The 56,203-nt window shown below is 73.5% G+C and carries 48 protein-coding genes and 3 tRNA genes (1 of these 51 running past the window's edge); 20 read left to right on the plus strand and 31 right to left on the minus strand.

Going from position 1 to position 56,203, the window contains the following annotated elements; all coding sequences use genetic code 11:
• Positions 1–118: 118 nt before the first annotated feature.
• Entirely contained in the window at positions 119–838 is a 720-nt protein-coding gene (locus ACFC1R_RS07995; RefSeq protein ID WP_045305007.1) for a GNAT family N-acetyltransferase, read from the minus strand.
• Between the two features lie 705 nt (positions 839–1,543).
• On the opposite strand from ACFC1R_RS07995, the gene ACFC1R_RS08000 reads away from it, so the two are divergent.
• Together ACFC1R_RS08000 and ACFC1R_RS08005 are read left to right on the plus strand one after the other, a co-directional pair.
• Entirely contained in the window at positions 1,544–2,488 is a 945-nt protein-coding gene (locus ACFC1R_RS08000) for a PAC2 family protein (RefSeq protein WP_375934514.1), read from the plus strand.
• Between the two features lie 168 nt (positions 2,489–2,656).
• Positions 2,657–3,625 carry an SGNH/GDSL hydrolase family protein gene (locus ACFC1R_RS08005; RefSeq protein WP_375934517.1) on the plus strand — a complete coding sequence of 323 codons (969 nt, stop codon included), beginning with the start codon at positions 2,657–2,659 and terminating at the stop codon, positions 3,623–3,625.
• Between the two features lie 137 nt (positions 3,626–3,762).
• On the opposite strand, the gene nirD is transcribed toward ACFC1R_RS08005, so the two are convergent.
• From nirD to ACFC1R_RS08025, 4 genes are all read right to left on the minus strand, one after another.
• Positions 3,763–4,236, minus strand: a complete 474-nt coding sequence (gene nirD / locus ACFC1R_RS08010; RefSeq protein WP_375934520.1) for a nitrite reductase small subunit NirD — start codon at positions 4,234–4,236, stop codon at positions 3,763–3,765.
• Complete coding sequence (nirB, locus tag ACFC1R_RS08015) at positions 4,233–6,839, minus strand: nitrite reductase large subunit NirB (RefSeq protein WP_375934523.1); 2,607 nt, start codon at positions 6,837–6,839, stop codon at positions 4,233–4,235. Before nirB ends, nirD begins: the two co-directional genes overlap by 4 nt.
• Positions 6,836–8,122 (minus strand): NAD(P)/FAD-dependent oxidoreductase, encoded by a 1,287-nt coding sequence (locus ACFC1R_RS08020; protein ID WP_375934526.1) that lies wholly within the window; start codon positions 8,120–8,122, stop codon positions 6,836–6,838. Before ACFC1R_RS08020 ends, nirB begins: the two co-directional genes overlap by 4 nt.
• Before the next feature lie 169 nt (positions 8,123–8,291).
• Positions 8,292–10,364, minus strand: coding sequence for a molybdopterin oxidoreductase family protein (locus ACFC1R_RS08025; protein WP_375934529.1), 2,073 nt, complete (start codon positions 10,362–10,364; stop codon positions 8,292–8,294).
• Between the two features lie 288 nt (positions 10,365–10,652).
• Between ACFC1R_RS08025 and ACFC1R_RS08030 the strand changes: the two genes are divergently transcribed.
• The 4 genes from ACFC1R_RS08030 to ACFC1R_RS08045 all read left to right on the plus strand — a co-directional run bounded on the left by ACFC1R_RS08030 (position 10,653) and on the right by ACFC1R_RS08045 (position 16,479).
• The gene (locus ACFC1R_RS08030; RefSeq protein ID WP_375934532.1) at positions 10,653–11,378 is read left to right on the plus strand and encodes a sirohydrochlorin chelatase; all 726 of its coding nucleotides are present in this window, start codon (positions 10,653–10,655) and stop codon (positions 11,376–11,378) included.
• 259 nt (positions 11,379–11,637) lie between these two features.
• Positions 11,638–13,035, plus strand: a complete 1,398-nt coding sequence (locus ACFC1R_RS08035; protein WP_375934535.1) for a deoxyguanosinetriphosphate triphosphohydrolase — start codon at positions 11,638–11,640, stop codon at positions 13,033–13,035.
• A 41-nt stretch (positions 13,036–13,076) separates the two neighbouring features.
• Entirely contained in the window at positions 13,077–14,981 is a 1,905-nt protein-coding gene (dnaG, locus tag ACFC1R_RS08040; RefSeq protein WP_375934538.1) for a DNA primase, read from the plus strand.
• Between the two features lie 241 nt (positions 14,982–15,222).
• Positions 15,223–16,479, plus strand: a complete 1,257-nt coding sequence (locus ACFC1R_RS08045) for an RNA polymerase sigma factor (RefSeq protein WP_375934541.1) — start codon at positions 15,223–15,225, stop codon at positions 16,477–16,479.
• A gap of 32 nt (positions 16,480–16,511) precedes the next feature.
• Here the strand turns inward: ACFC1R_RS08045 and ACFC1R_RS08050 are convergent, their stop codons facing one another.
• The 3 genes from ACFC1R_RS08050 to ACFC1R_RS08060 form a co-directional block, all read right to left on the minus strand.
• Entirely contained in the window at positions 16,512–17,915 is a 1,404-nt protein-coding gene (locus tag ACFC1R_RS08050) for a glutamate decarboxylase (RefSeq protein ID WP_375934544.1), read from the minus strand.
• A gap of 251 nt (positions 17,916–18,166) precedes the next feature.
• Positions 18,167–19,606, minus strand: a complete 1,440-nt coding sequence (locus tag ACFC1R_RS08055) for an FGGY family carbohydrate kinase (RefSeq protein WP_375934546.1) — start codon at positions 19,604–19,606, stop codon at positions 18,167–18,169.
• A gap of 201 nt (positions 19,607–19,807) precedes the next feature.
• The gene (locus ACFC1R_RS08060; RefSeq protein WP_375934549.1) at positions 19,808–20,101 is read right to left on the minus strand and encodes a hypothetical protein; all 294 of its coding nucleotides are present in this window, start codon (positions 20,099–20,101) and stop codon (positions 19,808–19,810) included.
• Positions 20,102–20,381: 280 nt separating this feature from the next.
• Here ACFC1R_RS08060 and ACFC1R_RS08065 point away from each other — a divergent pair.
• Both ACFC1R_RS08065 and ACFC1R_RS08070 read left to right on the plus strand, forming a co-directional pair.
• Positions 20,382–20,454 (plus strand) — tRNA-Asn (locus tag ACFC1R_RS08065).
• Between the two features lie 38 nt (positions 20,455–20,492).
• Positions 20,493–20,565 (plus strand) — tRNA-Asn (locus ACFC1R_RS08070).
• 197 nt (positions 20,566–20,762) lie between these two features.
• On the opposite strand, the gene ACFC1R_RS08075 is transcribed toward ACFC1R_RS08070, so the two are convergent.
• Positions 20,763–21,542, minus strand: a complete 780-nt coding sequence (locus tag ACFC1R_RS08075; protein WP_375934552.1) for a trypsin-like serine peptidase — start codon at positions 21,540–21,542, stop codon at positions 20,763–20,765.
• 78 nt (positions 21,543–21,620) lie between these two features.
• Entirely contained in the window at positions 21,621–22,517 is an 897-nt protein-coding gene (locus ACFC1R_RS08080; RefSeq protein WP_375934554.1) for a trypsin-like serine peptidase, read from the minus strand.
• A 216-nt stretch (positions 22,518–22,733) separates the two neighbouring features.
• On the opposite strand from ACFC1R_RS08080, the gene ACFC1R_RS08085 reads away from it, so the two are divergent.
• Positions 22,734–22,807: transfer RNA gene (locus ACFC1R_RS08085), tRNA-Ile, on the plus strand.
• A gap of 150 nt (positions 22,808–22,957) precedes the next feature.
• On the opposite strand, the gene ACFC1R_RS08090 is transcribed toward ACFC1R_RS08085, so the two are convergent.
• The gene (locus ACFC1R_RS08090; protein ID WP_375934557.1) at positions 22,958–23,398 is read right to left on the minus strand and encodes a hypothetical protein; all 441 of its coding nucleotides are present in this window, start codon (positions 23,396–23,398) and stop codon (positions 22,958–22,960) included.
• Positions 23,399–23,452: 54 nt separating this feature from the next.
• Positions 23,453–24,286 (minus strand): polysaccharide deacetylase family protein, encoded by an 834-nt coding sequence (locus ACFC1R_RS08095; protein ID WP_375934560.1) that lies wholly within the window; start codon positions 24,284–24,286, stop codon positions 23,453–23,455.
• A 285-nt stretch (positions 24,287–24,571) separates the two neighbouring features.
• Here ACFC1R_RS08095 and ACFC1R_RS08100 point away from each other — a divergent pair, with 285 nt between their 5' ends.
• The 3 genes from ACFC1R_RS08100 (at position 24,572) to ACFC1R_RS08110 (ending at position 26,944) form a co-directional block, all read left to right on the plus strand.
• Positions 24,572–25,093, plus strand: a complete 522-nt coding sequence (locus tag ACFC1R_RS08100) for a hypothetical protein (protein ID WP_375934563.1) — start codon at positions 24,572–24,574, stop codon at positions 25,091–25,093.
• Between the two features lie 172 nt (positions 25,094–25,265).
• Positions 25,266–25,997 carry a class F sortase gene (locus ACFC1R_RS08105; RefSeq protein WP_375934565.1) on the plus strand — a complete coding sequence of 244 codons (732 nt, stop codon included), beginning with the start codon at positions 25,266–25,268 and terminating at the stop codon, positions 25,995–25,997.
• Positions 25,998–26,035: 38 nt separating this feature from the next.
• On the plus strand, positions 26,036–26,944 hold the full coding sequence (locus tag ACFC1R_RS08110; protein WP_375934568.1) for a 1-aminocyclopropane-1-carboxylate deaminase/D-cysteine desulfhydrase: 909 nt from the start codon (positions 26,036–26,038) through the stop codon (positions 26,942–26,944).
• Between the two features lie 85 nt (positions 26,945–27,029).
• On the opposite strand, the gene ACFC1R_RS08115 is transcribed toward ACFC1R_RS08110, so the two are convergent.
• Both ACFC1R_RS08115 and ACFC1R_RS08120 read right to left on the minus strand, forming a co-directional pair.
• A complete protein-coding gene (locus ACFC1R_RS08115; RefSeq protein WP_375934570.1) occupies positions 27,030–28,556 on the minus strand; it encodes an LCP family protein in 1,527 nt (508 codons plus the stop codon).
• 149 nt (positions 28,557–28,705) lie between these two features.
• Complete coding sequence (locus tag ACFC1R_RS08120) at positions 28,706–29,206, minus strand: MarR family winged helix-turn-helix transcriptional regulator (protein WP_375934573.1); 501 nt, start codon at positions 29,204–29,206, stop codon at positions 28,706–28,708.
• 124 nt (positions 29,207–29,330) lie between these two features.
• Between ACFC1R_RS08120 and ACFC1R_RS08125 the strand changes: the two genes are divergently transcribed.
• Both ACFC1R_RS08125 and ACFC1R_RS08130 read left to right on the plus strand, forming a co-directional pair.
• Entirely contained in the window at positions 29,331–30,371 is a 1,041-nt protein-coding gene (locus ACFC1R_RS08125) for an NADP-dependent oxidoreductase (protein ID WP_375934576.1), read from the plus strand.
• Positions 30,372–30,776: 405 nt separating this feature from the next.
• Positions 30,777–31,271, plus strand: coding sequence for a DUF3145 domain-containing protein (locus tag ACFC1R_RS08130; protein ID WP_045306491.1), 495 nt, complete (start codon positions 30,777–30,779; stop codon positions 31,269–31,271).
• Positions 31,272–31,374: 103 nt separating this feature from the next.
• Here the strand turns inward: ACFC1R_RS08130 and ACFC1R_RS08135 are convergent, their stop codons facing one another.
• The 5 genes from ACFC1R_RS08135 to ACFC1R_RS08155 form a co-directional block, all read right to left on the minus strand.
• Positions 31,375–32,640, minus strand: a complete 1,266-nt coding sequence (locus ACFC1R_RS08135) for a beta-ketoacyl-[acyl-carrier-protein] synthase family protein (RefSeq protein WP_375934579.1) — start codon at positions 32,638–32,640, stop codon at positions 31,375–31,377.
• A gap of 347 nt (positions 32,641–32,987) precedes the next feature.
• Positions 32,988–33,233, minus strand: coding sequence for an acyl carrier protein (locus ACFC1R_RS08140; protein WP_045304310.1), 246 nt, complete (start codon positions 33,231–33,233; stop codon positions 32,988–32,990).
• Positions 33,234–33,346: 113 nt separating this feature from the next.
• A complete protein-coding gene (locus ACFC1R_RS08145; RefSeq protein WP_375934894.1) occupies positions 33,347–34,375 on the minus strand; it encodes a beta-ketoacyl-ACP synthase III in 1,029 nt (342 codons plus the stop codon).
• The gene (locus tag ACFC1R_RS08150; protein ID WP_375934582.1) at positions 34,375–35,319 is read right to left on the minus strand and encodes an ACP S-malonyltransferase; all 945 of its coding nucleotides are present in this window, start codon (positions 35,317–35,319) and stop codon (positions 34,375–34,377) included. Before ACFC1R_RS08150 ends, ACFC1R_RS08145 begins: the two co-directional genes overlap by 1 nt.
• 92 nt (positions 35,320–35,411) lie before the next feature.
• The gene (locus tag ACFC1R_RS08155) at positions 35,412–36,608 is read right to left on the minus strand and encodes a PucR family transcriptional regulator (RefSeq protein ID WP_045304340.1); all 1,197 of its coding nucleotides are present in this window, start codon (positions 36,606–36,608) and stop codon (positions 35,412–35,414) included.
• Between the two features lie 285 nt (positions 36,609–36,893).
• Here ACFC1R_RS08155 and ACFC1R_RS08160 point away from each other — a divergent pair, with 285 nt between their 5' ends.
• Complete coding sequence (locus ACFC1R_RS08160; protein ID WP_375934585.1) at positions 36,894–37,670, plus strand: pirin family protein; 777 nt, start codon at positions 36,894–36,896, stop codon at positions 37,668–37,670.
• A 281-nt stretch (positions 37,671–37,951) separates the two neighbouring features.
• On the plus strand, positions 37,952–39,397 hold the full coding sequence (locus ACFC1R_RS08165) for a serine hydrolase domain-containing protein (RefSeq protein WP_375934588.1): 1,446 nt from the start codon (positions 37,952–37,954) through the stop codon (positions 39,395–39,397).
• A gap of 91 nt (positions 39,398–39,488) precedes the next feature.
• Here ACFC1R_RS08165 and ACFC1R_RS08170 read toward each other — a convergent pair whose 3' ends face one another.
• Positions 39,489–40,322, minus strand: a complete 834-nt coding sequence (locus ACFC1R_RS08170) for a serine hydrolase domain-containing protein (RefSeq protein WP_375934591.1) — start codon at positions 40,320–40,322, stop codon at positions 39,489–39,491.
• A gap of 105 nt (positions 40,323–40,427) precedes the next feature.
• On the opposite strand from ACFC1R_RS08170, the gene ACFC1R_RS08175 reads away from it, so the two are divergent.
• Positions 40,428–40,955 (plus strand): MerR family transcriptional regulator, encoded by a 528-nt coding sequence (locus ACFC1R_RS08175; RefSeq protein ID WP_375934594.1) that lies wholly within the window; start codon positions 40,428–40,430, stop codon positions 40,953–40,955.
• Positions 40,952–41,956: an aldo/keto reductase gene (locus tag ACFC1R_RS08180; RefSeq protein ID WP_375934597.1), complete on the plus strand. Its 1,005-nt coding sequence runs from the start codon at positions 40,952–40,954 to the stop codon at positions 41,954–41,956. The genes ACFC1R_RS08175 and ACFC1R_RS08180 overlap by 4 nt, the downstream gene beginning before the upstream one ends.
• A gap of 84 nt (positions 41,957–42,040) precedes the next feature.
• Here the strand turns inward: ACFC1R_RS08180 and ACFC1R_RS08185 are convergent, their stop codons facing one another.
• Entirely contained in the window at positions 42,041–42,619 is a 579-nt protein-coding gene (locus ACFC1R_RS08185) for a TIGR03086 family metal-binding protein (protein ID WP_375934600.1), read from the minus strand.
• Between the two features lie 110 nt (positions 42,620–42,729).
• Between ACFC1R_RS08185 and ACFC1R_RS08190 the strand changes: the two genes are divergently transcribed.
• Complete coding sequence (locus tag ACFC1R_RS08190) at positions 42,730–43,746, plus strand: helix-turn-helix transcriptional regulator (RefSeq protein ID WP_375934603.1); 1,017 nt, start codon at positions 42,730–42,732, stop codon at positions 43,744–43,746.
• A 26-nt stretch (positions 43,747–43,772) separates the two neighbouring features.
• On the opposite strand, the gene ACFC1R_RS08195 is transcribed toward ACFC1R_RS08190, so the two are convergent.
• The 7 genes from ACFC1R_RS08195 to ACFC1R_RS08225 all read right to left on the minus strand — a co-directional run bounded on the left by ACFC1R_RS08195 (position 43,773) and on the right by ACFC1R_RS08225 (position 50,948).
• Positions 43,773–45,005, minus strand: coding sequence for an alpha/beta hydrolase (locus ACFC1R_RS08195; RefSeq protein ID WP_375934606.1), 1,233 nt, complete (start codon positions 45,003–45,005; stop codon positions 43,773–43,775).
• A 130-nt stretch (positions 45,006–45,135) separates the two neighbouring features.
• Positions 45,136–45,489 (minus strand): MmcQ/YjbR family DNA-binding protein, encoded by a 354-nt coding sequence (locus ACFC1R_RS08200; RefSeq protein ID WP_375934609.1) that lies wholly within the window; start codon positions 45,487–45,489, stop codon positions 45,136–45,138.
• A 108-nt stretch (positions 45,490–45,597) separates the two neighbouring features.
• Positions 45,598–46,812, minus strand: a complete 1,215-nt coding sequence (locus ACFC1R_RS08205) for an acyltransferase (protein ID WP_375934611.1) — start codon at positions 46,810–46,812, stop codon at positions 45,598–45,600.
• Entirely contained in the window at positions 46,802–47,980 is a 1,179-nt protein-coding gene (locus tag ACFC1R_RS08210) for an alpha/beta hydrolase (RefSeq protein ID WP_375934614.1), read from the minus strand. The genes ACFC1R_RS08205 and ACFC1R_RS08210 overlap by 11 nt, the downstream gene beginning before the upstream one ends.
• Before the next feature lie 216 nt (positions 47,981–48,196).
• Complete coding sequence (locus ACFC1R_RS08215; protein WP_375934616.1) at positions 48,197–48,871, minus strand: response regulator; 675 nt, start codon at positions 48,869–48,871, stop codon at positions 48,197–48,199.
• Positions 48,868–50,178 (minus strand): sensor histidine kinase, encoded by a 1,311-nt coding sequence (locus ACFC1R_RS08220; protein WP_375934619.1) that lies wholly within the window; start codon positions 50,176–50,178, stop codon positions 48,868–48,870. The genes ACFC1R_RS08215 and ACFC1R_RS08220 overlap by 4 nt, the downstream gene beginning before the upstream one ends.
• A gap of 89 nt (positions 50,179–50,267) precedes the next feature.
• Positions 50,268–50,948: a TetR/AcrR family transcriptional regulator gene (locus ACFC1R_RS08225; protein ID WP_375934622.1), complete on the minus strand. Its 681-nt coding sequence runs from the start codon at positions 50,946–50,948 to the stop codon at positions 50,268–50,270.
• 210 nt (positions 50,949–51,158) lie between these two features.
• Here ACFC1R_RS08225 and ACFC1R_RS08230 point away from each other — a divergent pair, with 210 nt between their 5' ends.
• The gene (locus ACFC1R_RS08230) at positions 51,159–52,769 is read left to right on the plus strand and encodes an MFS transporter (protein WP_375934625.1); all 1,611 of its coding nucleotides are present in this window, start codon (positions 51,159–51,161) and stop codon (positions 52,767–52,769) included.
• A 138-nt stretch (positions 52,770–52,907) separates the two neighbouring features.
• Here ACFC1R_RS08230 and ACFC1R_RS08235 read toward each other — a convergent pair whose 3' ends face one another.
• The 3 genes from ACFC1R_RS08235 to aceE all read right to left on the minus strand — a co-directional run.
• Complete coding sequence (locus ACFC1R_RS08235; protein WP_375934628.1) at positions 52,908–53,102, minus strand: hypothetical protein; 195 nt, start codon at positions 53,100–53,102, stop codon at positions 52,908–52,910.
• 71 nt (positions 53,103–53,173) lie between these two features.
• On the minus strand, positions 53,174–54,490 hold the full coding sequence (locus tag ACFC1R_RS08240; protein WP_375934631.1) for a cryptochrome/photolyase family protein: 1,317 nt from the start codon (positions 54,488–54,490) through the stop codon (positions 53,174–53,176).
• Positions 54,491–54,692: 202 nt separating this feature from the next.
• Positions 54,693–56,203 carry the 3' portion of a pyruvate dehydrogenase (acetyl-transferring), homodimeric type gene (gene aceE / locus ACFC1R_RS08245; RefSeq protein WP_375934634.1) on the minus strand. Its footprint extends 1,240 nt past the window's final position, so the window shows 1,511 of its 2,751 coding nt (coding positions 1,241–2,751); the start codon falls outside the window, past its right edge; its stop codon occupies positions 54,693–54,695.

The raw sequence follows: 56,203 nt of genomic DNA on the forward strand, positions 1-56,203 counted from the left end.
GGTCCGACCCGGCCGCAAAGCCGGGTCGGACCTCCCGCGTGGAGCCGGGCGCGGCCCGGGTCGGCACGGGCAGGCCAACCTCGGCTCAGGCTCGGCCCAGACCCGGCTCAGGCCCGGCTCAGACCTGGATCAGCGGGAAGCCCTGTCTAAGGCACTCCTGGTTGATCGCCGGGTCGGGAGCACTCGGCGAAGTGGCGGCGGCGATCCGGAGCTCGATGATGTCCCGGACGGCCGGCCACTCCTCGTCGAGGATCGAGTAGAACGCGGTGCTGCGGACGACCCCGTCGAGGCCGCGCGAGTGGGCGCGGCGGACGCCCTCGCTGGTGGCGCCGAGCCGCTCGATCGCCGCGCGGGAGCGCATGTTGCGGGCGTCGGCGCGCAGCGAGATCCGCTGGACCTGCCAGGTCTCGAAGGCGTACCGGAGCATCAGCAGCTTGGCCTCGGTGTTGATGCCGGTGCCCTGGGCCCGCGGGGAGAGCCAGGTGTTGCCGATTTCCGCAGCATCCGGGACCGCGTGCAGCGGGTCGCCGTGCGGCACGCCGGGCACGGGCGGCCAGACCAGCGGGCCCTGCCAGTAGTCCAGTTCCAGGAAGCGGGTCGAGCCCACCACGCGGTTGTCCGCGACGTTCACGGTGGCGAACGGCAGCGACTTGCCCGCGGCCTGATCGGCGAGGGCACGGCCGACGTACTCCCGGGCGGCTTCGAGGCCGTGCGGAACGGGAGTGAAGGCGTAGGTTGTACGGTCCTCGGTTCCGGCCACGGCCAGTGCTTCGGCGTGGTGCTCGGCGAGGGGCTCCAGCCGCACGGTACGGCCGACGAGGGTTACGGGTACGGGCACGGATCCTTCGGTCCTTCGGCGGTCGGAGGGACCTCCGTACCCGGTTCGCGGCACGAAGGTGGGATCTCTCAGCACGTCGGCGTACGGGCACGGGTCGACAACCGCGTCCGGCGGGATGAGAGAAGGGACAGTGTGCGTCCGAAAGATGGCCGAGAGAGGAATGAGAGCGCGAAGGGAAGCGGGCGGCCAAGTGAAGGCAAGGTGTCTCAGGAGTGGCTGCCAGCGTACCTGGCCGGGCCGGGAACACGACGTGACAGACGGCGTGACGGCGGCGCGGCGATGCGAGGCAGCGAGAGGACCATACCCGTCAGAAGGCGGTGCGTCACTTCGCGGCGCGCGAACGGCGGCACGCGGCCGTCCGGGGTACCGGGCCGGGGCTCGCCGCAGCCACCTGAATCGGGTGTCCGGAGGGTGTCGGACCGGCCCCGACAGGGCCTGTGAAGCGGCTCCCACCTGCGAATTCACGGTGTGGTGCGATGATGATCGTCCGGGCGGGCGCGGCAGCCGCCCGCCAGGGCGGCGCGAGGGCGAAGCTGACACATCCTCGGCGATCCGGGAATGTCACAGGGCTGCTGCACGCTGGACTGGTCAAGAACCGGTCGGCCGGAACGGAACGCAGGATTCGGTACCCCGTGATGGCGGGGCGGGTCAGGCCGGTCGGTCCGACGACGACGAGCGACGAGACGGAACGGGGTTGGGTGCGCGGTGCGTGATCCCAAGGAGCTGTACCAGCTGGAGCGGCAGGGCGTGGACGCGCTGGCCGAGGCCCGTGCCGCCGCCGGTCCGGACGCCGCCGGTCTGGTGCTGCTGCACCACTTCGAGGGCTTCATGGACGCCGGCGAGGCCGGCGGCCAGGTGGTGGCCCACCTGCTGGAGCACGGCTCGCCGCAGATCGTGGCCCGCTTCGACCACGACCGGCTGGTCGACTACCGGGCCCGCCGCCCGGTGATGACCTTCGACCGCGACCGCTGGACGGCCTACGAGCCGCCGGAGATCCTGCTGCAGCTGGTCCGGGATTCGGTCGGTACGCCGTTCCTGCTGCTCAGCGGCCCGGAGCCGGACACCGAGTGGGAGCTGTTCACGGCCGCCGTGCGCGAGCTGGTCGAGCGCTTCGAGGTCCGGCTGACCGTCGACTTCCACGGCATCCCGATGGGGGTCCCGCACACCCGGCCGGTCGGGCTCACCCCGCACGGCAACCGGGTCGACCTCGCCGCCGGCTACCCCAGGTGGTTCGACCAGGCGCAGGTGCCGGGCAGTGCGCAGGCGCTGCTCGAGTACCGGCTGGCGCAGGCCGGGCACGATGTGGTGGGCTTCGCCGCCCACGTGCCGCACTACGTGGCCCGGTCCGCGTACCCGGCGGCCGCCGTGGTGATCCTGGAGGCGGTCCAGTCGGTCAGCGGCCTGGTGCTGCCCGGTACCGGGCTGCGTGACCGGGTCGGCGAGGTGTACGCGGACATCGAGGAGCAGCTGGCCCAGGGCGATGGCGAGCTGCGCTCCGCGATCCGCGGCATGGAGGGCCAGTACGACGCGGTGGCGGGCGTGGAGAGCCGCGAGAGCCTGCTGGCCCAGTCCGCCGAACTGCCCTCGGCGGACGAGCTGGGGCGGCGCTTCGAGGAGTTCCTCGCGGAGCAGGAGCGCGGCGCCGAGTAGTGCCGCTCCGACGTCCCGTGCCTGCGCGGGTGCGGGGGAGCGGGTGCACAGGGCGTAGCCGTCGTCACACCGGGTGCGGGAGCCATCGGGTACGGCCGTTCGTTGCCAGGGCGGAGGCGCCCGGACGGGCGGTCGGCTGTGGTGGGGGCCAACCCCGGGGGAGCGTGTGTGGACATCAGGCGTGCGGGAGTGCTGCTGGGCCTGGCCGGTCTGGTGCTGACCGCCGGGTGCAGCGCGGGCGGCTCCGCGTCCGGGCATTCGGCCGAGGCTTCCGCGCGTGCCTCGGCGACGGCCGCGACCGCGCTCCCGGCGGGCCCGTACGTGGCGCTTGGCGACTCGTACACCGCCGGGCTGCGGATCGCGCCGCAGGTCGGCACCCCGGCCGGGTGCTCCCGCTCCGGGGCCAACTACCCGTCGCTGGTGGCGAAGGCGCTCGGCCTGGGCGGGGCGGCCTTCACCGACGTCAGCTGCAGCGGGGCGACCACCCGTGACCTGGCGGAGGCGCAGCGGACCTCCGACGGCACCAACGAGCCCCAACTGGACGCGCTCTCCCCGGCCACCCGGCTGGTCACGCTCGGGATCGGCGGGAACGACGCCGGGTTCATGGACGTGCTCGGCCGGTGCGCCGAGGAGGGCCTCAAGCAGAGCCTGCTCGCCGGGCTCACCGGCACGCACACCGTCGGTTCACCCTGCCGCAACCACTTCACCGGTGCCGACGGGCAGGACCAGGTGCAGCAGCGGATCGACGCGGCGGGGCAACGGCTCGGCGAGCTGCTGCAGCAGGTCAGGAGCCGCTCCCCGCAGGCCAGGGTCTACGTGGTGGGGTACCCGGAGCTGCTGCCGTCCGATGCCGCGAGCTGTACCTCGACGCTGGGCCGGGGTGTGGTGGCCGGGGACGTGGCCTTCCTGGCCGAGAAGGAGCAGCAGCTCAACACGATGCTCCGGCAGCGCGCGGAGTCGGCCGGTGCCGGGTACGTGGACACCTACGCGCCGTCGGCCGGGCACGACATGTGCGCGGGGGAGGGGGTCCGCTGGATCGAGCCGCCGTTCCCGGCGGCCGGGCTGGCGGCGGTGCACCCCAATGCGGCCGGACAGCAGGGCATGGCGGCTGCGGTGCTCCACGCCCTGCGATCCTGAGCGCGCCCCTCTGCGCTCTCTGGGGCCCTTTGCGCCTGAGCTCCCCGAGCATCCCGCGCGACGAAACCCTTACCCGCGCGGGTGCCGGAAACCGTAGAACTGCCGAACAGGAAATCGCCCTCCTTCCTGGCAACTTCTCACCCACCGTCGCGCGAAGTTCCGCTGCGCCCCGGGAACGCAGGTCCGGTCGGGGGCTGAGCACTGCCGATCCGGGCCGGATGGACCGGGATCCGGACGGTGTCGTCGTCCAGGCATGCGCCGGTCAGCAGGTCGAAGCGCTGCTTGAGCAGGGGGGAGGCGACGTAGACCCGGCCGTCCGGGGTGGAGCCGAGCAGGCCGCGGGAGAGGACGTACGCACCGGTGAACGGGTCGCGGTTGGCGACGGCGTGGACACGTCCGCGGTGGTCGCGGAAGACGGCGGCCTGGCGTCCGTCCGGGAGCAGGACGGCGACGCCGCGGCCGGGGACGAGGGCCGCCCAGTCGCAGACCGGGGTCCAGCCGGTGCCGGTGCGAAGTTCCACACGGTCGGTGCCGGTGCCGGTGCCGGTGCCGGTGCCGGTGCCAGTACCAGAAGCAGAAGCAGAAGCGGTGGAAGTGGCAGCGGTGGTCATCGGGCCTCCGAGAGCCGGGGGGCGGTGTCGAGGGGGCGGAGCAGCTCCTCGACCGTGGCGAGGACGGCGAGGTCGGGTTTGACCTGGTCGCGTTCGGGGGTGAACCGGATGCTGGGGTCCGGCACGCCGGGGGCGTTGACGAAGGAGACGAAGCGGCGCAGCCGCTCCGGGGTGGCCAGGGTTGCGGCCCACTCGTCCTGGTAGCCGGCGATGTGCGCGGCCAGCTGCCGTTCCAGTTCGGCGGCGAGGCCGAGCGAGTCGTGCACCACCACGTCGCGGAGGTGGTCGAGCCCGCCGTCGAGCCGTTCCAGCCAGGTGGAGGTGCGCTCCAGGCGGTCGGCGGTGCGGATGTAGAACATCAGGAAGCGGTCGATCAGGCGGATCAGCTCCTGGTCGGTGAGGTCCTGGGCGAGCAGGTCGGCGTGCCGGGGGGTGGCGCCGCCGTTGCCGCCGACGTAGAGGTTCCAGCCGCTGGAGGTGGCGATCACGCCGAAGTCCTTGCCCCGGGCCTCGGCGCATTCGCGGGCGCAGCCGGAGACGGCCGACTTGAGCTTGTGCGGCGAGCGGAGCCCCCGGTAGCGCAGCTCCAGCCGGATCGCCATGGCGACCGAGTCCTGCACGCCGTACCGGCACCAGGTCGATCCGACGCAGGACTTCACCGTGCGCAGCGACTTCCCGTACGCGTGGCCGGACTCGAAGCCCGCCGAGACCAGCCGGGACCAGATCTGCGGCAGCTGGTCCACCCGGGCGCCGAAGAGGTCGATCCGCTGGCCGCCGGTGATCTTGGTGTAGAGGCCGAAGTCACGCGCCACCTCGCCGATCACGATCAGCTTCTCGGGGGTGATCTCGCCGCCGGGGATGCGCGGAACGACCGAGTAGGAGCCGTTGCGCTGGAGGTTGGCGAGGAAGTGGTCGTTGGTGTCCTGGAGCGCGGCCTGTTCGCCGTCCAGGATGTGGCCGCTGACGGCGGGGAGGTCCGGGGCGAGGGAGGCGATGATCGAAGCGACGGTGGGTTTGCAGATCTCGCAGCCCTCGCCCTGCAGGCGCCCGTGCTCGGCGAGCAGTCGGCGGTGGGTGGTGACGCCCCGGACCCGGACGATCTCGTACAGCTCGGCGCGGGTGTGCGCGAAGCAGGGGCACAGGCCCCGGTCGACCTCGACGCCGCCGGCCGCCAGCTCCTCCGTGACGATCGACCCGATCAGCTTGAGGCAGGAGCCGCAGCCGGTGCCCGCCTTGGTGCACCGCTTGACCTCGGGGACGGTGCCGCAGCCCTGGTCGGTGACGGCGCCCCTGATCACGCCCTTGGTGACGTTGTGGCAGTTGCAGACCACCGCGTCGTCGGGAAGCGCCGAACCGCCGAGAGCGGCGGGCGCGGCCAGCGCGGTGGGCAGCACCAGTGACTCGGCGGGGACGGGCAGCGGGGTGCCGGTGCCGGTCAGCGGGCGCAGCGTGGCGTACTGGTCGGCCTCGCCGACCAGGATGCCGCCGAGCAGTGCGCCCTCGGGGCTGACCACCAGCTTCTTGTAGACCCCGGCGCGCGAGTCGGAGTACACCACGTCGAGTGCGCCCGGCGTGCTGCCGAAGGCGTCGCCGAAGCTGGCCACGTCCACGCCGAGCAGCTTCAGCTTGGTGGACAGGTCGGCGCCGGTGAACGGCGTCGGGTCCTGGCCGGCCAGCTGCCGGGCCACGGTCGCGGCCATCTCGTAGCCGGGGGCGACCAGGCCGTAGACCCGGCCGTCCACCGCCAGTGCGCACTCGCCGATCGCGAAGACGTGCTCGTCGGAGCTGCGGCAGTTCTCGTCCACCGCGATGCCGCCGCGCTCGCCGACGGTCAGTCCGCAGTCCCGGGCCAGTTGGTCGCGCGGGCGGACCCCGGCGGAGAAGACCACCAGGTCGGTGTCGAGCGCGCTGCCGTCGGTGAAGCCCATCCCGGTGGCCCGGCCCTCGGCGGACACCAGGACGGTCCGGGTGCCCACGCCGGTGTGGACGGTGACGCCCATCTCCTCGATGGTGCGCCGCAGCGCCGTGCCGCCGCCCTCGTCCACCTGGACGGGCATCAGCCGGGGCGCGAACTCCACCACGTGCGTGTCGAGCCCGAGCCCCTTGAGCGCTCCGGCCGCCTCCAGCCCGAGCAGGCCGCCGCCGACCACGGCCCCGGTCCTCGCCCCGGCCGCGTACGACTCGATCGCGCGCAGGTCCTCGATGGTGCGGTAGACGAAGCAGCCCTCGGCGTCCCGGCCGTCCACCGGTGGGACGAACGGGTACGAGCCGGTGGCCAGGACCAGGGTGTCGTACCCGAAGGAGCGGCCGTCGGCGGTGGTGACGGTGCGGGCGGCCCGGTCGATCGAGGCCGCGGGGGAGGAGAGGTGCAGCTCGAAGCCGTGCCGGTCGAGGAAGCCGGCCTCGCCGAGCAGCAGGTCCTCGGGCGTCCGCCCGGAGAAGTACGAGGTCAGCGCCACGCGGTCGTAGGCGGGCCGGGGCTCCTCGGCGAGGACGACGACCCGGTAGCGGTCGGCGGCGCCCGAGTCGGCCAGGGCTTCCAGGAAGCGGTGGCCGACCATGCCGTAGCCGACCAGCAGGACGGTGGGCCTGGTGGTGGTCATCGGGAAGTCCCTCCGGTGGTGGTGCCGATGTCGGTCAGTAGGTGAAGCGGGTGCAGGACGAGGTCCTGGTCGTCCGCCCAGGTGTGGGCCAGCGTGCCGAGGGTGTCGAGGTCGCCCAGCAGCACGCCGCCGACCAGGCGCTCGCCGCCGTCCTCGGTCCGGCGGACGATCACCTTGCGGTAGGTCCGGCGGCCGGCGTCCGCCAGCCGGACCACCCGGTCCTCGGGGCCGGTGGGCTCGGTCCTGCCGAAGGCGGCGATGTCCAGCGGGGTGGCGCTGTTGAGGGTGAGCCGGGTGAGCAGGCGGCTGCCCCGGTACTCGGCCGGCTGTCCGCTCAGGACCAGGGCCAGTACGTCCGCCTGCTCCAGCGCGGGCCCCGCCAGGCCGTACACCACACCGCGGTGCTCGGCGCAGTCGCCGACGGCGTGGATGTGCGGGTCGTCGGTGCGCAGTCGGTCGTCCACGAGGACGCCCTGGCCGACGGCCAGCCGGGCGGCTCCGGCGAGGCCGGTACGCGGGCGGACCCCGACGGCGAGCACCAGCAGATCGGCCTCCAGCCGGAAGCCGTCGGCGAGTTCGACACCGGTGACCCGGCGCCCGTCGGTGAGTACCGAGCGGACCCGGCACTCGGTGTGCACCTCGACGCCCTGCCCGGTCAGGTGCGTGCGCAGCAACTCGGCGGCCGATGCGTCGAGATGACGTTCCATCAGGTGCTCGCCCTGATGGGCGAGCAGAGCCGGGATCCCGCGTGCCGCGAGTGCCCGCGCGGCGCTCACGCCGAGCAGTCCGCCGCCGACCACGACCGCGTGCCTGCTGCGGGGCAGCCGGGCGTCGATGTCGGCGCAGTCCGCCATGGTGCGGAACGCGAAGACCCCGCCGGGGAGTTCATGCCGTCCGAGTCCGGTGCGGGACTCGTCGAAGAGCCCGCGCAGCGGCGGTAGCACCGGGTTGCTCCCGGTCGCCAGCACCAGCGTGCCGTACCCGACGGCCGACCCGTCGTCGCACAGCACCCGGCGCTGCTCCCGGTCCACCCGCACCACCCGTGCCCGGCGCCGGACGACCTGCGGCGGCAGCGGGGCCAGGGCGGCGACTTCCGGCGGGTACCGGCCGGACAGCACCTCGGCGAGCAGTACCCGGTTGTACGGCCGGTGTTCCTCCTCGGCGAGCAGGAGCACCTCGCGCTCGCCGTGCAGTGCCAGCTGCCGGGCGAGGCGGTGGCCCGCCGTCCCGCCGCCGACGATCACGACGCGGGCGGTGCCGGGGGTGTCGGTCGCTGCTGTCATGACCAGCAGCCTGGTCCGCGGGTGTTTCCCGGCCGGTGGCCGCCGGTTTCACCGGCGGAACTTCGTCCTCAACCTCGGCGCACCGCCGCTGTGAGGGGTCGGATCGAGGGGTGGTCGGCTCAAGCGGCGGCTCGGGGGTCGGCTCGAGGGGACGTCGCCAGGGAGGCGCTCAGGCGCGTTCCAGCCGTACCGCGCACACCTTGAACTCCGGCATCCGGGAGACCGGGTCGAGCGCCGGGTTGGTGTGCGCGTTGGCACCGAGCTCGCCCGGCCAGTGGAACGGCATGAAGACGGTGTCCGGGCGGATCCCGCTGCTCACCCGCGCCGGGCTGACCGTCCGGCCGCGTCGGCTCACCACCGCGACCGGCTCCCCCTCCCGTACGCCCAGGCGCTCCGCCAGCTGCGGGTGCAGCTCCACGTACGGGCCCGGCGCGGCCGAGTTGAGCGCCGGAACCCTACGGGTCTGCGCCCCCGACTGGTACTGCGACAGCACGCGTCCGGTGGTCAGCCGCAGCGGGAACTCGGTGTCCGGCTCCTCCGCCGCCGGGCGGTGCTGCACCGGGGTGAACCTGGCCCGGCCGTCCTCGGTGCCGAAGCGCTCCAGGAACAGCCGTGGCGTGCCGGGGTGCCCGGGCGACGGACAGGGCCAGAACACCCCGTCCTCGGCGGCGATCCGCCGGTAGCTGATGCCCGCGTAGTCGGCGGTGCCCCCGGCCGAGGCCCGGCGCAGCTCGGCGAAGACCTCCTCGGGGTCGGTCGGGAAGCCGTCCGGGTGGCCGAGCCGCCGGGCCAGCCGGTGCAGCACCTCCAGGTCGCTGCGGACCCCCTCCGGCGGGTCGACCGCCTTGCGGCGCAGGATGACCCGGCCCTCCAGGTTGGTCAGGGTGCCGGTCTCCTCGGCCCACTGGGTGACCGGCAGCACCACGTCCGCCAGGGCGGCCGTCTCGGAGAGCACCACGTCGCAGACCGCCAGGAAGTCCAGCGCGCGCAGCCGGTCCGCGATGCGTGCCGAACGAGGTGCCGAGACTGCCGGGTTGGACCCCATCACCAGCAGCGCGTGCACCTCCTGCCCGAGCGCGTCCAGCAGCTCGTACGCGCTGCGCCCCGGGCCGGGCAGGGCCGCCGGGTCCACGCCCCAGACGGCCGCGACATGGGCGCGCGCCACCGGGTCGTCCAGCTTCCGGTAGCCGGGCAGCTGGTCGGCCTTCTGGCCGTGCTCGCGGCCGCCCTGGCCGTTGCCCTGGCCGGTCAGGCAGCCGTAACCGGCGTACGGGCGGCCGGCGTTGCCGGTGGCGAGGCAGAGGTTGATCCAGGCGCTGACCGTGTCGGTGCCCTTGGCGTGCTGTTCGGGGCCGCGCGCGGTGAGCACCATCGCCGAGGTGGCGTCGCAGAAGACCGCCGCGGCCCGGCGGAGCTGCGGAAGCGGTACCCCCGTGACCGCCTCGACGTGTTCGGGCCAGTGCGCCATCGCCGCCGCCCGGGTCTCCTCCCAGCCGGTGGTGCGCTCGGCGATGAACCGCTCGTCCGTGCGGCCTTCGGCGACCGCCAGGTGCAACAGGCCCAGCGCCAGGGCGAGATCCGTGCCGGGGCGCGGTGCCAGGTGCAGGTCGGCCGATTCGGCGGTCCGGGTCCGGCGTGGGTCGACCACGATCAACCGGCCGCCGTTCTCGCGTAGTTCGCGCAGATAGCGGACGAAGGGCGGCATGGTCTCCGCCGGATTCCCGCCGACCAGGACCACGCAGCCGGCCCGGGGGATGTCCGCCAGTGGGAACGGCAGCCCCCGGTCGACGCCGAAGGCGCGGGTGCCGGCCGCGGCGGCCGAGGACATGCAGAACCGGCCGTTGTAGTCGATCGTCGAGGTCCCGAGCACGACGCGGGCGAACTTCCCGAGCAGGTAGGCCTTCTCGTTGGTCAGCCCGCCACCGCCGAACACCCCGACCGCGTCCCGGCCGTGCGTCCGTGCCGTGGTGGTGAGCGCGTCGCCGATCCGCTCCAGCGCCTGTGCCCAACTCGCCTGCCGCAGCTCCCCGTCGGCAGAGCGCACCAGCGGTGACGTCAGCCGGACCCCGGGGCGCAGCACGGCGGCCGCGGTGGCCCCCTTGCCGCACAGCGCCCCCAGGTTGACCGGGAACCCCGCCCGTTCCACCACCTCGACCGGCTCGGCGCCCGCCACCCTGCGCAGCCCCATCCCGCACTGCAGCGCGCAGTACGGACAGTGGGTCTCAACGGCACTCTCGCTCATACCGCCCAAGCTGCCCCGGGGCTGTTTCCCCGGCGCGGCCCGTGCGTTACGGCCCCCGCACGCCGGGCTCACGCCGCACCGGAGCGGTCTGTGAGACCTCGGCCACCGGCCTGCCGTCCACCCGGGCCCGGACCGGGTGCCGGGCACCCCGGTTGTGACGGCGCCGCGCCGGAGTCCGTACCCGGGAGGCCGGCGGTCACGGTCCGCGTCCGTGGGCCGTGAGGCCGGGGAAACCGCCTGTGACCGCGGGGCAACCACCGGGAAACAGGAGTCCCGCAGGCTGGCGCCATGAGTGAGGATGTGGATTCGCCGCGACCCGTACTGGTGCTGGTGGCGCACGGGTCGCGGGACCCGGCGGCGCTCGCCGAGCTGCGGCGGCTGGCCCGACTGGTGCGCGCGGCCCGGCCGGGGCTGGACGTCCGACTCGGCTGCCTGGGGTCGAGCGAACCGCTCCTCGCGCAGGTGCTGGAGCAGCTGAGCGGTCCGGCCGTGCTGGTGCCGCTGCTGCTCGGCCGGGGGTACCACGTCAAGGTGGACGTTCCCGCAGCGCTGGCCGCCGCGCCGCAGGTGGACGGGGTGGTGACCGGCGCACTCGGGCCGGATCCGGTGCTGGCGGAGGTCCTGCACGACCGGCTGGCGGAGGCCGGCTGGCGGGCCGGGGGCGGGGCCGCGGTGGTGCTGGCCACGGCGGGGTCGCGCGACCCCGACGCGGCGGCGGACGCGGAGCGCCAGGCCCGGCTGCTGGCGGCCAGGCTCGGGGTGCCGGTGCGGCCGGCGGGTCTGACCTGCGGGTCCGGCGTGGCCGGTGCGGTGGCGGCGCTGACCGCCGAGGGGCACCAACGGGTCGCCGTGGCGAGCTACTTCACCGCGCCCGGTGACTTCGCCCGGCTGGCCTGTGCCACGCCGGGGGCGTGGCTCGCCGCGGAACCGCTCGGTGCACACCCGGCGCTGGCCCGGCTGATCCTGGCGCGCTACGCGTCCGCCCTCGCGCACCCGGTGCCGCTCGCCGCGTAGGGCCGCCCGCCGGGTCGGCGCCCCTCCGGACCGTCCTGCGGCTGCCGTCCCCACCCCGGCGGCTCCGGGAAGCACCGCCGACGCGGCCCCGGTGCCCTCGCCCACGGTGGGGCCGGACGGTACGGATGCTCCGGCCTGAGCCGCCGCGACGGCCACCGCCACCGCCGCCGCCGGTGCGAGCGGCAGCGCAGGCGGTGGCGCCGGGCGACGCGCGGCGGGGCAGAGGAATGTCGGTCCGGCGGCGTACGGTGACACGCATATGGACGACACCGCGCACCGCTCCGCTCCGAACGATCCGTCTCAGCCCGGCGCGTCCCGCCCGGACGCGCCGCAACCCGTCGCGCCGCCTCGCGCCGCCTCGCGCCCCGTCCCGCCCCGCCACGGTGCGTGGGGGTACGACCCGTCCGCCGGAGCCCGCTGGGTGCCCGAGCCCGACAAGCGGCCCGGCCGCACGGCCTTCCAGCGCGACCGCGCCCGCGTCCTGCACTCCGCCGCGCTGCGCCGGCTCGCGGGCACGACCCAGGTGGTCGCCCCGATGCGCAGCGACTTCCCGCGCACCCGGCTGACCCACTCGCTCGAATGCGCCCAGGTCGGCCGGGAACTCGGGGCCTCGCTCGGCTGCGACCCGGACCTGGTGGAGACCGGCTGCCTGGCGCACGACCTGGGCCACCCGCCGTTCGGCCACACCGGCGAGGAGGCGCTCGACCAGGCGGCGGCCGCCTGCGGCGGCTTCGAGGGGAACGCGCAGTCGCTGCGCATCCTCACCCGCCTGGAGCCCAAGCGCTTCGCACCGGCGGGCGAGCCGCCCGCCCGGCTCGCCCCCTGGCCGGGCCGCAGCGTCGGCCTCAACCTCTCCCGCGCCGCGCTCGACGCCGCCACCAAGTACCCGTGGGCCCGCGGCGGCCACCCCACCGACCCGGCCTCGACCAAGTACGGGGTCTACGCCGACGACCTGCCGGTCTTCCGCTGGCTGCGCAGCGGCGCTCCCGCCGACCGCAAGTGCTTCGAGGCCACCGTGATGGACTGGTCCGACGACGTCGCGTACTCCACCCATGACGTCGAGGACGGCCTCCAGGCCGGCCACATCGACCCGGCCGCACTGCGCTCCGCCGAGGAGCGCACCGAACTGTTCAAGATCGCCGAGCGGTACGCCGGGGACGCCGGTGCCGAGGAGCTCGGCGAGGCACTCGACCGGCTCCAGGGGCAGGAGTGGTGGCCGCGCGGGTACGACGGCTCGGCCCGCGCCCGCGCCGGGCTGAAGGACCTCACCAGCCAGCTGATCGGCCGGTTCTGCCTGGCCGCCGAGCAGGCCACCCGGGCGCGGTACGGCCCCGGTCCGCTCACCCGGTACGCCGCCGAGCTGGTGGTCCCGCGCGAGGTGCGGCTGGAGTGCGCGGTGCTGAAGGCGGTCGCCGTCCGGTACGTGATGCAGCGGGACGAGCAGGCTCAGCTGCGCTCCCGCCAGCGGATCGTGATCGCGGAGCTGGCCGACCGCCTGATCGCCACCGCCCCGCACGGTCTCGACCCGGTCTTCGCCGCGCTCCACGAGGACGCCGACGACGACCGCGCGGCGCTGCGCGCCGTGATCGACCAGATCGCCACGCTCACCGACGCCTCCGCGCTCGCCCTGCACGCGCGCCTGGTGGAGGGGAGATAAACGAAAGCCGGTTCGAGCCGCCGGGGCCGTAGACTTCCGGGGTGGCAGGCAGGATCAGGGACGAGGACGTGCAGGCGGTGCGCAACGCGCTGCCCATCGACGCGGTCGTCGGCGACTACGTTCAGCTCGCCAACGGTGGCGGTGCGCAGCTCAAGGGCGTCTGCCCGTTCCACGACGAGAAGTCGGCCTCCTTCTACGTCCACCCGGGCAAGGGCGTCTTCCACTGCTTCGGCTGCGGCGAGAGCGGCGACACGATCTCCTTCCTGATGAAGATCGAGCACTTCTCGTTCGCCGAGGCGGTCGAACGGATGGCCGCCCAGGCGGGCATCACCCTGCGCTACGAGGAGGGCGGCTACAGCCCCCGGCACCAGCAGGGCGAGCGGACCCGGCTGGTCGAGGCGCACAAGGTGGCGGCCGCCTGGTTCCAGGAGCAACTGGGCTCGCCGGAGGCCGAGATCGGCCGCCGGTTCCTGGCCGAGCGCGGCTTCGACGAGGCCGCGGCCTCCCACTTCGGGGTCGGCTACGCCCCGGCGGGCTGGGAGCACCTGGTCCGCTACCTGCGCGGCAAGGGCTTCTCGGACAAGGAGATCCTGGTCGGCGGCCTGGCCTCGCAGGGGCAGCGCGGCGGCCTGATCGACCGCTTCCGGGGCCGGCTGGTCTGGCCGATCCGCGACACCGCCGGCGAGGTGGTCGGCTTCGGCGCCCGCCGCCTGCGCGAGGACGACAACGGTCCGAAGTACCTCAACACCCCCGAGACCCCGCTCTACAAGAAGTCCCAGGTGCTCTACGGGATCGACCTGGCCAAGAAGGAGATCGCCAAGAGCGGCCGGGCCGTGGTGGTCGAGGGCTACACGGACGTGATGGCCTGTCACCTCGCCGGTGTCACCACGGCGGTGGCCACCTGCGGTACCGCCTTCGGCGAGGACCACATCAAGATCATCCGTCGGCTGCTGATGGACACCTCCACCTACCGCGGCGAGACCGTCTTCACCTTCGACGGCGACGCGGCCGGGCAGAAGGCCGCCCTGCGTGCCTTCGAGGACGACCAGAAGTTCGCCGCCCGCACCTCCATCGCCATCACCCCCGGTGGCATGGACCCGTGCGAACTGCGCCTCGCCAAGGGCGACGACGCCGTCCGCGAACTCATCGAACACCCCGTCCCGCTCTTCGAGTTCGCCCTCCGCTCGGCCGTGGCCCGGCACCGGGTCGACACCGCCGAGGGCCGTGCCGCCGCACTGGAGGAGACGGCCTCGATCATCGTGAAGATCAAGGACCGCTCGATCCAGCACGAGTACGCGGTCCAGCTCGCGGGCATGCTGGGCATCCTGGACGAGCAGTTCGTCGTCCGGCGGGTCGGCCAGCTGGCCCGCTGGCAGCGTGAGAACCAGCAGCAGCCGCGCGGCCAGGCCCTGCGTCGCCCCGACAGCCGGCAGCCCGTCGAACCGCCGCGCCCGGTCCACCGGCTGAACCCCCGCGATCCCGCCCAGTTCGTCGAGCGCGAGCTGCTCAAACTCGCCCTCCAGCACCCCGAACTGGTCAGCCCTGCCTTCGACAACTACGGCGACGACGAGTTCCCGACCCCGCCGTACACCGCCGTCCGCCGCGCCGTCCGCCAGGCCGGCGGCGCAACCTACGGGGCGGGCCTCCAGGACTTCACCGCCGTCGTGCGCGACGCCAGTCCGGACGACCAAGTCCGCGGCCTGGTCACCGAGTTGACCGTCGAGCCGCTGCGCACCCGGCGGGCGCCGGACGCCATCTACGCGGGCGAGTTCCTGGTCAAGCTGCGGCTGCAGGCCGTGGACCGGCGGGTCAGCGAGGTCCGCGCCCACCTGCGGCGCCTCGGCGACCGCGCCACCACCGAGGAGCTCGGGCCGGTCCAGGGCGAGCTGTGGGCCCTCCAGCAGTACGCCCAGCAGCTCCGCAACAAGGGTGCGGCGGGGCTGTAGCGCCTGCCGGGGGAGCGGGTCTGCGGCGGTCCCACCGTGCACCCGCTCCGGCCGTCCGCCCCGCCCCGTGCGGGGCGCCCCGGGGCCCCGAGGGTTGCGCTGCGCTCACAGGTGGCTCGACACGGGGGCAGAAAGTCGCCGCCCGCCTCTCGGCCGCCGAGTGTGGCGTACCCCACACTGGTGGGTATCCCAGTCCGTGTGGCGCGGTTCTCCGCATGAGCCGCGCGCGGCCCTTGAAGGGATGCCCGTGGAGCTTGCCACTGTGCGTCAGGCCGTCATGTTCGAGGACGGCATCCGTCACGGCCGGGACGCCGCCCCGCCGACCGAGGAAGCCCGGGTGCCCGTGCAGGGCTCGCCGGACGCCCGCCCCGACACCGCCGGCCCCGAGGCCCTCGCCGGGCTGCCGGACACCCCCCGCCTGCCCGCTCCGCCGGACCTCCCGGACGCGCCCGACGTACCGGACCCGCCGGATCTCCCGGACGCACCCGACCTGCCGTCCGGGACCGAGGACCTCGCCCCGGCCCCGGACGAGGACACCGGCCCGGCCGCCGACCTGCTCCGCCAGTACCTGCGCGAGATCGGCCGGATCCGGCTGCTCACCGCCGCCGAGGAGGTGGAGCTGGCCCGCCAGGTCGAGGCCGGTCTCTTCGCGGAGGAGGCGCTGGACCGCCGCGCCGCCACGGCCGCCCCGGCCGGCCCGCCGAGACCGGCGCCCGGCGTCGCGAGGGCCGCGGACACCCTCACCGACGAGCTCGACCACCTGGTGCTGCTGGGCCGGCTCGCCAAGCGGCGCCTGATCGAGGCCAACCTCCGGCTGGTGGTCTCGGTCGCCAAGCGGTACGTCGGCCGCGGCCTGACCCTGCTCGACCTGATCCAGGAGGGCAACCTCGGCCTGATCCGGGCCGTCGAGAAGTTCGACTACGCACGCGGCTACAAGTTCTCGACGTACGCGACCTGGTGGATCCGGCAGTCGATGAGCCGGGCGCTCGCCGACCAGGCGCGGACGATCCGGGTGCCGGTGCACGTGGTGGAGCTGATCAACCGGGTGCTGCGGGTGCAGCGGGCGCTGCTGCAGGAGCGCGGGGCGGAACCCAGCACGGCCGAGGTGGGCTCGGTGCTGGAGCTCCCCGAGGCCAGGGTGCGCGAGGTGCTGCGGCTGGCCCAGGAACCGGTCTCGCTGTACACCCCGGTGGGGGAGGAGGACGATGTCGCGCTCGGCGACCTGATCGAGGACGCGGACGCCGTCTCGCCGGTGGAGAACGCCTCCTTCCTGCTGCTGCGCGAGCACCTGGAGGCGGTTCTGGCCACCCTGGGCGAGCGTGAGCGCCAGGTGGTCCAGCTCCGTTACGGGCTGGACGACGGGCGGCCGCGCACCCTGGAGGAGATCGGCAACCTCTTCGGCGTCACCCGTGAGCGGATCCGCCAGATCGAGTCCAAGACCCTCTCCAAGCTGCGCGGCCACGCCTTCGCCGACCAGCTGCGCGGCTACCTCGACTGAGTGCCGCCGGCCTCGGCCGGCACGTCGTCGGCTCAGTGGTGGAAACCCGTCCGCTGCGGCATCCCGAGGTCGGCCAACGGGCCTGGCTGGAGCTTGAGTTCGGGCAGCAGCCGGGTCAGGTCGGAGAGCAGCAGGTCGGCCAGGTCGTGCGAGAAGCCGTTGCGGCAGACCACCCGCAGGACGGACAGGTCGGTCCGGTCCTCCGGGAAGGTGTACGCGGGGACCTGCCAGCCGCGTTCGCGCAGTCGCCGTGAGACGTCGAAGACGTCGAACGGGACGTCCTCGGTGGTGGTGAAGGCGAAGACCGGCAACTGGTCCCCCCGGGTGAGCAGTCGGAAGCAGCCCAACCGCTCGATCCCGGCGGACAGGTGCTCGGCGACGTCCCGGCAGGCCTGCTGGACGGACCGGAAGCCCTGACGGCCGAGCCGCAGGAAGGTGTAGTACTGGGCGATCACCTCGGCGCCGGGCCGGGAGAAGTTGAGCGCGAAGGTCGGCATGTCGCCGCCCAGGTAGTTGACCCTGAAGACGAGTTCCTCGGGCAGCGCCTCGTGGTCGCGCCAGAGCGCCCAGCCGACCCCGGGGTACACCAGGCCGTACTTGTGGCCGGAGGTGTTGATCGAGGCGACCCTGGGAAGCCGGAAGTCCCAGAGCAGTTCGGGGTCGAGGAAGGGCGCCACCATGCCGCCGGAGGCGCCGTCCACGTGCACCGGCACGTCGAGCCCGGTGCGCTGCTGCAACTCGTCCAGGGCGGCGCAGATCTCGGCGATCGGTTCGTAGGAACCGTCGAAGGTCGAGCCGAGGACGCCGACCACGCCGATGGTGTCCTGGTCGCAGTGGGCCACCGCCTGCTCGGCGTCGAGGTGGAACCGCTCGCCGCTCATCGGCACCAGCCGTGGCTCCACCTCCCAGAAGTTGCAGAACTTCTCCCAGCAGACCTGCACGTTGACGCCCATCACCAGGTTGGGGCGGGCGCCCGCCGCGTACCGTTCCCGATTGCGCTGCATCCAGCGGCGCTTGAGCGCGAGGCCGCCCAGCATGCACGCCTCGCTGGAACCGGTGGTGGAGCACCCGATCGCCTGGTCCGGGTCGGGCGCGTGCCAGAGGTCGGCCAGCATGGCCACGCAGCGCCGCTCCAGCTCGGCGGTCTGCGGGTACTCGTCCTTGTCGATCATGTTCTTGTCGAGGCACTCCGCCATCAGCCTGGTCGCGTACTCGTCCATCGACGTGGTGACGAACGTGGCCAGGTTGAGCTTGGCGTTGCCGTCCAGCATCAGCTCGTCGTGGATGAGCTGGTACGCGCTGGGCGGGGGGATCGGACCGTCCGGCAGCCGGTGCAGCGGCGGGGCCAGCTGCATCGAGCCGAGCGGATCGGCCGCCCCGGACAGCGGACTGACGGACAGTCGGCGGTCCTCGCCGTTCCCCTTGTGCAGCGCCATGCGGAGACATCCCTTCACCAGAGCGTCTGGAGTGCCGGAATGTCCCACGCTGCCACCGCCGACCGGCGGAGTACCCGCAACACGCCGGGCCCCGGCGCCCCGGCCGAGCGGGACGCCCGGCGCCCGGGGAGCCGCCCGTGGTGGCGGCCTCAGGGCCGCACCCGGCCGCTGCGGAGCAGGTCGCACCTCCTCTGTCGGGAGGCGCGGGGCCGACCGGGGCACCGGCCCCGGCCCGACCGCCCGGATCGGGCCTAGTCGGCCTTGGTCTCGGGGTGCACCTGCTCCCGGACGGTGCCGTACTGCTGGCGGACCGCCCGCCCGACGGCCAGGTCGTGCTCCTGGTCAGGGGAGTGGACGGTCGCCTCGGGCAGCTCCCACTGCGGCGGCTCGGGTGTTCCGGCCAGCGCCCAGGCGGCCTGCCTGGCCGCGCCGCGCGCGGCATGGGCACCGGCCGGCGGTATCACCACGGGCAGGCCGAAGACCATCGGCGCGATCTCCCGGACGGCGGGCAGCCGCCCGACCGTCCCGAGCAGGAAGACCCGGCGGACGGCGACACCCTTGGCGCGCAGTACGTCCAGGGCGTCCGCGATGTTGCAGAGCATGCCCTCGACGGCGGCCCTGGCGAGGTGCTGCGGGGCCATCGACTCGGCGCGCAGTCCGGTCAGGGTGCCCGCGGCGTGCGGCAGCCTGGGTGTCCGCTCGCCGTCCAGGTACGGCAGCAGCACCAGGCCGAACGAGCCGGGCGAGGACTGCAGGGCCAGCTCGCTCAGCCCGGCCAGGTCGCAGCCGAGCATGGCGGCCATCGAGCGCAGCACCTGGGCGGCGTTGAGGGTGCCGACCATCGGCAGGTGGCGGCCGGTGGCGTCGGCGTACGAGGAGATGGCGCCGGAGGTGTCGATCACGGCCTGGTCGTGCACCGCGAAGATGGTGCCGTTGCCGCCGAGGGAGACCACGGCGTCGCCGGGGAGCAGTCCGAGGCCGAGTGCGGCGGCCATGTTGTCGCCGGTGCCGGCGGAGATCAGCAGGCCCTCGGGGGTGTGTCCGGCGGGCTCGGCGGGGGCGAGCACCTCGGGTACCCGCAGTTCGTGGCCGAGGGCGAGCTTGACCAGGTCCTGGCGGTACTCGCCGGTGAGCGGCGACCAGTAGCCGGTGCCGGACGCGTCGCCCCGGTCGGTGGTGCGGCGCTTGGAGTGGCGGCCGAGCAACTGCCAGACCAGCCAGTCGTGCGGAAGCAGCACCTCGGCGACCCGCTTCGCCGAGGCCGGTTCGAACTCGGCCAGCCAGCGGAGCTTGGCGACGGTGTAGGTCGGCAGCGGGACGGAGCCGATCGCCTCGACCCACGGGGCGGGGCCGCCGAGCGCGTCGATCAGTGCGGCGGCGGCACCGGCCGACCGGGGGTCGTTCCACAGCAGTGCGGGGCGGACCAGGACGCCGCCGGCGTCCAGACCGATCAGGCCGTGCTGCTGAGCCGAGACGCCGATCGCCCGGACGCCCTCCAGCAGCCCGCCGGTGGCCGCCTCACCGAGCGAGTGAAGCCAGTTCTGCGGATCGGTCTCGGTGGTTCGGGCGTCCGCGCCCTCCGGTAGCGGATGGGGTGCCCGGCCGTCCCGCAGGACGGCGCCGGTTTCGGCGTCGCACGCGACGATCCTGGTGCGAGTGGTGGAGCTGTCGATCCCCGCGACGATGGCCATGTCGAGATCATGCCTCAGTCGGGCCCCCTCCCGGAGCCCGCCCACCCAAGTGTTGCCCACTCGGTACGGCGCTCCGCCGCCCGGCGGCCGCCGAGGGGCGGGAGCCACCGCGACCGGCCGACCGGGAGGTTCAGGCGGCTCGCGCGGCCCGCAGCGCCCCCGACGGCCGCGCTGCGGGCCGCCGGCCCGGCCGGCCCGGGACTACGGGCGGACGGTGCCCCAGCTGTCGTCCTCGGCGCGGTGCCGGTTCAGGTACGGGACCCGGTCGGTGAGCGCGTCGGGCAGTCGGTCGCCGACCCGGTCGGCCACGGCGCCCGCGGCCTTGCCGGCCGCCGCACCCGCCTGGTGCCTGGCCTTGCCGGCCACGTCCTGGACCCGGGGGTTCTGGGCGATCTGCCGGGCCGTCTTGGCGATCTGCTCGTAGCGCTGCCGTCCGGCGCGCGCGCCCAGGACGTACCCGAGCCCGACCCCCACGATCAATGTCACCTTCCACATGCTCGGCCTCCACCCTTCCTCGCGGTTCCTGCCGCGTTGCCCTACCCGTCCTGCCCGGCGGTGAACCGCCCAGGCAGTGGCGGGTCCGGGCCAGCCGCGCCCGCCGTGCACCAGCATCCCCCGAGGGGCGGTACGGCCGCGCGCCGGGCGCGCCGGAGCGGGTGCCGGGAGGGGCCCGGCATATCGATTGGCGGACCACCCCCCTGAGTGCGCTAATGTATGTCCCGCAGCGAGCGCCGAGAGGGCCGGGAGGATCCCGGAGATCGAGGCGGAAGCTCATTCCCCCATAGCTCAATTGGCAGAGCAGCCGACTGTTAATCGGCAGGTTATTGGTTCGAGTCCAATTGGGGGAGCTCGGACGGCCCGCCAACGGCCGCCCGGCTGTGTACATTCCCCCATAGCTCAATTGGCAGAGCAGCCGACTGTTAATCGGCAGGTTATTGGTTCGAGTCCAATTGGGGGAGCTTCACCCGTAGTTGAGGTGAGCAGCGCAGAGCGAAGGCCCTCCGGTCACCGGGGGGCCTTCGTGTTTCCCCGGCCGTTTCTTCCCCCACTGCTCTTCCCGGTCGTTCCTTCCCGCCGTTCCCCGCTGTTCCCCGCCGGAAGCGGTCCGGAAGCGGCCTGGAAGCGGTCCGGAAGGGGGCCGGCGAGGGAGTCGCCGCTACGCGATGGCCTTCCGGTACAGCTTGGCGACCCGGTCGTCGAAGGTGATGCTGTACGAGGTCTCGTCGGTGTCCCCGCCCTGCTGGTAGCCGCCGATCACGCCGATCACCTTGCCCGCCGAGGTCAGCCAGGGGCTGCCGCTGGTGCCGTTGGTGTAGCCGTAGCAGTCGAAGCGCTCCTGGGTGTCGGTGAGCTTCTTGGTGGACGCGGAGCAGGTGATCGGGTCCTGGTGGTCGTTCGGGTAGCCGGTGACCGAGACCGGGAGGTCGAAGCCCTGGTTGGTGGCGATCGTGTTGCCGCCGAGGGCGTCCTCGATCTCCTTGCCCCCCACGGGGGCCACGGTGACGAAGGCGACGTCGTACTCGGGGTCCTCGTCGGTGGTCCAGTGCGGATCCGTGGTGATCGAGTCGAGTGTCCAGGTCCCGTACGGAGCCTGGCCGTTGCGATAGCCGGGTGCGAAGACCAGGTTGTCGATCCGGCCGAGCTCGCTGGTGTAGACGCAGTGCGCCGCGGTCACCAGCAGATTGCGGTGCGGACTGTCCACCACGCTGGCGGTGCAGGCCCGTTGGCCGTCCACGTCGCCGACGAAGAGCGCGCCGATCCGCTTGCTGAGGTCGTTCTCGGGGGCGGGCCGGGAGGAGGGGATGTTGCCGTCGGCCGTGGCGCCGGAGACCGGGGTGCAGCCGGTGGCGGCCAGCAGGACCGCCAGCACCGCAGCGGGCCCGGAGGACGAACCCCGCCGGGTCGCCGTGCCGTCGGACTGCCGTACGCGTGCCATGAACCGGTCTCTCTCTCCCCAGGGCCCGTCGTAGGACGGGGTCGGGAGCAAGATCTACCAGGCGGGGAGCCCGGCGCGCTAGCCGGTGGCCCGATCGTAGAGGGCCCGGACCCGGTTGCCGAAGTAGCTGGTGTACGAGACGTCCGGAGTGTCCCCGCCCTGCTGGTAGCCGCCGATCACGCCGATCACGACGCCGGTCCTGGTCTTCGGGTCGAGCTCGGTGATCCACGGGCTGCCGCTGGTGCCGCCGGTGTACTCGGGGCAGGCGATGCGGAGTTGGGTGGGGCTCTGCTCGGTGGTGTTGTTGGCGCAGGTGATCGGGGCGTCGTCACTGCTGGGGTAGCCGGTGACCCGGACGGGCAGCTGGTAGCCCTTGTCGATCCCCAGCGTGCTCGCCCCGAGCACCTCCTGGATCTGTCGGCCGTTCTGCGGCTGGACGATCGCGAAGGCCACGTCCATGTCCTCGTCGCCCTCGTCCTTCCAGCTCTGGTCCACGGTGACCGAGGTCAGTGGCCAGACGCCGTTGGGAGCCTCGCCGTTGCGGTAGCCCGGGACGAAGACCAGGTCGCTGCGCTGCCCGGTGGCCGGGTCGTAGACGCAGTGTGCGGCGGTGACGATCAGGTTCTGGCCGGCGCTGTCGACCACGCTGGCGGTGCAGAAGTGGTCGCCCGTCGCGTCGTGCGTGAAGACGGCGCCGACCTGGGCGTTGGACGGGGTGGCCCGGGCGGTGTGGGTGGTGCCGGGGTGCTTGGCGATCGCGGCGAGCAGACGCTCGCGGCTCCAGCCGTGGGCGGCTGCGGTGCCGCCGGTGCTCGCTGCAGCCCGGCTGCCGGACGGGGGTGCGGTCTGTGCCGGGCGCGAGGAGGCCCCGCACCCGGTCGCCGCCAGCCCGAAGGCACAGGCGGCCGCGCATGCCCGCAAGCCGATCCGTCCGGGAACCGCCACCTGTCCACCGCCCTGGTCCGCCTGTGTCACCGAGGTCACCCGAACTGCCCCGTGCCGACTTCCCAGCCTCACCCATCGGGCGGATTGCCGCCACGGCAGGGCGTCCGGAGGGGGAGGCACGCACCCCGCTGTACTCGGATGCGGCCCCGGGCGCGCATCAGGGCTGATCGACCAGCTATGCTGCCGGGGACGGCCCTGAGGGGCCGTCTGCTGCTGCACCGGGCGCGCCCGGCCGCACGGCGAGCCGGGGCGGTAGCTCAGCCGGTTAGAGCAGGGGACTCATAATCCCTTGGTCGTGGGTTCGAGTCCCACCCGCCCCACCGGAAAGCCAGGGCTCACCTGGATGAACTGTAGAGCAGGCAGTGCCCGATCGAGGCCCGACAGGCCGAGATTCACCCGTCCGGGAGCACCCTGCGGGCAGTCGATTGACGATCCGTCACGGGAGGCCCGTCCCCGCGAGCCGGTGCTCGTTACGCGTCCGGCCCGGTGGCCGGAGCGGACGGCGCCGCAGGAGCGGGCGTCCGGCGCAGGGCCCCGACGACCATGGTGATGCTGCCGGCGACCGCGGTGATCAGTCCCGCGACGGCCGTGATGACCGCCGCCACGGAGTCGCCCTCGTCCGAGTTCTTGTCGGCGGACTGTGTCACCACGACGATCTGCGTCACATACGGCGCCGGTGACGCCGTCGCGGACGGTGCGCCGCCGGCCGGGGAGCCGGTTGCGGAGGCCGTCGCGGAGGCGCTCTGGCCCGGCCGGTGGTTCGGGGCTCCGGACTCCGGGCCGCCGCCCGCCCCGGACACCAGCCAGGCGCCGAACAGCAGGGCCGCTCCCGCCCCGAGCAGTACCGCGCCGACCGGAACCAGTCGCGGCTTCCGCTTCGGCCGAGTCGCTTCCCCCGTGCCTCCGTGCACCGAGTTCCCCTCCCCAGGAGACTTCGGCGGTCAGCCTAGCGCAGTGGTCCCGGTTCATTGCGGCACGGTGAAGCGGTAGCCGTCGGCGAGCAGGGTCGGCAGGTAGGTGCGCAGGGCGTCGACGGTCTGGGAGCGGTCGCCGCCGCCGTCGTGGTTGAGCACGATCGAGCCGGGACGGACGGCTTCCAGTACCCGGCTGGTGATCTGCGCAGTCCCCGGGGTGTCCCAGTCGCGCGGGTCGACGGACCAGCCCATCGGCCGCATCCCGAGCTCCGCGCAGGCCCGCAGCGTGACGTCCGCCCAGTCGCCGCCGGGTGCGCGGAACCAGGTGACGGGCCTGCCGGAGAGCCCCTGGAGCAGGTCCGAGGTGCGTTCCAGCTCGTCGTGGACCCGGGCCTCGGGCAGGTGCCGCAGGTCGGGGTGGGTCCAGGTGTGGTTGCCGATGTGGTGGCCCTCGCCGGCGATGGCCCGGACCAACGCGGGGTACTCGGCCGCGTTCTCGCCGATCAGGAAGAAGGTGGCGCGGATCCCGTGGCTGCGGAGCAGCTCCAGGACGACCGGGGTGTGGGTGGGGTGCGGGCCGTCGTCGAGGGTGAGGGCGATCATCCGCTCCGAGGTGTCCAGCTCCAGGAGCGGATCGGTGACCGGCCGCGGCTTCGCGGGGGCGGGGGGCGGACCGGGTGGGTTGGCTGCCGGGGAGCCGGCCCGGGAAGCGGCGGGGGCGGGGTGTGCGGCCGACGCCCCGTCAGGCGTCCCGGCGGCCGGAAGGGCATCGGAGGGCGCCCCGGAGCGCGAGGCGTCGCTCGGGGTTCCGGCCGGTGGGCCGCAGGCGCCGGTGGACAGCACGGTCACCCCGGCGATGCTCAGAAGCAGCCTCCGAGAGATCATCTGATGATGTGACAGCATGGCGAGATGTCTCCCTCGGCCCCGTCGTCGCCACGCAGGTGGAGGCCGCTCCGGCGCCGAGTGCCACCCCAACAGCTGAATCGAAGTCAGCTGCGATCCGCCATCCGTGGGCGTGGCTCCGACCGGCGGGCCGGATGCTCACCCGGATGCGAGCCAGCGGTGGCGAGTGGTCGTCCGGTGACTGACGGTGATGGAAGCGTGAGTCCGCGATTCCTGAGCCGGTGACCGAATCGGCTGTCGTCCGGACCCGCCGGAAGGACCAGCCTCATGCGCGCGCAGTCCACCCTCATCGCCGGGCCGGTCGTCGCCGCCGTCCTCGCACTCGGTGCTCCCGCCGTCCACGCGGCGGGCAGCCCAGGTTCTCCGTCGGGGCGACAGGCGGCCCAGGGCGGTCCGGCAGCCGTCGAGGACCAGCAGGTCTGGGACGAGCGGAGCCGGAAGGACGGCGCCAGGAAGGACGAGGACGGAAGGGACGAGGCCAGGAACGACGGGCAGAAGGCCGGCCACCGCGAGGACGGCCACCGCGAGGACGGCCGCCAGGGCGGGCACGGGAAGTACGACCGTCGGGGGGACGAGGGCAACGGCGGCGAGCACCAGGGCGACGGCCACAAGGGGGGCGCGGGTGCCCACGAGGAGGGGCGCAGGCCGCGCGGTGGCGTGCACACCGGGGGCGGCGGTCTGGCGCTCGCCGGTGGCGGACTGGCCTCCGGCGTGGTGCTGCTGGGCGGCGGCCTGGGTCTCGGCGCGTACGCCCTGCGCCGCCGCAGGGCGGCGGGCGTCACGATCTGAGGACTCGGCAGTTCCCGCCCGTCGTGGCCGGCGCCTTGGTGGTGTCGGCCACGACGGTGCGTCGAGGAGTCCGGCCGCGGCCGGGCCAGGACGCCGGATCCCGGACACGTCCCGGCCTCCGGGGGCCTTCCCGGACCGGGCCGGAGCAGACGAGAGAGAGGTGCGAACGCCGATGGCCGACGGGACGGCTCCGACGGAGCCCGAGCAGCAGAACCCGGGCAGCAGGGACAGCAGTCCGCGACTCCTCAGATGGGCGATGTGCGCGGCGGTGCTCGGGCTGGTGGTGATCTACCAGTCCGTGGACCAGCGCACGGTGCCCGTCCAACCGCCGGCCGCCGTGGCCGGAGCCGCCGCGCCGTCGGTCGCCGCGCCTTCGGCCGCCGTCGGGGGGCCCGCTGCGAAGGCGCCGGCGGCACCGGGCAACGCGGTGCCCGCACTGGCCCGGTCCAAGCCGACCAGGATCCGGATCCCGCAGCTGGCCGTCGAGGCCCCCTTCTCCGAACTCGGCCTGGACGCGGCCGGCGCCCTGGAGGTCCCGCGCCCCGACGACCCCAACCTGGTCGGCTGGTTCCGCGGGGGCCCGACGCCGGGCGAGCGTGGCGCCGCGCTGCTCGCCGGGCACGTCGACACCACCAAGGGGCCCGCGGTCTTCCTGATGCTGTACACGCTGGCCCCCGGCAACACCGTGGAGATCACCAGGGCCGACGGCACCGTGGCGGTCTTCGCGGTGGACGCGGTGAAGACCTTCCCGAAGAACGGGTTCCCGGACAACGAGGTGTACGCCGACACCCCCGACGCCCAGCTGCGCCTGATCACCTGCGGCGGCTCGTACGACCGCAAGCTGAAGGACTACACGGAGAACGTCGTGGTCTTCGCGCATCTCCAGTCCTCCCGGAAGGCCTGAGCCGCCGAGCCGGGGCGCCGCTTCCGTATGCTGGCCGGATGCTCACCCCCGCCGCCCTGCCGACCCCGCTGCAGGTACTGGCCGACCCGGCGCTCGCCCGGGCAGGCGTCGAGCTGCGGCTGAAGCGGGACGACCTGGCGCATCCGGCCGTCCCCGGCAACAAGTGGCGCAAGCTGGCGCCGAACCTCGCGCGGGCCGTCGCCGACGGGCACACCAGGTTGCTGACCTTCGGCGGGGCGTACTCCACGCACGTACGGGCGGTGGCGGCGGCCGCGCAGGCGCTCGGGCTGGCCTCGGTGGGCGTGATCCGGGGCGACGAGCTCGCGGCGGCACCGCGCAACTGGTCGCTGCGGGTGGCCGAGGAGGCCGGGATGGAGCTGGAGTTCGTCTCCCGCTCGGCGTACCGGGGGCTGGTGGGCGGGGAGCACGGCGAGCACGGGGAGCTGCTGCGGCGCTGGGGGCGCTGCCTGGTACTGCCGGAGGGCGGGTCCAACGCCCTGGCGGTGCGCGGCGCGGCGGAGATCCCGGCGGAGATTCCCGCGCTCGGGGGCCGGGACCTGCTCTGCTGCCCGGTCGGCACGGGTGGCACGCTGGCCGGGATCGCGGCCGGGCTGCCCGACGGTGCGCGGGCGCTGGGAGTGGCCGTGCTGCGCGGCGAGGGCTACCTGGAAGACGAGGTGGCCGGACTCCACCGGGCCGCGTACGGCCGGGAGTTCGGCAACTGGCGGATCCACCACGGCCATCACGGCGGCGGCTACGGCAAGGTCCCGGCCGAGGTCGAGTCGTTCGCCGTGGAGTTCGAGCGGCGCCACGGGGTGCCGGTGGAGCGCCGGTACGTGGCGAAGACCCTGCTGGCGGTCCACGACCTGGCCGTGGCGGGGGAGTTGGCGCCCGGGACCAGGGTGACCGTGGTGGTCACCGGACTGCCCGATCCGGCCGGGGGCTGAGCCGGGGCTGAGGGCGCGAGGGTTGCCGGGGCGGCGCCACGCCGTCGTGGGCGCCGGTGTGCGCGGTTCCCCCGCACCCCTGGGGTCAGCCGAAGGAGAGGTTGGAGCAGAGGTCGCTGTCGGCGGCGCGGGTGTTGTCGGCGATGGTGGTCGGGATGGTGGTGGGCAGTGCGCTCGGGGCGGCGGAGACGGTGCCGTCCGGCGCGTAGTCCCGGCCGAGGGTGACGGTGACGCCGTCGGCGGAGGGGTCCGCCCGGAGCTCCGCGCCGGGGAAGTACTGGGCGAGCTGTTCGGCGCCACTCTGCCGGTCCGGGGCGTACGTGACCAGGGTGGTGCCGCGGCCGGTGGTGTCGGCGCCGAGGGTGATGTTCCGGTAGCCCTTCGCCTTGAGGGCGTCGCCGGCCTGCCTGGCGAGTCCGCCGGTCCGGGAGCCGTTGACGACGGTCACCGGCAGATCGGCACCGGCGGCGGACGGCGAGCTGGACGGACCGGCGGACGGTGAGGTGGACGGTGAGGTGGACGGGGCGGCCGAGGAGGCGGTGGAGGACGGGCCCGCGGCGAGCTGGCCGGTGCTGTGGCCGTCGAGGGTGTCGTCCTGCCGGAGGAGGTTCCAGAGCTGCTCGGCGTCGGGGTGGACCAGCGCCACCCGCTCGCCCGAGTAACGCCAGGGCACGGTGACGAAGTTGATGTCCTGCAGCTTGATGTTCTGCAGCGACTGCGCGAAGTCGGCGAGCTTCATCGCCGTACCGAGCCCCGGGTCGACGGTCAGCGACTTGGTGGCGGCGTCGGCCAGCGGGAGCAGGGTGGCCGGATTGAGGCCCTCGGACTGGACCTTCTTGATGAGCGAGGCGACGAAGGCCTGCTGGCGCTTCACCCGGCCTATGTCGGAGCCGTCGCCGAAACCGTGCCGGGCCCGGACGTAGTCCAGTGCCTGCTGCCCGGAGAGGGTCTGGCGGCCCTTGGTCAGCTTTATCCCGTACGAGTCCACGTCGTTGGGGACGCAGACGTCCACGCCGTGCACGGCGTCGGTCATCGCGGAGAAGCCCTTGAAGTCCACCACCACGGTGTGGTCGACGCGCAGGCCGGTGAGCGCCTCGACGGTGTTCTGGGTGCAGGCGGGGTTGCCCTGTGGGAACTCGCCTATGGTGAAGGCCGAGTTGAACATCTGGTTGGCGTGCGAGGCTGTCCACTTTCCGCTCTGCAGCTTGCACGGCGGGATTGTCACCAGGGTGTCGCGGGGTATCGACACCGCGACGGCGTGCCGGTGGTCGCCGTAGATGTGCAGCAGCATCGCGGTGTCGGAGTGGCCGACGCCGATGTCACCGCCGCCGAGCGAGTCGTTGCCGTTGTCCCGGGTGTCGGAGCCGAGCAGCAGGACGTTGACCGGGCGTCCGCCGCCGGGTGCGGGGGCGGCGGCCGGCGGTCGGCTGGGGGCGATGCCACCCGCATCGAAGGTGCTGATGTTGTGGTCGATGTGCCAGTAGAACCAGGCGCCGCCGCCGGCGGTGGCCAGGACCAGGACGGCGGCCGTGGCACCGGCGGCACGGGCGAGTCGCACTCTGAGGGAAGCGGGCGCGCCCTTCGGGGGACGGCTCTTGGCGTCGGTCATCATCAGCGCTCTCTGTACGGCAGCCCGGGGAGTTCGGCAGTCTGGTGCGGCTCTCACCAGAAAGACGGTTCGGCGAGGCGTCCGGTTACACGAGTGCGCACCCTAGCAAGGGGGAACCGGGTGTCCGTGGTCCCCCCTGGGGTGAGGCCGCGTCAGGACGGGTCGTGCTCCGGGGTGCTGTCCGAACCGGCGGCGGAATCCGGTCCCGCGCCTTCGAGCATCCGGCGCAGCAGGTCGCGGAGCTGGGCCCGCTCGTCCTCGGCGAGGGCGGCCAGCGGCTCGCGGGCGAAGTTGAGCGACTCGCGCAGTTCCTCGGAGGCGTCCTTGCCGGTCCCGGTGGCGGCGACCAGCTTGACCCGGCGGTCCTGCGGATCGGCCTCCCGGGTGACGAACCCGCGGTTCTCCAGCCGGTCCACGATGCCGGTGATGTTGGATGGCTCGCAGCTCAGGGTCTGGGCGATGTGGCGCATCGGCATCGGGCCGCGTCTCAGCAGCGCGAGCACCTTCGCCTGGGCGCCGGTGAGGGACCGGGCGGCGGCGGCCTCTTCGTACTCCCGGTGGAAGAGCGCGACCAGGCTCGCCATGAGGTCCACGACCTCGCGGGTGATCGCGTCGGCGGGCGGCGGGGCGACCGGATTCGGTTGCATCTCCATGCTTCCGAGTCTAGCTGAAAAGTTGACAACATGAACCTTTCATGTCCACGATTGCTTTAGTAGGTCAACCTTTCAGGTCGACCAGTTCATGTCCGGGGACGACTCGGTCCGAGGGAGTGCATCCATGTCAGAGCAGGCAGCAACGGAGCAGGCAGTGCCCACCACCGGCCGCGAGTGGCGGCTGGCGGCCCGGCCGGAGGGCTGGCCGAAGCCGACCGACTTCGCCCTGGTCGAGGCCGAGGTCCGGCAGCCGGGTCCGGGCGAGGTTCTGGTCCGCAACGCGTACCTGTCGGTCGACCCCTACATGCGCGGCCGGATGAACGACGTGCGGTCCTACGTCCCGCCGTTCGAGCTCGGTGCGGTGATGGACGGCGGCGCGGTCGGCTACGTGGTGGCCTCGCAGGCGGAGGGCTTCGAGGTGGGCGACGCGGTGCTGCACGGCCTCGGCTGGCGCGAGTACGCCACCGTGGACGCCGCCCGCGCGGTCAAGGTCGACCCCGAGCTGGCCCCGCTCTCCTACTACCTGGGCATCCTCGGCATGCCCGGACTGACCGCCTACGCCGGACTGCTGGAGGTCGCGAGCTTCAAGCCGGGCGACACCGTCTTCGTCTCCGGCGCGGCGGGCGCGGTCGGCTCGCTGGTCGGCCAGATCGCCAGGCTCAGGGGCGCCGCCCGGGTGATCGGTTCGGCCGGCTCGGCCGAGAAGGTCGCCAAGCTGGTGGACGACTACGGCTTCGACGCCGCCTTCAACTACAAGGACGGCCCGGTCCACGACCAGCTGACCGAGGCGGCGCCCGAGGGCATCGACGTCTACTTCGACAACGTCGGCGGCGACCACCTGGAGGCCGCCATCTCCGCCCTCAAGGTGCACGGCCGGGCCACCCTCTGCGGCGCGATCTCGCAGTACAACTCCACCGGAGCCCCCGAGGGCCCGCGCAACCTCGTGCAGGCCATCGGGAAGCGGCTGCGCCTGCAGGGCATGCTGGTCGGCGACCACGCCGCGCTCCAGTCGCAGTTCGTCGCCGAGATGGCGGGCTGGCTGAAGGACGGCAGCCTGCACTACGACGAGACCGTGGTGGAGGGCGTGGAGAACGCTGCCGAGGCCTTCATCGGCCTGCTGCGCGGTGACAACACCGGCAAGATGGTGGTCAGGCTGACGTCCTGACGATGCGTCGGACGCCGGGGCGCCCCCGCGGACTCGTCTCCGCGGGGGCGCCCCGGCCGTGCCGGTGGGTGTGCGCCCCGGGTGTGCGGCGGTGCGTGTCCGCGCGCGTCTGCGCAAGGAACCGGCCGTTTCGACGGCCGGTCACACTCGTTGCGGCGTGCGGCGGATACGGTTGATCCGTTCTGGATGGGGCCGTTCGGGGGAGAGATCCGGAGGAGGGGTAGACCTCGTGGCGGATCTGGCTAGCATTGAGCGAGAGCTTGTCCGTTTTGCTCAACTTGATGACCTAATGTCGAACAAGTCGGGCGCCACGGGGGCAGGAACTGGTCACGCAGTGAGACAGGACCGGTGGCGGGTACGAGGCAGCTGGGGAAGGCGACCCTCGTCCACAGCCTGGAGGTCCCGGTGACGACACGTGGAGTCCTGTACGTCCACTCCGCGCCCCGCGCGCTGTGCCCGCACGTCGAGTGGGCGGTCGCGGGCGTGCTCGGTGTGCGGGTCAGCCTCGACTGGATCCGCCAGCCGGCCGCGCCCGGTCACTGGCGTACCGAGTTCTCCTGGCAGGGTGAGCCCGGCACCGCGTCGAAGCTGGCATCCGCCCTGCGCGGCTGGCAGTTGATCCGCTACGAGGTGACCAGCGAGCCCTGCGCCACCGCCGAGGGCGAGCGCTACAGCAGCACGCCCGCACTCGGCATCTTCCACGCCGTCACCGGGATGCACGGCGACATCCTGATTCCGGAGGACCGGCTGCGGGCCGTCCTGCTGCGGGCCAAGACCGAGGGCAGCGACCTGGAGGCCGAGGTGGCACGGCTGCTCGGCAAGCCCTGGGACGACGAGCTCGAACCCTTCCGCTACGCGGGCGAGGGTGCCCCGGTCCGCTGGCTGCACCAGGTGGTCTAGCCGTCGCGCCGGGACGGCCGCTCGGCGGCGGCCGTGCACGCCTCGGGGGCGCGGCGCCCCGTCCGACCGGACGGGACCCCGCGCCCCCGAGGCGTGCGGCGCGTCAGACGGTGCGGAAGGCGAGGACCACGTTGTGGCCGCCGAAGCCGAACGAGTTGTTCAGCGCGGCGATCCGGCCCTCGGGGAGCTTACGGGGTTCGCCGCGCACGATGTCCGCGTCGACCTCGTCGTCCAGGTCGTCGACGTTGACGGTCGGCGGGGCGAGGCGGTTGTACAGCGCGAGCACGGTGGCGACGGTCTCGATGCCGCCGGCGCCGCCCAGCAGGTGGCCGGTCATCGACTTGGTGGCCGAGACGGCGATGTGGTCGACGTGCTCGCCGAGCTCCTTGCGCAGCGCCTTGATCTCGGCGACATCGCCCTGCGGGGTCGAGGTGGCGTGCGCGTTGACGTGCACCACGTCGGCCTTGTCCAGGTCGGTCTGCGCGAACAGGCCGGCCAGCGCCTGGGCGATACCGGCACCGGTCGGCTCCGGCTGCGCGATGTGGTGGGCGTCGGAGGACAGGCCCTGGCCGACGGCCTCGCAGTACACCCGGGCGCCGCGGGCGGCGGCGTGCTCGGCCGACTCCAGCACGACCACGCCGGCACCCTCGCCCAGCACGAAGCCGTCCCGGGCCTTGTCGTACGGGCGGGAGGCGCGCTGCGGCTCCTCGTTGTTCTTGGACATCGCCATCATGTTGGCGAACGCGACGATCGGCAGCGGGTGGATCGCCGCCTCGGTGCCGCCGGCCACCACGACGTCGGCGCGGCCGCTGCGGATCATCTCGATCGCGTAGCCGATCGCCTCGGCGCCGGAGGCACAGGCGGAGACGGGGGTGTGCACACCCGCGCGGGCGCCGACCTCCAGACCGACGTTGGCCGCCGGGGAGTTGGGCATCAGCATCGGGACGGTGTGCGGGGAGACCTTGCGGACGCCCTTCTCCTTCAGCACGTCGTACTGGTCGAGCAGGGTGGTCACGCCGCCGATGCCGGAGGCGATCACGGTGCCGAGGCGCTCGGGCGTCAGCTTGGACGACTCGTCGGTGGCGGGGGTCTCGTAGCCGGCGTCGGCCCAGGCCTCGCGGGCCGCGATCACCGCGAACTGCGCCGAGCGGTCCAGCTTGCGGGCCAGCGGACGGGGGAGGATCTCGCCCGGCTCCACCGCGGTGCGCGCGGCGATCCGGACGGGCAGGTCGGCGGCCCACTCCTCGGTCAGCTCGACCACACCGGAACGGCCCTCGAGCAGGCCCTCCCAGAACGAGGCGGCGGTGCCGCCCAGCGGCGTGAAGGCGCCGATACCTGTGACGACCACGGTGCGATTTTCAGCGGTCACTGGTTTCTTCTTCTCTCACGTTGTGCGGGGAGGGTGGGCGGGCCGAGGACGTGGCCGGGAGGGGGACCGGTCCGAGGAAGGGACCGGGGGTGGGGGGGCCGGGGCCGCCGGGGGGCCCCCCCCCCCCGGGGGCGGGCCCCCGGTCGGGGGCCCCCCAGCCCCCCGCCGGGGGGGCCCGGGGACCCCGCGCCCCCCGCCCCCGGTGCCCGCCCGGGGACCCCGCGCGCCGCCGCCCCGCTCTGTGGGGGCGGGGTGGGGGGAGGTGGGGTGGTTGTGCGCGGGGGGGGGCGGGGCGGCCCGGGCGGGCCCCCGGCCGGCCCGATTCGGTCGCGGGGACCGAAGGGTGATCAGGCGGCGTTGGCGAGGATGTAGTCCACGGCGTCGCCGACGGTCTTCAGGTCCTTGACCTTGTCGTCCGGGATCTTCACCTCGAAGCGCTCCTCGGCGGCGACGACGACCTCGACCATGGACAGCGAGTCGACGTCCAGGTCGTCGGTGAAGGACTTGTCGAGCTCGACGTCCTCGGCCGGGATGCCTGCGATCTCGTTGACGATCTCAGCGAGACCTTCCAGGACCTCGTCCTTGGTAGCCATATCGGCTGCTCCTCTTCACTGTGGCTGGCCCACTGTCCGGTGGACAGTCGGCAGGTTTTCCGTGCCGTGCCCACGGGTGCGGGTCACGGTGGTGCAACTGGCGGTGATGTTGCCTAGGGGAGAGTAACGACTGCCGCCGCGTAGACCAGACCCGCCCCGAAACCGATGATCAGCGCGAGGTCTCCGCTCTTCGCCTCACCGGCCTCCAGCATCCGCTCCATCGCGAGCGGAATGGAGGCCGCGGAGGTGTTGCCGGTCTCGACGATGTCGCGGGCCACCGGGACCGAATCAGGCAGCTTGAGCGCCTTGATCATGGCATCGGTGATCCGCATGTTGGCCTGGTGCGGGATGAACGCACCGAGCTGGTCGGCGGTGATCCCGGCGGCGTCCAGCGCCTGCTGGGCGACCTTGGCCATCTCCCACACGGCCCAGCGGAAGACCGTCTGGCCCTCCATCCGCAGCGCGGGCCACCTCGCCTCGTCACCGGCGCCGTTGACGGCGTCGTCCTTGGCGAAGGCGGTGTCCCACGCCTGGGTCTGCGAGATGACGTCCTTCTGCGAGCCGTCCGCGCCCCAGACGACCTTGCCGATCCCGGGGGTGTCGGACGGACCGACGACGGCCGCGCCCGCGCCGTCACCGAAGATGAAGGCGGTCGAGCGGTCCGAGGTGTCGGTCAGGTCGCTGAGCCGCTCCACGCCGATCACCAGCACGTACCCGGCGCTGCCGCCGCGCACCATGCCGTCCGCCAGGCTCAGACCGTAGCCGAAGCCGGCGCAGGCGGCCGAGATGTCGAAGGCCGGGGCGGTGCCGCAGCCGAGCCGCTCGGCGATCTCGGTGGCGACGGCCGGGGTCTGCTTGAGGTGCGAGACGGTGGCGACGATCACACCGCCGATCTGCTCGGGGGCGATCCCGGCCTGGGCGATCGCCTTGCCGGCCGCCTGCACCGACATCTCGGTGACGGTCTCCTCCGGGCCCGCCCAGCGGCGCTCGGCGATCCCGCTGCGGGTGCGGATCCACTCGTCGGAGGAGTCGATCCAGTTCAGCACCTCGGCGTTCGGGATCACCCGGACCGGACGGTAGCCGCCCACTCCGTGGATCCGCGAGTACGCGGCGCCGGTCGAGGGGCGGATCTGCGGGGTGATCATGCGTTGTGCTCCTGACCGCCGTGCTCCGCGACCAGCGCACGCGCCTTGTCGAGATCGGCGGGGGTCTTGAGGGCCAGCGTCGCCACACCCTTGATGTTGCGCTTGACCAGGTTGGTGAGGGTGCCGGCCGGAGCGAGCTCGATGACGGCGGTGGCGCCGAGCTGCTTCAGGGTCTCCATGCACAGGTCCCAGCGGACCGGGTTGGACACCTGGGAGACCAGACGGGCCAGGACCTCGGCACCGGTCTTGACGACCTCGCCGTCCTTGTTGGAGACGTACGAAACCGCGGGGTCGGACACCGTCAGGGTGGGCGCCAGCTTGCCGAGGCGCTCCACGCCCGGGGCCATGTGCTCGGTGTGGAAGGCACCGGCCACCTTGAGCGGGATCAGCCGGGCACCGGCCGGCGGGTCGGCCTTGAGCGCGGCCAGCTGCTCCAGCGTGCCGGCCGCGACGATCTGCCCGCCACCGTTGTTGTTGGCGGCCGTCAGACCGTGCTCGGCCAGCTTCGCGGCGACCGCCTCGGCGTCACCGCCGAGCAGCGCGGCCATCCCGGTCGCGGTCGCGGCGGCGGCCTCGGCCATGGCCAGGCTGCGCTCGCGGACGAAGGTCAGCGCGTCGTGCGCGCTCAGCACACCGGCACCGGCGGCAGCGGTGATCTCACCGACGCTGTGGCCTGCGACCGCGCCGACCAGCCTGCGGGCCTCGGTCTCGTCGGGGAACAGGGCACGGGCGGTGAGCAGGCCGGCCGCGACCAGCAGCGGCTGGGCGACGGCGGTGTCCTTGATCTCCTCCTCGCCCGCCTCGGTGCCGAAGCGGACCAGGTCGAGCCCGGCCACGGCGGACCAGCGCTGAAGCCGGTCGGCCACGCCGGGCAGCTCCAGCCAGGGGCTGAGGAAGCCGGGAGTCTGGGCACCCTGTCCAGGGGCAACGATTACGAGCACGGTTCAACCCTCTCTCGCCAGGCACCCGGGGGCGGGTAGGCGACGGTAACGAAGAAAAGCACGCGGGATTGTGGAGTCCCTACAGGGCGGGGTCAGCCCTGTTCGGCGACCGATCCGAGACGGCCCAACGCAAGGGCGATGCGCAGGGTGAACGCCGACCGTACGTCGGACGGAGCATAGCCGGTGACGTCGGTCACACGTCGCAGCCGGTAGCGCACGGTGTTCGGGTGGACGAAGAGCATCCTGGCGGCCCCCTCCAACGAGGAGGCCTGTTCGAGGTAGACACTCAGCGTCTCCAGCAGAGCCGAGCCCGCCTCGTCCAGCGGTGTGTAGATCTCCTCCACCAGCTGCCGCCGCGCGGCCCGGTCACCGGCCAGCGCCCGCTCGGGCAGCAGGTCGTCCGCCAGGACCGGACGCGGGGCGTCCGGCCAGGCCGCACAGGCCCGCAGGCCGGCCGCCGCGGCGTGCGCGGACCTGGTCGCCGAGAGCAGGTCGGGCACGGTCGGGCCGACCACCACCGGGCCCGGCGCGAACTGGCCGATCAGCGCCCGCGCGGCGTGCACCGGCTCCTTGTCGCCGCCGACCACCACGACCAGGCGCTTGCCCAGCACACCGGTCAGCACGTGCAGCTTGGCGTACCTGGCGGCCCGGCGGATCGCCTCCACCACCAGCTCGCTGTCCCCGTCCGGGGCGCTGCCCATCACCACCCGGACCTGGCTCGGCTGACCCCAGCCCAGCGCGGCCGCGCGGGAGAGGACTCCCTCGTCCGCGTCACCGGAGAGCAGCGAGTTGACGACCAGCGCCTCGAGGCGCGCGTCCCAGGCGCCGCGGGCCTCCGCGGCCTGCGCGTAGACCTGGGCGGTGGCGAAGGCGATCTCCCGGGCGTAGACCAGGACCGACTCGCGCATCCCGGCCTCGTCGCCGGGGGCGGCCACCTCCTCGATCGCCTCCTCCATCACCTCGATGGTGGTGCGGATCAGCTCCACGGTCTGCCGCAGGGTGATCGCCCTGGTCAGCTCGCGCGGGGCGGTGCCGAAGACGTCCGTGCTGATCGCCTGCGGGGCCTCCGGGTGGCGGTACCACTCGGTGAAGGCCGCGATGCCGGCCTGGGCGACCAGGCCGATCCAGGAGCGGTGCTCCGGCGGCATCCGCCGGTACCAGCCCAGCTGGTCGTCCATCCGCGCGATCGCGGCGCTGGCCAGCTTGCCCGAGGACTTCTCCAGCCGCTTGAGCGTCGCCGCACGCAACTCGGCCCGCTCGGCGGCGAGTTTGCGTTCCTGCGCCGTCAGCCGGCCGCTGCGGCCGCTCCGCGCACGCTCGGTGGTCCGGGCGGGCGCCTTGGCGGCGGCCTTCGCCGCAGCCTGCGCGGGCCCGGTGTCCTCGGGCTCTGGCCCGGGCGCGGCGGCGTTGCCGGTCGTGGCCTTCGCAGGCACGGCCTTCGTGGCCCCGGACTTCTTGTCGGAATTCGCTGAAGCGGCTGGCACAGGACAAGCCTGCCTCACGCCGGTAGGTGCTCGTGCACACCCCCACCGGTTACGACGGTGGCCCCGGTCACACCCGCTACGGTGTCAGGCGTGACTGACGCCGCCACCCGCCCCCGTGCCGACCTGCGCCGAGCACCCGAGCGCTACCGCTCCACGCCGGCCGAAGGCATCGAGACCCGGCACGCCTTCTCCTTCGCCGGACACTACGACCCGAAGAACACCCACTTCGGTGCCCTGCTCGCCTGCAACGAGGAGACCCTGGCCCCCGGCGCCGGCTTCGAGGAGCACCGTCACCGGGACACCGAGATCCTCACCTGGGTCGTCGAGGGCGCCCTCGCCCACCGGGACAGCGACGGCCACGCGGGCGTGGTCCGCCCCGGCATGGTCCAGCACCTCAGCGCGGGCTCCGGCGTCAGCCACACCGAGCGCAACGTCGGCGGGGCCGAGGTGCCGGTGCGCTTCGTCCAGATGTGGCTCCAGCCGGACACCTTCGACACCCCGCCGACGTACGGGCTGCGCCGCGTCGAGCCGTCCGCGGACGGGCTGACCCTGCTCGCCTCCGGACTGGAACGGGACGCCGACACCGCCGCGCTCAGGCTGCGCCGCAGCGACGCCGCGCTCCACCTGGTCACCGCCGGGCCGTGGCAGCCGCTGCCCGCGCTGCCGCAGGCGCCCTACCGGTACGTGCACCTGACCGTCGGTTCGCTCGGCTACCGGACCGTGCCGGGGCCGCAGGGCGGCGGGCGTTCGATGGAGGCCGGCGACAGCGTCCGGGCCACCGGCAACGCGTTCGCCGATCCGACGGCGGGGCCCGACGGGGTGGAGCTGCTGCTCTGGGAGATGCACTCGCCGCTGACCTACGGCTGAGCGGCTGCGCCGAGGGGCCGATGCCGGGGGCGCTGCGCCGAGGGGCCGGTGCCGGGGGGCCGACGCTGAGGGGCCGTTGTCGGGGCGGCGGAGGGCGTTCGGCCCCGGGGGGTGCACCGAACGGGTCAGCGGGAGGGCGATGGCGTCGCGGGCGGTCGGGCGGCGACTTACGTTGGCGATGGCCCGTACCGCCCCGACCGCGGGGCCGAGTCGCGGGCCGTCTCCCCCACTCCCGCCCAGAGAGGCGTTTCGACATGGCCGACCCCTCCCAGCAACGGTGCGTGCGCGGATCGCGACGCAGGATAGCCACGGCGGTCCTCGCCGTCGGTGCTCTCCTCGCGGGCGCGGGCTGCTCCGGGACCTCGGAACTGGAGGCCGCCGCCCCGGACTCCTCCGGCTTCAGCTCGGGACCGGCGTCGGGCTCCGGCAGCCCGGCGGTGCAGCTGTCCCCCGCGGTGGCCGCGCGGCTCGACGCGGCGATCAACCGGGTGCTCCAGAAGGCGAGCGTGCCAGGTGCGATCGTCGGGCTCTCGATCCCGGGCAACGGCACCTACACGAAGGCGTTCGGGGTCGCCGACCGCAGCACCAACACGGCCATGACGACCGATCTGAACATGCGGATCGGCAGCGTGACCAAGACCTTCACCGTCACCGCTCTGCTGCGCCTGGTGGACGCGGGCAAGGTCGGCCTGGACGATCCGATCGGCAAGTACGTCACCGGTGTGCCGAACGGGGACCGGATCACCCTGCGGCAGCTGGCCCAGATGCGCAGCGGCCTCTACCCGTACACATCGGACCAGGACTTCGTCAACCTGCTGACCTCTGCCCCGACCAGGGCGTTCACGCCGCAGCAGCTGCTCGCGTACAGCTTCAAGCACCCGGCGTCCTTCGACCCGGGGAGCCAGTACCAGTACTCCAACACCAACACCGTGCTGCTCGGCATGGTGGTGGAGAAGGCCAGTGGCCAGTCGATCCAGGACTACCTGCAGCAGCAGGTGATCGCCCCGGCCGGACTGCAGCACACGGTCTTCCCGACCGACGCGTCGTTCCCCGAGCCGCACGCGCGCGGCTACACCAACCAGACGCCGAACGGTTCGATCGTGGACGCGACCGACTGGAACCCGTCCTGGGCGTGGGCGGCCGGGGCCATGATCTCCAACCTCGCCGATCTGCAGACCTGGGCCCAGGTCCTGGCCACGGGCTCCCTGCTGAGCCCCGGCACCCAGGCGCAGCGGATGCAGGCGCTGCCGACCGGCTACCCCAACACGGGGTACGGCCTCGGGGTGTTCGTGGACAACGGATGGGTCGGGCACAACGGGTCGCTGCCCGGCTACCAGAGCCTGGTCCTCTACCTGCCGTCCGCCAAGGCCACGCTGGTGGTGCTGACCAACACCGATGTGGGGTACCAGGGTTCGGAGAACTCGACGCTCTTCGGTGAGGAGATCACCCGGATCGTGACGCCCGGAAACGTCTTCTCGCTGCCGGCGATGCCGTCGACGTCGGCGTCGCCCTCCTCGTCCGGATCCCCGTCGGCGTCGCCGTCCGCGTCGCCGTCCGGGTCGCCGTCGGGGTCGCCGTCCGGATCCCCTGCGGGGTCACCCTCCGGCGCCTCGCCCGGCTCGCCGTCGGCACCGGCCTCGGGGCCGTCGTCCGTCCCGCCCTCGGGGCCCTCGGTGTCTTCGGTGCCCGCGTCCGGCTCCGGGCTGCCGGGGGCCGGTGTGTCCTGACGGTGCCGAGGCGGACAGCGCCGAGGCGACGGGACGGATCCGGGCCGGTCGGGGCGGCCGGCCCGGATCCGGGTGCCCGGCGGGTGGCGGGTCAGCCGCGCAGCTCGGCGAGGACGGCGTCGTTGAACTGCGGCCAGACCTCGGCGGCCCACGGCCCGAAGTCCCGGTCCGTCAGGGCGACACAGGCGACGCCGACGGCCGGGTCGACCCACAGGAAGGTGCCCGACTGGCCGAAGTGGCCGAAAGTCTCGGGTGAGTTGGCGGTGCCGGTCCAGTGCGGCGACTTCTCGCCGCGGATCTCGAAGCCGAGCCCCCAGTCGTTCGGACGGCGGTGCCCGAAGCCCGGCAGGACACCGCTCAGACCCGGGTACGCGACCTCGCGGGTGGCCGCGCGCACGGTGGACGGGTCCAGCAGCGTGGGCGCCTGCAGCTCGGCGGCGAAGCGGGTCAGGTCGGCCAGGGTGGAGAGGCCGCCCGCGCCGGCCGGGGAGCGGTGGGCGGTGTTGATCAGGGTGGCCCGCATGCCCAGCGGCTCGAACACGGCCTCGGCGGCGTACTGCGCGAAGTTGATCCCGGCGGCCTTGGTCAGGGCGTCGGCCAGTACGTCGAACCCGGCGTTGGAGTAGAGCCGCCGGTTGCCGGGCTCGGCCATCGTCCGGTGCTCGTCGAAGGCCAGGCCCGAGGTGTGCGCGAGCAGGTGCCGGACGGTCGAACCCGCGGGGCCCGCCGGGTCGTCCAGTTCGAACACCCCCTCCTCGACCGCGACCAGCACCGCGTACGAGGTGAGCAGCTTGGTCACCGACGCCAGCGGGAACAGCCGCTCCCGGGGCCCGTGTTCACCCAGTACGGCGCCGTCCGCGCCACGTACCACGGCGGTTGCCGCGTTCGGCACCGGCCAGTCCTCGATCATCCGCAAGCTCTGCATGCGCCGACTCTAACCAGCCGGGCAGGAGTGCCGGGTGGGAGGCTTGCTTAGAGTGCGCTCCAACTCGGTAGCTTCATAGTCATCGCCGAACGACGGGGGGCCACCATGGCAATGATTTCACCGCTCGAAGCCGGTTCGCCCAGCTGCTCCGACGCCTACCGCACGACGGGTTCGCAGGCCGACCGCACCCCGCGGCACAGCATCAGCGAGGTCGCCTCGGCCAGCGGCCTGACCGCCCACACCCTGCGCTGGTACGAGCGGATCGGCCTGCTGGACCCGATCGACCGTTCGTACTCCGGCCAGCGCCGGTACAGCGACGCGGACCTGAGCCGGCTCGGCTTCCTCAACCGGCTGCGGCTGACCGGGATGCCGGTGGCCGACATGCTCCGCTACGTGGAGCTCGCCAGGGCCGGCGACGACACCGTCGAGGCCCGCCGCGACCTCCTGATCGAGCACCGCGAGGAGGTCCGGCAGAAGATCGCGGACCTGCACGCGACCCTCGCGGTCCTCGACTACAAGATCAACATCTATACGGGTCTCCGGCACGACCAGTGCGCTCCGCACGGCCACGGTGACCTGACCGACCTGAACGACCAGCACGATCAGAGCGACAGGAAGAAGCAGAGCGCATGACTCTCCCCACCGCTGTTCTCGGCAACAACGGCCCCGTCGTCGGCATCCAGGGCCTCGGCTGCATGGGCATGAGTGAGTTCTACGGCCCGACCGACACCACGGAGGCGCTGGCCACCCTGGACGCCGCCCTCGACCTCGGCGTCACCCTGTTCGACACCGCCGACATCTACGGCTCCGGCGCCAACGAGGAGCTGATCGGCGCCTTCATCCGCGCCAACCGCGACCAGGTCGTGCTCGCCACCAAGTTCGCCATCGAGCGCCGTGCCGACGACCCCGCCTACCGGGGCATCAGGAACGACCCCGCGTACATCCGCGCCGCCGTGGACGCCTCGCTGCGCCGCCTCGGGGTGGACGTCATCGACCTGTACTACATGCACCGCCGTGACCCGAACGTGCCGCTGGCCGAGTCGGTCGGTGCGATGGCCGAGCTGGTCGAGGCCGGGAAGGTGCGGCACCTCGGGCTGTCCGAGGTGACCGGCGCCGAGCTGCGCGAGGCGTACGCCGTGCACCCGATCGCCGCCGTCCAGTCGGAGTGGTCGATCTTCTCCCGGGACGTCGAGCACACCGCCGTGCCCGCCGCCGCCGAGCTCGGGGTCGGCTTCGTGCCGTACTCGCCGCTCGGGCGGGGCTTCCTGACCGGGTCGTTCAAGGCCGCCGAGCAGCTCTCCGAGGGCGACTACCGGCGCGCGCACCCGCAGTTCAGCGGGGACAACGCGACCCGGAACGCGGCGCTGGTCGAGCCGATCCAGAAGATCGCCGCCGAGCGGGGCGTCAGTGCGGCCCAGGTGGCACTCGCCTGGGTGCACCAGCGGGCCGAGGTGCACGGGCTCACCGTGGTGCCGATTCCCGGGACCCGCAAGCGCTCCCGGCTGGCCGAGAACACCGCGGCGGCGACCCTGCGGCTGAGCCCGGAGGAGCTCGTCGAGCTGGAGCCGATCGCCGGGCGGGTGACGGGTGACCGGTACGCCGACATGAGCTTCACCTCCGCCGGCCGGGAGTAGCCGCACCGGACGGGAGCGGGCGCACCGGCCCGGGTGCGGGGACGGGGCCCGGGGCCGGGCGCCCGTCCCCGGACCTCCGGGGTGTCAGACCCGGCGGCCCAGCCAGCCGGCGAGGCGGATGTAGGCGTCGGCGCCGGGCGGGACGGGCTGGACCGCGGCGAACGGCACTCTGCCGCCCCGCCGTTCACCGGGCGCGAAGCGGCGGGCAAGCGGGAGGCAGGCGTGCGCCAGCTGCTCGTCGAGGGGGATGCCGGGGGCGACGGCCTGCGCGATGTCCCAGGAGTGGGCGGTGGCCTCCACCACGTACCCGGCGAGGGCGGCCCGGCCGGAGAGTTCGTCCCACGGCACCACCGCGATCCGGTCGAGCGCGGCGGCGTCCGCCCACGCGGCGGTGAACCGGGCCCGCGCCAGCATGAAGGCGTCCGCCCACTCGGCGTCCCCGATCGCCTCGGCCCAGGACGGCACCTCCTCGGCCCGCCCGCCCTCGCCGACGTAGGCGATCCGGTGGACGCCGCCGACGGTGTGGCTGAGCAGTGCCCGCAGGTCGTACCGGCTGCACGGGGTCGGCACGGTGAGCAGCTCGGGCGTCACCACCGAGAACAGCCGCTCCAGCTGGTCCAGGGCGCGCTGGTAGAGCACTCGGGGGTCGTCGGGGGTGTCCATGGTGGGTGAGTCCGTTTCTCGGGCAGGTTATACGTATCGAGAACACTCTGCTGGAAAAACTTGACACCCGCTGTCAGGTTTTCGGCCTGTCCCGGTTAGGCTCGGGCCCCGTGAAAGCTGACCGGCTGCTCTCGATCCTGTTGCTGCTGCAGACCCGGAGGCGGATCCCGGCGGCCGAGCTGGCCGAGCGGATGGAGGTGTCCGTCCGCACCATCTACCGGGACGTGGAGGCGCTGTCGGCGGCCGGTGTGCCGGTGTGGACCGAGCGCGGGCGGTACGGCGGGGTCAACCTGCTCTGCGGGTACCGCACCGACGTCACCGGGCTCACCGCGGAGGAGGCCCGGGCGCTCTTCGTCCTGCTCGCGCCGGACGCGCACGACGCCCTCGGGCTGGGCAGCGCGCTCGGCTCGGCGCTGCGCAAGGTGATGGCTGCGCTGCCGCCGGTCCACCGCCCGGCCGCCGAGCGGACCTTCGAACGCATCCTGGTCGACCCCAAGCACTGGATGCGGGGCGAGCCGGTGGCCGTCGACCTGGCCGAGCTGCAGCGCGCGGTCTTCGCCGACCGTCGGCTGCGGCTGGGCTACTGGCACTGCGGCGCGGACGAGCCGACCGAGCACACCGTGGACCCGTACGGGCTGGTGAACAAGGCCGGGGTCTGGTACCTGGTCGCCGACCTCGACACCGAGCCGGGACTGTTCCGGGTCTGCCGGATCACGGCGGCGGTGACGCTGGAGGAGCCGGTGCGGCGGCGGGCCGACCTCGCCCTGGCGGAGGTCTGGGGCGCGCTGCGCGAGCAGATCGAGCACCCGCCGGACGAGATCAGGGTCACCGTCCGGGTGCACCGCAGGCGGCTGGGCCAGATCCAGCAGATCCACGGCACCCAGGTGACCCCCGCGCAGCCGGCCGGCGCGGTCCTGGTCGACCCGGACCGGATCGGCTGGCCGGTGACGGCCGTCGACCGGTGGACGGAGCTCGAACTGGGATTCGGCGCGCTCGTGGAGGTGCGCTCGCTGCTGGCCTTCGGCACCGATGTCGAGGTGGTCGCGCCGCCGCAGGCCCGGGCCGAACTCGCCCGGGCCGTCGAGGAGATCGCCGCCTGCTACGGCCGGGGCCCGGACCGGGTCTGATCCGGCCGGACCGCCGTGCCGCCGCGTCAGGCGGTGGTCGGCGGGTGGCTGACGCTCCCGTACCGGCCGAGCGCGATGTCGCCGAAGTTGTGCAGGCTGGAGGTGTTCGGCGCGAAGTAGCCGGTGTGGCCGGACGCGCCGGTGGAGGAGACCCGGATCGCCCCGAAGTCCTCGCCGGTCGGGTCGGCGCCGTGGCCGAGGCCGCCGACCTCCAGGTACGGGACGTTGCCGATCCAGTCGGTGGGGTTGCGGGCCGCCCAGACCCGGACGCCGTCGCCCAGCTCGGCGGCGCTCTGCACGCCCATCCCCGGGCTGCCGAAGACGACCAGGTCGGTGGCCTGGCCCGCGTGGATCCTCGGCGCTGCGACGCCGCAGACCACGGAACCGTACGAGTGGCAGAACAGCGCCGGCGGGGTGTCCGGGTGGCTGGTCGCGCGCAGCCCGTCGAGCAGGCGCTCCAGCCGGGGCGCGCCGACCTCGGCGAGCCGGGAGGTGACCGCGTCCGGGCCGAGGCCCAGGGGGGTGACGTAGCCCGTCCAGGCGATCACGGCGGTGCGGGTGGCCGGGGACTGCCGGTGCTCCTCGTCGAGCAGGGCGCGGGCCATGCCGGAGGGGGAGCGCAGCGGGTCGGTGGGCTGGTCGAAGTGCGCGAGGTCGGCGTCCGAGCCGGGGACCAGCACCGCGACCCGCTCGGCCGAGGCGAGGTCGCCGTAGACCTCGCTGACCAGGCCGCGGCCGCGCGGGTCGAAGGCCAGGATCTGGCGGCCGGGGGCCAGCAGCTCCTCGCTGTTGTCGGCGCGCAGCTTGGCGGCGGCGCGCTCGCCCGCGCTCTGCCGCTGGTCGTTGGCGCGGTTGCGCGCCTTGTCCATCTCGGCGGTGATGGCCAGCCGGTTGGCCTGGTATCGCAGCTTGAGCGGTGCGCCGTCGAGGTTGCCGACCACCAGCGGGTAACGGACCACGAGGCGGGTGGCCTGCTCGGGCGTGAGGGAGGCGAAGAAGGCCGAGACGGTGCGGGCGTCGGCGCCGGCCGGGTCGGGCAGGGCCCGGCCCAGCGAGTGGTCGGCCGCCCACTCGGCACTGCCGGCCGGCGGGGTGGAGATGGCCAGCTGCTCGTTGGCTGCGGCGGCCTGTGCGGCGGCGGCTCCGGCGTCCACCAGGACCGCGCAGCCCGCGAACGCCCCTATCAGGACGCGCTTGATGCGCCTGCGCCGCGCTGCCGTGTACTGGCTGAGCCTGCGTTTCGTCAGCCTTCGCTGCAAGCCGTCAACTCCCTCGGACCCGTGACCGTCACAGCGGGCCGGGCCCGATGGTGGTACGACCGCCAACTACTCGTCAGCCAGGTTAGGGGCTCCGAGCGGCGGCCGTGCAGGGTGCAAACTGTGCGATGGATCACATGGCGCCGCGCCGCGCCTCGAATTCCTTGACCAGACGCTTCGGAGCGGTGCTGCGCCAGGCCTCCGTCATGAGGTCGCGGAGCTCGTCCCGGTCCACTGTGGCAAGGCTCACCAGCACCCATCCGTGTCGGCCGACGTAGGGCGCCACCGCGTAGGTGGCGGGGTCGGCGGCCAGCAGCTCGACCTGGTCCTCCTTGCTGGCCTTGACGCAGACCGAGCCGCCGTCGGGGTCGCCCATGGCGAAGATCTTCTCGCCGACCCGCAGCGTCACCTGTGTCTCCCAGGTGAGCCGCTCGGTGGTGTGCGGCAGGGCCAGGCCCATGGTCAGGAACTGATCGAACGTCACCATGCCGTCAGCGTAGAGCGGGCCACCGACAACACCCGGGACCGGTCGCCCGGGGCCGGTGTCCGGAGCCGGTCCTCGGGCAGATCCTCGGCGCAGGTCCTCCGAGCCGGGTCACACCACCCCGAGGGCGTACACCGCGAAGAGTGCCGCCGCCGCGCCCGCCGCCGCCCTGACCGGCCCGCGCAGGCCCCAGGGGCCGTCGAAGCGCCGGGCGTACCGCCCGATCGCCGCCAGGACCAGCCCGAACAGCGGGAGCCAGGCCAGCCGGGCCAGCACCCAGCCCGCGGAGTCCGGCGCGGTGGTCAGCCCCGGTACGGCGCCGCCCAGCCGCGAGGCGGTCAGGGCCACCGAGTACATCGCCGTCTGGTGCCAGCAGAAGATGGTCATCGCGGACAGGTTGACCACCACCACCGGCAGCCACAGCAGCGGCCGGCGCAGCAGGCGCGCGATCCGCTCCCGCAGCAGCATCGCGGCACCGCACTGGAGCGCCGCCAGGGCGAGCACCAGCAGGGACGGCGGGTGCGAGTTGGTCCGGTCCTGGCCGGGTACGCCCACCATGCTCGCCGGGTAGTGGAAGACCAGCAGCAGGACCGCGAACAGCGTGGTGCCGCCCAGCAGCAGCGTCCGGGCCCCGGCCCGCCCGATCCGGCCCTGCGCCCAGGAGACGCCCAGCTGGTAGCCGAACATCCAGCCCGGCACCAGGTTCACCAGTGCCAGCCAGGACGGCATCGCCCCGGCCCACGGGCCGTACCGCAGCAGGTCCACCAGTGCGACGGTGCCCAGCAGCGGAGCCGCCGCCCAGCCGCCCAGCCGCCGCCCGGCGGCCACGCAGTACGGGGTGAGCGCGGTCAGCCCCAGGTACACGCCGATGTACCAGAGCGGCTGCACCACCAGGACCGTCCCGGTCCGTACCGTGCCCTGCGGCACCCCGAGCACCCCCAGCAGCGGGATCAGCACCGCCCACACGGCGGCCACCCCGAGCACCGGGCGCAGCAGCCGGACCGTGCGCCCGCGCAGCCACTCCAGGGTGCCCGCGCCGCGTGCCCCGGCCCGCTCCAGCGAGCGCACCGAGGAGTACCCGCCGACCAGGAAGAACACGCCGAGCAGCTGCAGGCCCCAGCTGAGCGGCGCGAAGAAGCCGAGCGAGGCGAGCGGGCTGGCGTTGTGCAGCACACCGCCTCCGAGGGTGAGGCCGCCGAGCAGCCAGTGGCCGACCGGGACGGCGAGCAGCGCGAGCGCGCGCAGCCCGTCCAGGGCGCGGTCGCGGTCGGCGGGGGTCCGGGCCGCGACCCGGGCGGCGGAAACGCGCAGACGGTCAACGGACATCGCGGCACTCCTGGCTCTGCTGGGTTCGGTTGCGGCTGCTCCGGTCGGTGCAGTCGACGGGGGAGCGCTCGCCGAGGGCGACGGCGGCATAGCCGGCCAGTGAGGCGGTGCCCGGGGCGAAGTAGCCGCTGTGGCCGTGCGAGCCGGCCGAGGGGATCACCCGGGCGCCGAAGCCCGGGGCGGTCGGGTCCGCGCCGTGGCCGAGACCGAGCACCGAGACGTGCGGGACGTCGCCGATCCAGTCGGTGGGGTTGCGCTCGGTGGCCCAGAGCGGCACCCGCAGGGCCCGCGCGTCGGGGATGTCCATCCCGGGCGAGCCCAGCACCACCATGTCGAAGACCTGCTCCGGGCTCGGGTCGGCCAGCCCGCAGACCGCGGAGCCGTAGCTGTGGCAGAACAGCGCGAGCGGCCCGGTGACCGGTGCGAGACCGGACAGGAAGCGGTTCAGCCGGGCCGCGCCCGACCGGGCCAGACCGGCGGTCGCCGCGTCGATGCCCACACCGACGGGCGTGGTGTAGCCGGCCCAGGCGACGACCGCCACCTGGTCCCCGGTGGCCTGCCGCAGCGACCGGGCCATGCCGGCCGGGGTGCCGTACGGGTCGGTGGTGCGGTCGAAGGTCATCAGGTCGACGTCCGAGCCGGGTACCACCACCGCGGTACGGGCCGCGGTGGTGAGGTCCCCGTACACCTCGGCGATCTGGCCGCGGCCGCGCGGGTCGAAGGCGAGGACCTGACGGCCCGCCAGCGACGCGTAGCGGGCGGCCCGCTCAGCTGCGGCGCGCTGCCGGTGGGGGCTCACCGCCGGGTCGGTGGCGCGGGCCAGCTCGTGCCTGCGCTCCTCGGCCAGCGCCAGCGCGTTGGCCCGGTAGCGCAGCTCGATCGGTGCGCCGTCGAGGTTGCCGACCACCAGCGGGTGGCGGGCTGCCAGGGCGTCGCGCTGCGCCGTGGTCAGGCCGGCGAAGAACCGGGCCACCTCGGCGGGCGGGGCCTCGGCGGGGTCCGGCAGACGCACCCCCAGGGCGTTGTCGGCCACCCAGGCCGCGCTGCCCTGCGGCGGCCCGGTCACCGGCGTCTGGCTGTCCGCCGCCGCTGCCCACCCGCCGGTTCCCGCCAGCACCGCGGCCACCGCCGCGGCTGCCGCCAGCCCCCGTCTGAACCGACCCGCCATCGCCAACTTCCTCTCCTCGGACCGAACGGAGAGGAAGGTAGGAAGACGACGCCCCGTCAGACGTCACCCTGCGGGGCCAACCACGGACTCATACCCTGGTGCCAGGAGTACCGGCCGCCGGCCGTGCGGCCGTGCCGGGGCCCGAGCTGCGGGTACCTGGGGTGAGGGTGCGTGAGCGGGCGGGGCGGTCCCCGGGCGGTGCGTGGGCGTGCGGGGTTACTGGCCCGGGGTGACCAGGCCGGACTCGTAGGCCAGCACGACGGCCTGGGCGCGGTCACGGAGGTCGAGCTTGGCGAGGATGCGGCCGATGTGGGTCTTGACGGTCTGCTCGGCGACGACGAGGCGGTCGGCGATCTGCTGGTTGGAGAGGCCGCGGGCGATCAGTTCGAGCACCTCGGTCTCGCGGGGGGTGAGCCCGTTGAGACGCAGCCCGGGGTCGCGGCGCGGTGCGGGCCGGGTGCGGGCGAAGTCCTCGATCAGGCGGCGGGTGACGGAGGGGGCCAGCAGCGCCTCGCCGGCGGCGACGACCCGGACGGCGGCGATCAGGTCGGCGGGCGGGGCGTCCTTGAGCAGGAAGCCGCTGGCCCCGGCGCGCAGCGCCTCGTACACGTAGTCGTCGACGTCGAAGGTGGTCAGCATCAGCACCTTCGGGCGGTGGACGACGCCGGGCGGGGGGTCGAGCAGGCGGCGGGCCGCCTCCAGGCCGTCCATCTCGGGCATCCGGACGTCCATCAGCACCACGTCGGGGTGGGTGCGCCCGCTGGCCTCCAGGGCCTGCCTGCCGTCGGCGGCGTCGCCGACCACGTCGATGTCGCTCTGCGCGTTGAGCAGTGCCGCGAATCCGGCCCGGACCATCGCCTGGTCGTCGACGATGAGTACGCGGATGGTCATGTGCCGGGCTCCTCGGGCTGGTTGACGGGCAGGACGGCCGCCACGCGGAAACCGCCGTCGGGCAGCGGTCCGGTGTCCAGCCTGCCACCCAGCAGCCGGACGCGTTCACGCATTCCCACCAGCCCGTGCCCGGTGCCCTCGGGCGACTCGATGCCCGCCTCGGCGGCGCCGTCGGGAGCGCCGGCGTTGACCACGGTGATCCGCAGGGTGTCGTCCTCGGCGGCGATCGAGACCCAGACCGCGGCGCCGGGCGCGTGGCGGACCACGTTGGCCAGTGCCTCCTGGACGATCCGGTACGTGGACAGGCCCACGGCCTGCGGGAGTTCGCCGAGCGCACCGACCGCCTCGGCGACGGTCAGCTCGGCCCGCACCCCGGCCCGGGCGACGGTGCCGACCAGCTCGGCGAGGCGGTCCAGGCCGGGCTGCGGGGTGCGGTCGGGGGCGCTCTCCTCACTGCGCAGGACGCCGAGCAGCCGCCGCATCTCGGCGAGCGAACTGCGGGCGGCGGCGGCGATGGTGCCGAACTCCTCGGCCGCCTCGGGCGGCAGCCCGGCGATCCGGTAGGGGGCGCTGTCCGCCTGCACGGTGATCACCGACATGTGGTGGGCCACCACGTCGTGCAGCTCGCGGGCGATCCTGGCGCGCTCCTCCAGCAGCGTGCGCCGCCCGCGCTCGGCCTCGCTGATCTGCTCCTGCTCGGCGAGCAGCCGCCGGGCCTCGCCGCGTCCGCGCAGGCTCCAGCCGAGCACCAGCACGGTCCCGCCGAGCACGATCGGCAGCGGGGCGCCGGCGTCCCCGGCCCGGGTGAACCCGGCCCCGGCGGCGGCCGTCGTCAGCGCGGTGACCAGCCAGACGGCCAGCAGGGTGCGCCCGCTCTCGCGCAGGGACAGCGCCAGCATCAGGAAGAGGTACCCGATCAGCGTGGTGACCGGCCAGGGCCAGGGGCCCACCCCCGCCGGGGTGCTCGCCGTCACCACCGCCCCGGCGACGGAGGCCGGGAACACCACCCACCAGACCGCCAGCGGCCGGGTGACCGCCGCGAGCAGCGGTGCGCTCTGGGCGACGGCGAGCGCTGCCGCGGTCGGGACCGCCAGCAGGTAGCCGTGGTGCAGCAGCACGGTCCCGGTCGGGATCAGCACTGCCAGCAGTGCGACCGCCACCAGGTACGGCAGGCTGCGCACCCAGCGGCGGCGGGCGGTGCCGAGCAGCGGTGCGTGGCCGCCGGTCGGGGTGACCAGGGCGTGTCCGAGCAGGGCCGGCAGTGCGGCCAGGGCGGACGGGACGGAGGAGAGCTGACGGATCTTCATCCCGGCCCAGGGTAGGGGCCGGGCCGGGGCGGGGCGTCGTACGGGAGTGCTGTCCCGCGGGTAGTACCCGGGTATGACCCCGGGCCCGCTCAGCGCCGCCAGGAACCGGCCAGCGCGGGCCCGAGCTGGTCGAAGTGGTGCTCGATCAGGGCGATCATGCCGTCCGGGCCGCCCTGGTGGGAGGCGGCGTCGGAGTTCCAGGAGAGGTGGGAGAGCCGGACGACCGCGCCGAAGACGGCGGCCAGCAGCCGGGGGCGCAGGTCGGTGACCGGGTCGAGGCCCTCGCGCTCGGCCAGGATGACGGCCACCTGGCGCTCCTGCTCGGCGGTGTGCCGCAGGTGGGCGGCGAGCAGCGTGGGCGTGCTCTCGATGAGTTCGAAGAGTTCCAGCGCGGCGGTGACGCTGCCGGGGCCGGCGTGTTCCACGCTGCCGAGGCTGCGCCACGCCTCGGTGATGGAGGCGCGCATGGCCTCCAGCGGGTTCTCCTCGGCGGGGCGGCGGCGCAGGCACTCGATGAAGAAGTCCTCGGCGTCGGCCATGACGGCCAGCGCGACCTCCTCCTTGTTCTCGAAGTAGCGGAAGAAGGTGCGCTGGGAGACGTCCACGGTGGCGGCGATCTCGTCGACGGTGGTGCGGCCGTAGCCGTGGACCAGGAACAGCCGGTGCGCCGCCTCGACCAGGGAGTCCCTGGTGCGCTGCTTCTTGCGTTCGCGCAGCCCGAGGACCCGGCAGCCGGGGTCGGTGGTCGCTTCGGTGAGCTGCGCGGCCATACGCGGACGCCTTTCGGGGGGAGGGAGTGGTCGGCATCACCACGATAGCGTTCTGACATATGGCACCAAACAGCACAAGTCATTGTTTGCCGAATGTCAGCCACTGACATAATGTCGTACGTCAGTGGCGCCCGTCGGGCCGGACGACTCGTGGGGACGGGTGGGCCGGGGCGCCACTTGCCATGTCTCTCGGGCTCCGGAGGGCCAGCTATGAGTCAGTCCGTCGTCAACACGGAGAAAGCGGACCTGCCGCCGCAGCGCGGTGGTCTGCCGGGGGAGCGGCGGGGACTGCAGGGCCACCCGTGGCTGACGCTGCTCACGGTCGCGGTCGGCGTGATGATGGTCGCGCTGGACGGCACCGTCGTCGCCATCGCCAACCCGGTCATCCAGACCGACCTGGGTGCCTCGCCCGCCGACATCCAGTGGGTCACCAGCGGCTATCTGCTGGCGCTCGCGGTCTTCCTGATCACCGCGGGGAAGATCGGCGACCGGTTCGGCCACAAGGCGACCTTCCTGGTCGGCGCGACCGGCTTCGCCGCCACCTCGGCCGCGATCGGCTTCGCCACCAACATCCAGACGGTGATCGCCTTCCGCGTCCTGCAGGGCCTGTTCGGCGCGCTGCTGCAGCCCGCCGCGCTCGGCCTGCTGCGCGGCGCCTTCCCGGCGGAGAAGCTGAACATGGCGATCGGCATCTGGGCCGGCGTGATCGGTGCCTCCACCGCGGCCGGCCCGATCGTCGGCGGCCTGCTGGTGGAGCACGTCAGCTGGCAGTCGGTCTTCTTCATCAACGTCCCGGTCGGCCTGGCGGCCCTGCTGCTCGGCCTGTGGATCCTGCGTGACGTACGGGCCGAGAACGCCGTGAAGTCCTTCGACGTCCCCGGCATCGTGCTGCTGTCGCTGGCGATGTTCGCGCTGGTCTGGGGCATCATCAAGGCCCCGACCTGGGGTTGGGGCGACTCGGCCACGCTGCTCTTCCTCGGCGGCGCGATCCTCGCGATGGTGCTCTTCGCGCTCTGGCAGACCCGCGCCAAGGAGCCGCTGATCCCGCTCGGCCTGTTCCGCTCGGTGCCGCTCTCGGCCGGCACGCTGCTGATGATCCTGATGGCCTTCGCCTTCTTCGGCGCGATCTTCTTCGTCACCTTCTACCTGCAGAACGTGCACGGGATGACCCCGGTCCAGGCCGGTGTCCACCTGCTGCCGATGACCGGAATGATGATCGTCGGTGCCCCGGCAGCCGGTGCCGCGATCGGCAAGATCGGCCCGCGCATCCCGATCGTCACCGGCATGCTGCTCACCACCGTCGCCATGTACGGGATGTCCACCCTGGACACCGGCTCGGGCACGGGTGTCATGTCGCTCTGGTTCGTGCTGATGGGCCTGGGCATCAGCCCGGTCATGGTCGGCGCCACCGAGGTGATCGTCGGCAACGCCCCGATGGAGCTGTCCGGTGTGGCCGGCGGCCTGCAGCAGTCCGCGATGCAGGTCGGCGGCAGCCTGGGCACCGCCGTGCTCGGCGCGGTGATGGCCTCCAAGGTCTCCAGCGCGCTGCCCGGCAACTGGTCCAGGGCCGGGCTGCCGCCGGTCGAGGGCGCGCAGGGCGAGCAGCTCAAGCAGGCCGCCCAGCTGGGCATCGCCCCGCCGGCCCCGCAGGGCACCCCCGAGCAGGCGGTGCACGCGATGGCGGACGCGGTGCACAGCTCCTTCGTCAGCGGCATGTCGATGGCCTTCGCGGTCGCCGCGGTGGTCGCCTTCGCCGCGGCGCTGCTCGGCCTGCTGACCAAGCGGGGCGCCAACGACGCCGGGCCCGCCGTGCACGTCTAGCCGCCCGTCCGGCTCGGCGGCCGGACACCCGTACGGCTCACCCGGGGGCGCGGGGAACCGCGCGACGATCCGCCGACGAGGCGGACCGGCCGCGTGCACGGTTCCCCGCGCCCCCGGGCCGGTCTGCGTCCCCGGGCCTCAGGGCCCGCAGGCGGGGGCCTGGTCGTCGGTGGCGCGTCTGGCGCCTCTGACGGCGGCGCCCTGGACGTATCTGACGCGCTCCTCGCGCTCCAGGTCCGGGAACCAGTACCGCAGTTGTAGCTGTGCCTCGACGGGGGAGAGGTGAAGCTCGGTGAGCAGGAACTCGGCCTTGGCGATGATCTCCTCGTGCACGGCAGCCTCCTTCGGGATGAGCCCGGAACGATTCTGCCGCCGCCGCGGTGATCCGGCGCCCGTTGTTCGGCCTACCGGGAACCGCGGGCCCGCTGGAAGCGCCCGACGCCGAGGTCCACGATCGGCTCCGGGTAGTTCCGCGGCCGCCGGTCGAGCAGCCACGGCCGGTGCACGGCGGCGCCCGGGATCCCGGCCAGTTCGGGCACCCAGCGCCGTACGTACGCGCCGTCCGGGTCGAAGCGCTTCGCCTGGACCAGCGGGTTGAGGACCCGGTTGGGGCGGGTGTCGGTTCCGGTCCCCGCCACCCACTGCCAGTTGAGCTGGTTGTTGGCGACGTCCCCGTCGACCAGCAGCGCGAGGAAGTGGGCCGCGCCGAGCCGCCAGTCCTGGTAGAGCGTCTTGGCCAGGAAGCTCGCGGTCAGCAGCCGGGCCCGGTTGTGCATCCAGCCCTCGTGGGCCAGCTGGCGCATGCCGGCGTCGACGATCGGGTACCCGGTGCGGCCCTCCTGCCAGGCGGCGAGTTCGGCCGGGTCCCGGTGCCAGTGGTCGCCCCTGGGACGGTAGTCGGCGTGCGCGGCGTCCGGGCGGGCCGCCAGCACCTGGTGGTGGAAGTCCCGCCAGACCAGTTGCCGGACGAAGGCCTCGGCGCCCTCACCGCCGCGCCGGGCGGCCGAGTGGGACAGCTCGGTGGCGGAGAGGCAGCCGAAGTGCAGGTACGGCGAGAGCCGGGACGTCCCGTCGGCGGCCAGGTCGTCGTGCAGCTCCTCGTACCGCTCCACCGCCCAGTGCTGCCAGAGCTTGCGGCCGACGCCCTCGCCGCCCCTGGCCAGCCCCGGCGAGCTCGGCTCGACCACCGCCGGGCCGACGCCCTCGATGCCCTCGGGCACCCGTACGGCCCCCGGAGCGGGCAGCGGACGGCGGCGCTCGGCCTGGCGCCAGGCGCGCAGGTAGGGGGTGAAGACCGCGTAGTGGTCCTTCCCGGCCGGTGTCACGGCGCCCGGGGCGAGGGCGGTCAGGACCGCGTCGTGCACCCGCAGGCGGTCGCCGAGGGCGGCGCGCAGCCGGGCCTCCCGGCGCTGGGCGTAGCCGCTCACCCCGGCCGCCAGGTGCACGGCGACGGCGTCCGTGCGCCGGGCCAGGCCGACCGTCTGCGTCACCGCGTCACCGTGCCGCACCACCAGCCGGCCACCGCGCGCCCGCAGGCCCGAGTCCAGGTCGGCCAGGCAGTCGGCGAGGAAGGCGGCCCGGTTGGGGGCCGCGAAGTGGGCCGGGCCGTCCTCCAGGACGAACAGCGGCACCACCTCCTCGGCCTCGGCCAGGGCGGCGTGCAGGGCGGGATTGTCGTGCAGTCGGAGGTCCTGGGTGAACAGGACGAGAGCTACGGTCACCCGTTATGGCTACTACCGCGGCGGCCGCCGGGCCCGTCGACACACCGGGAGCGGGCCCACCGGGAGCGGGCCCACCGGGAGCGGGCCCACCGGGCACGCCGCCCACTCCTGAAGGCATCCGTGAAGGGCACGGTGGAACGCCCGAGGGCCGGACCTCCTGGATCAGGGAGTCCGGCCCTCGGGTGCTACGTCGGCAGACGGATCAGGCTTCGCCGCCGGCCGCGCCCGGGTCGGCAGCAGCCACGTCGAGCAGCTGGTAGCGGTCGATCGCGTCCTTCAGCGCATGACGCTCGATCTTGCCCTGCTTGGCGAGCTCGGTGAGCACGCTCAGCACGACCGACTGCGCGTCGATGTGGAAGAAGCGGCGGGCCGCACCACGGGTGTCGGCGAAGCCGAAGCCGTCGGCGCCCAGCGACTGCCACTGGCCCGGCACCCAGCGCGAGATCTGGTCCGGCACCGCGCGCATCCAGTCGGACACGGCGACGAACGGGCCCTCGGCGCCCTGGAGCTTGGCGGTCACGTACGGGACGCGCTGCGGCTCCTCCGGGTGCAGCAGGTTGAACTCCTCGGCCTCGACCGCGTCGCGACGCAGCTCGTTCCAGGAGGTCGCCGACCAGACGTCGGCCCTGACGTTCCACTCCTCGGCGAGGATGCGCTGGGCCTCCAGGGCCCACGGCACCGCCACGCCCGAGGCGAGGATCTGCGCCGGGATCTGGCCGGCCTCGCCGACCTGGTACCGGTACAGACCCTTGAGGATGCCGTCGACGTCGACGTTCTCCGGCTCGGCCGGCATCTGGATCGGCTCGTTGTACACGGTCATGTAGTAGAAGACGTCCTCGCCGTGCGGGTGCTCGGCGGTGGACCCGTACATCCGGCGCAGACCGTCCTGCATGATGTGCGCGATCTCGAAGCCGAACGCCGGGTCGTACGCGACGACACCCGGGTTGGTCGAGGCGAGCAGCTGCGAGTGGCCGTCCGCGTGCTGGAGGCCCTCACCGGTCAGCGTGGTGCGACCGGCGGTGGCGCCGATCACGAAGCCGCGGGCCAGCTGGTCGGCCATCTGCCAGAACTGGTCGCCGGTGCGCTGGAACCCGAACATCGAGTAGAAGACGTAGACCGGGATCAGCGGCTCGCCGTGCGTGGCGTAGGACGAACCGGCGGCGATCAGCGAGGCGGTGCAGCCCGCCTCGGAGATGCCGTCGTGCAGCATCTGGCCGGTCGGGGACTCCTTGTACGCCAGCAGCAGCTCGCGGTCGACCGACTCGTAGGTCTGGCCGAGCGGGTTGTAGATCTTGGCGGACGGGAAGAGCGAGTCCATGCCGAAGGTGCGGTACTCGTCCGGGGCGATCGGCACGAAGCGGTTGCCGATGCCCTTGTCACGCATCAGGTCCTTGAGCACCCGGACGAACGCCATGGTGGTGGCGATGGTCTGGTTGCCGGAGCCCTTCTTGACGCCCTTGTAGGCGTCGTCGCCCGGGAGCACCAGCTGGCGCGGCCGCACCTTGCGGGTCGGCACGTAACCGCCGAGCTCGCTCCGGCGGTCGTGCATGTACTGGATCTCTTCGGAGTTGCGGCCCGGGTGGTAGTAGGGCGGGTAGCCCTCGTCGAGCTGCTTGTCCGTGATCGGCAGGTGCAGGCGGTCGCGGAAGCGCTTCAGGTCCTCGACCGTCAGCTTCTTCATCTGGTGAGTGGCGTTGCGGCCCTCGAAGTTGG

Origin of the sequence: Kitasatospora sp. NPDC056138 (assembly GCF_042264695.1) — a bacterium.
Lineage (GTDB): Bacteria > Actinomycetota > Actinomycetes > Streptomycetales > Streptomycetaceae > Kitasatospora.

Excerpts from the sequence above, each read along its gene's own strand:
- ACFC1R_RS08115 (WP_375934570.1), bottom strand. The coding sequence starts at position 28,556 with ATGATGACCGACGCCAAGAGCCGTCCCCCGAAGGGCGCGCCCGCTTCC.
- ACFC1R_RS08035 (WP_375934535.1), top strand. The coding sequence starts at position 11,638 with ATGGACGACACCGCGCACCGCTCCGCTCCGAACGATCCGTCTCAGCCC.
- ACFC1R_RS08020 (WP_375934526.1), bottom strand. The coding sequence starts at position 8,122 with ATGACAGCAGCGACCGACACCCCCGGCACCGCCCGCGTCGTGATCGTC.
- ACFC1R_RS08075 (WP_375934552.1), bottom strand. The coding sequence starts at position 21,542 with ATGGCACGCGTACGGCAGTCCGACGGCACGGCGACCCGGCGGGGTTCG.
- ACFC1R_RS08225 (WP_375934622.1), bottom strand. The coding sequence starts at position 50,948 with ATGGCCGCGCAGCTCACCGAAGCGACCACCGACCCCGGCTGCCGGGTC.
- ACFC1R_RS08185 (WP_375934600.1), bottom strand. The coding sequence starts at position 42,619 with ATGGACACCCCCGACGACCCCCGAGTGCTCTACCAGCGCGCCCTGGAC.
- nirB (WP_375934523.1), bottom strand. The coding sequence starts at position 6,839 with ATGACCACCACCAGGCCCACCGTCCTGCTGGTCGGCTACGGCATGGTC.
- nirD (WP_375934520.1), bottom strand. The coding sequence starts at position 4,236 with ATGACCACCGCTGCCACTTCCACCGCTTCTGCTTCTGCTTCTGGTACT.
- ACFC1R_RS08045 (WP_375934541.1), top strand. The coding sequence starts at position 15,223 with ATGCCCGTGGAGCTTGCCACTGTGCGTCAGGCCGTCATGTTCGAGGAC.
- ACFC1R_RS08125 (WP_375934576.1), top strand. The coding sequence starts at position 29,331 with ATGTCAGAGCAGGCAGCAACGGAGCAGGCAGTGCCCACCACCGGCCGC.
- ACFC1R_RS08100 (WP_375934563.1), top strand. The coding sequence starts at position 24,572 with ATGCGCGCGCAGTCCACCCTCATCGCCGGGCCGGTCGTCGCCGCCGTC.
- ACFC1R_RS08200 (WP_375934609.1), bottom strand. The coding sequence starts at position 45,489 with ATGGTGACGTTCGATCAGTTCCTGACCATGGGCCTGGCCCTGCCGCAC.
- ACFC1R_RS08105 (WP_375934565.1), top strand. The coding sequence starts at position 25,266 with ATGGCCGACGGGACGGCTCCGACGGAGCCCGAGCAGCAGAACCCGGGC.
- ACFC1R_RS08220 (WP_375934619.1), bottom strand. The coding sequence starts at position 50,178 with ATGAAGATCCGTCAGCTCTCCTCCGTCCCGTCCGCCCTGGCCGCACTG.
- ACFC1R_RS08230 (WP_375934625.1), top strand. The coding sequence starts at position 51,159 with ATGAGTCAGTCCGTCGTCAACACGGAGAAAGCGGACCTGCCGCCGCAG.
- ACFC1R_RS08060 (WP_375934549.1), bottom strand. The coding sequence starts at position 20,101 with ATGTGGAAGGTGACATTGATCGTGGGGGTCGGGCTCGGGTACGTCCTG.
- ACFC1R_RS08120 (WP_375934573.1), bottom strand. The coding sequence starts at position 29,206 with ATGGAGATGCAACCGAATCCGGTCGCCCCGCCGCCCGCCGACGCGATC.
- ACFC1R_RS08110 (WP_375934568.1), top strand. The coding sequence starts at position 26,036 with ATGCTCACCCCCGCCGCCCTGCCGACCCCGCTGCAGGTACTGGCCGAC.
- ACFC1R_RS08170 (WP_375934591.1), bottom strand. The coding sequence starts at position 40,322 with ATGCAGAGCTTGCGGATGATCGAGGACTGGCCGGTGCCGAACGCGGCA.
- ACFC1R_RS08210 (WP_375934614.1), bottom strand. The coding sequence starts at position 47,980 with ATGGCGGGTCGGTTCAGACGGGGGCTGGCGGCAGCCGCGGCGGTGGCC.
- ACFC1R_RS08140 (WP_045304310.1), bottom strand. The coding sequence starts at position 33,233 with ATGGCTACCAAGGACGAGGTCCTGGAAGGTCTCGCTGAGATCGTCAAC.
- ACFC1R_RS08205 (WP_375934611.1), bottom strand. The coding sequence starts at position 46,812 with ATGTCCGTTGACCGTCTGCGCGTTTCCGCCGCCCGGGTCGCGGCCCGG.
- ACFC1R_RS08180 (WP_375934597.1), top strand. The coding sequence starts at position 40,952 with ATGACTCTCCCCACCGCTGTTCTCGGCAACAACGGCCCCGTCGTCGGC.
- ACFC1R_RS08025 (WP_375934529.1), bottom strand. The coding sequence starts at position 10,364 with ATGAGCGAGAGTGCCGTTGAGACCCACTGTCCGTACTGCGCGCTGCAG.
- ACFC1R_RS08055 (WP_375934546.1), bottom strand. The coding sequence starts at position 19,606 with ATGGCCATCGTCGCGGGGATCGACAGCTCCACCACTCGCACCAGGATC.
- ACFC1R_RS08175 (WP_375934594.1), top strand. The coding sequence starts at position 40,428 with ATGGCAATGATTTCACCGCTCGAAGCCGGTTCGCCCAGCTGCTCCGAC.
- ACFC1R_RS08095 (WP_375934560.1), bottom strand. The coding sequence starts at position 24,286 with ATGATCTCTCGGAGGCTGCTTCTGAGCATCGCCGGGGTGACCGTGCTG.
- ACFC1R_RS08050 (WP_375934544.1), bottom strand. The coding sequence starts at position 17,915 with ATGGCGCTGCACAAGGGGAACGGCGAGGACCGCCGACTGTCCGTCAGT.
- ACFC1R_RS08215 (WP_375934616.1), bottom strand. The coding sequence starts at position 48,871 with ATGACCATCCGCGTACTCATCGTCGACGACCAGGCGATGGTCCGGGCC.
- ACFC1R_RS08030 (WP_375934532.1), top strand. The coding sequence starts at position 10,653 with ATGAGTGAGGATGTGGATTCGCCGCGACCCGTACTGGTGCTGGTGGCG.